The following is a 46,167-nucleotide window of genomic DNA, read 5'->3' as shown; positions in this document are numbered from 1 at the left end:
GCAACGCCGGAGGCTTCGGTCAGCGAGCCGCTGGCATCGCCGGTGATCACCGCCGCGTCGTTGGCGCCGTTGATCGAGATGACGATGTCCTTGGTCGTGCCGTCGGCGGTCGTGACCGTCACCAGTTCATGCAGCGTGGTGTTCGCCCCAGTGCTGTTGAGCGCCTGAACGGCCGCGTTGTTGTCGTCGAGCGTATAGCTCCAGGTGCCGTTGGCATCGATCGAGAAGGTGCCATAAGTCTTGGCGACGGCGGACTGCACGTTAAAGGTAGCCGCGTTATCGACATCGGTCGCATTGAGATCGCCCGCAGCCGTGGCATCGCCTGGCGTGCCGTTGGCGACACCGCTCCTTTCCGTCACCGAGGTGTCTTCGGCACCATTGACAGTGATCACCGCGGCATCATTGGCGCCATGAATGGTGATGTCGATCACCTTCTGGGTGCCGTCGGCGGTCGTAACCGTCACCAGTTCATGCAGCGTTGTGTTCGCCCCGGTGCTGTTGAGCCCCTGGACGACCGCGTTGTTGTCGTCGAGCGTATAGCTCCAGGTGCCGTTGGCATCGATCGAGAAGGTGCCATAGGTCTTGGCCACGCCGGACTGCACGGTAAACAGCGCCGAGCTGTCGACATCGGTCGCATCGAGGTCGCCGGAGGCCGTCGCGTCGCCTGGCGTGCCGTTGGCGACACCGCTTTTTTCCGTCACCGAGGTGTCTTCGGCACCATTGACAGTAATCACCGCGGCGTCGTTGATGCCGGTGAACTGAATGGTAGCCGTGGCCCAGCTTAGCGTGCCATTGCCGAGTTGAATGGCGTAGGTCACTCTGTCGGTGAGAATCTGCCCCTGCCCAAGTGCCTGCACCTGGGCGTCGATATCTGCCTTGTTGTAGTGGATCGTACCATCGGCGCTTATCCAGATGCGAGCGCCTAGAAAGCTCGTATTGGCGGTCGCTGGGAGCGCGGCGAGCGCTGCACTATCACTTGAGTATGTGATGTCGCGCGCCAGTAGATCTGTCGGTGCGTATATCTTCGTCGCTGTCGTAAGACTGTCTGCGTTGTCGATAGAATACAGCTGTTTGGCCGCTCCTCCCAGATCGTTCGCCAATACATTCAGGATCAAGACGCCAGTGGCATCTTCCGAAAAGGCAAGAAGATCGTCCTTCGCTTGCGGCGTGTTCGAGAACGACGTCGTGGTGCCGCCGGCACCGGTGACCTGAGTAGCCATTTTCAACCCCCCTTTGTTTAAGAACAGACGCCCCAAATCTGTTCTATTGACGGTCCGGCACGTTCCGCTGCCACCAGATGAAGAATAGCGCGGACCGGCATGCGAATTCGGGCAGGCATCAATTGGCAGAGCCATCCAGACGAGCCACCGCGCTACGAACAGCCGGCTTAAGCGGACCGTTCGCGGGCGGATGATGGCTCAATAACTGTGGCTGCGACGGCTTTGGCAGCCGCGCCCGTTCTCCCTACCCCAATTGCGTCATCCAAACTCGCGAGCACGAGATTTAGAATACGCTTATATTAGGAGATTATTAACTCTATGCGCGAGGAAGCGCAACGTCCGTGTTTGCAAGACAGTTAATTAGTCAAGATCAAAGCAGAGCCACAACAGCCCGAACGGTTGCGGCGTTGGGCCAGGAGCGGATCGGCAGCGTTCAGACACGGATTTTAAGAAGCGGTTCTTCGGGCCTTCACAGACACGACGTGACCTGACCAATCCGGCCCTTCAGTCCGGAAACAAGAAGGCCGATCCGGGATCAAAAAAGATGCGCTTGCCTGATGTTGTGGCGCTGTCTGCTCCCTCCGCGTCAGAGGCTGGCCTGACATCGATTTCGTCGCCGGCGGCCGTGCGCGCCATGACGCGCCGGCGGTCGCCAAAGAACGCCGTGTCGATGATCTCGACGGCGAGCACCGCGCTCGTGGCTCCAGGCGCGAGGCGGAAGGCTTCCGGGCGCACCATCAGCCGGACCCTCTGACCCTGGGCGAACGATGTTGTCGTTTTGATACCGGTCACGATTGAGCCGTCGGCCAGGCGGATCGTGGATGCGCCACGCGCGGTTTGCAAATGCTCAGCCGGCAGAAAATTCGAGTTGCCGATGAAGCCGGCAACAAATTCGCTCGCCGGCCGGAGGTAAAGATCCTCGCCGGTGCCGATCTGTTCGATGCGGCCTTCCCTGAACAGCGCGATCCGATCGGATAGGTGCAGCGCCTCCTCCTGGTCGTGCGTGACATAGAGGATGGTGACGCCTGTCTCCCGGTGGATGCGGCGGATCTCGGCCTGGATTTCCTGGCGCAGCTTTTTGTCAAGCGCCGATAGCGGCTCGTCCATCAAAAGGATCGGCGGGTCGTAGGCGAGCGCGCGGGCAAGCGCCACGCGCTGCTGCTGGCCGCCAGACAGCGCGCCCGGATGGCGGCCGGCGAAGTTTTCGAGACGCACCAGCGCCAGCATGTCGGCAACCTTGCGCTTGATCTCAGCATCGGGCCGGCGGCGCACGCGCAGCGGAAAGGCGATATTCTCGGCGACGCTCAGATGCGGAAACAGCGTGTAGCGCTGGAACACCATGCCGATGTTGCGCTTGTGCGACGGCACCGAAAGCAGCGACATGTCCTCCAAAAGCACATCGCCTGAGCTCGGATCCTGGAAACCGGCAATGGCGTAGAGCGTCGTCGACTTGCCGGAGCCGGACGGGCCGAGGAATGTCAGGAATTCACCTTTGGGCACATCGATGGTCACGTCGTGGACGGCGACGAAGGCGCCGAACGTCTTTCTTAGCGCGCGTATGGACAGGAAGGACCGGGTCATCTGGACAATTTTCTGCGAAGGAGTGCGGTCACAATCATCAGGCAAAACGTCAGGCCAACGAGCAGGCTGGAGGCGGCGGCGACGACCGGGCTGAGGTCTGCGCGCAGGCTGCCCCAGATCTTAACCGGCAAGGTCTGCAAGGTCGGGCTTGCCATGAAGATCGCCACCACGACCTCATCCCACGAGGCCAGGAACGAGAAGATCGCCGCCGAGAAGATGCCGATCCTGATCGACGGCAAGGTGATCCTCAGCCGCGCCTGAAACGGACTTGCGCCGCAGACGATGGCTGCATCCTCGATGGATTTATCGAAACCTTCGAGCGCAGCGGTGATCGGGATGATGGCGAAAGGAAGCGCCAAGATGGTGTGGGCGATGACGAAGCCGACCGTGGTGCCGGCAAGGCCGATGCGCAGGAAGAAAGCGTAGATGGCGATGGCGAAAACGACGACCGGCAGCACCATCGGCGTCAACAGCAATCCGCGCAGGACCTGGCGTCCGCGGAACTCACCCCTGACCAGGCTGAAGGAGGCGAACAGGCCGATTATGACGGCCAGCATAGCGGCCATGGCGGCAATTCGGGCACTGGTCAGCGCGGCATCGATCCAGGTCGGGTCGCCCAGCAATTGCTGATACCATCTCAGCGTCCAGCCGGGTGGCGGAAAGGCCAGCCAGCGCGACGAACCGAACGACAGGAGCACGATGAAGACCACCGGCAGCAGCAGGAATGCCGCGACGGCCGCCGTGAAGCCGACAAGCGCCACCCGCAGCCACCCGAGCCGTTCATAGTCGAGCAGCATGTCAGATCCCTCCCCCGGCGCGCCTGGCACCAACCAGGCGAAGCTGGATCGCGTAGAGCGCCATGGTGACGACAAGCAGGACGAAGGCGGCCGCACTGCCGAGCCCCCAGTTGAGCAGCGACTGCACCGTCTGGGCGATCATCTCGGCCAGCATCATGTTCGATGTGCCGCCGAGCAGGGCCGGCGTGACGAAGTAGCCGAGCGACATGACGAAGACCATCAGACCGCCGGCGGCGACGCCGGGAAGAGACAGCGGCAAGAGGATGCGGCGGAAGGCCTCGAACGGGCTTGCGCCGCAAAGGGCCGCGGCGCGCAGCGTCATAGGGTCGATGGCGCGCAAAGTGCCCACCAGCGGCAGGATCATGAAGGGCAGCATGATGTAGACCATGCCGATGGTGACCCCGGCCAGATTGTTGATGAGCGGCAGCGGCTCGTGGATGATGCCGAGCCCCATCAGTGCCCGGTTGATCACCCCGGTACGCTGCAGCAGCACCATCCATGCGTAGGTGCGGGTGAGAAGGTTGGTCCACATCGACAGGACGATGATGCCGAAGACGATTGATCCCGTGGCCGGCGGCATGATCGCCAGCATCCAGGCAACGGGAAAGGCCACCAGGATGGTGACGGCGGTGACGACCGATGCGACCAGGAAAGTGTTGAGGAACACCCGCACATAGGTGCCGCTGCCGAACAGCGTCGCGTAGTTCTGCAGGCCCGGTTCAGGATCGGTGACGCTGCGCAGCAGCAGGGCCACCACCGGCATGATGAAGAACAGGCCGACCAGCAGGAGAGCCGGCAAGGCGCTGCCGCTGCCGGCCGGCAGGCCGGCGACTGAGCTGCGTCTGAAAGAATTTCCTTGCATCGAGCGGTCCCGTCTCCAAACGGGGCGCGCAAGCCGCGCCCGTCACCTCAAAGGCGTTACTTGGTCTGCCAAGCATACCAGCGCGTGGCGATCTCGTCGCGATGCTCGGCCCAGTAGTTCATGTCGAGGTTGATCTGTCCCTCAACATGGGCATCGGGGAGTGCCTTGACGGCATCGGCGGGCATCTCAGCCTTGGCCTTGGTATTGATCGGCGCATAGCCGCTTGCCTCGGCGAATTTCGCCTGGCCGGTCGGGCTGGACGCAGCGGCAAGGAACTTCATCGCACTGCCCTTGTTCTTGGCGCCTTTCGGCACGACGAGCACGTCGGCGGCGGTGAGGTTCTGGTTCCAGGAGACGCCGACATCGGTGCCATCCTGCTGAAGGGCGAAGACGCGCCCGTTCCACAGTTGCCCGAAGGCGGCCTCCCCGGAAGCGATCAGCTGCTGTGACTCGGCACCGCCGCCCCACCAGACGATGTCGGACTTGATGGTGTCGAGTTTCTTGAAGGCACGGTCGAGGTCAAGCGGATAGAGCTTGTCCGCCGGCACGCCGTCGGCGAGCAGCGCGATCTCGATGACGCCGGGGGCCGACCATTTGTAGAAGGTCCGCTTGCCGGGATACTTCTTGGTGTCGAACATGTCGGCCCAGCCGGCCGGTTCGCCCGTTACGGCGCCCTTGTTCCACGCGAGCACGAAGGAATAATAGAAGCTGCCGACGGCATGCTCATTGCTGAAGCGCGGGTCGAGATCGGCCCTGGGCACGAGCGCATAGTCGATCGGTTCCAGCAGCCCGTCCTTGGCGGCCTTGATGGCGAAGTCCATCTCCACGTCGACCACATCCCAGGTGACGTTGCCGGCATCGACCATGGCCTTGAGCTTGCCGTAGTCGGTTGGTCCGTCTTGCAGGACCTTGATGCCGGAGCTGGCCTCGAAGGGGGCCGCCCAGGATTTCGTCTGCGCCTCTTGCGTGGTGCCACCCCAACTGGTGAAGGCCATTTCATCGGCCTTGGCAGCGGTGGCGGCGAGCAGTCCGGCCAGCAAGCCGGTCAGGATCAGTTTCATGATATTCTCCTCAGTTGGTCTGTTCTTGTTTTTCTCAGTGCACCTGCGCCCCACGCTCTCAGCGCATGACGAAGGGATCCGGGATCGGCTCGTCCGACGTCTTGATCCAGACGGATTTCGAGCGCGTGTAATCTCTGATGGCGTCGAGCCCGCCTTCGCGGCCGAGACCCGACAGGCCGTAACCGCCAAAGGGAACGAGCGGCGATACGGCGCGATAGGTGTTGACCCAGACAACACCGGCATGGATGTCACGCGCCATGCGATGCGCCTTGCCGAGATTGCTGGTGAACACGCCCGAAGCCAGGCCGAAGGGCGTATCGTTGGCGAGCGCCAGTGCCTGCGCCTCGCTGTCGAAGGCAAGCACGCTGAGCACCGGCCCGAACAATTCCTCGCGCACGCAAGGCAGGTCGCTGCCGCCGGCGTCGATGATAGTCGGCGCGTAGTAGAAGCCGTCGCCGGTTAGCCGCGTTCCACCGGTGACCAGTCTGCCGCCCGCGGCAAGGCTCTCCGCGACCACCTTCTCGATCCAGTCGCGCTGGCGCAGCGTGGCGAGCGGCCCCATTTCTGTGGCCGGATCCTGTGGGTCGCCGATGCGGATCGCTTCGGCCTTGCGCTTCAGCCGGACGAGGAACTCATCTTTTACCGAACGCTCGATCAGCAACCGTGACCCGGCGACGCAGCTCTGGCCGGTCGCGGCGAAAATGCCGGCGACAACCGCATTGGCGGCGCTGTCGAGGTCGGCGTCGGCAAAGACGACGACCGGGCTTTTGCCGCCGAGCTCCAGCGTCGTGTAGGCAAGGTTCTCCGCCGTATTCCTGACAATGGCGCGCGCAGTCGAGGGGCCGCCGGTGAAGGCGACGCGCGAGACCAGTTTGTGGCTGGTCAGGCGCTGGCCGCACTCATGGCCGAAGCCGGTGAGGATGTTGACGACGCCGGAGGGAAAGCCGGCTTCCTCGACGAGTTCGGCAAAAGCGAGCAGCGGCGCCGGACCATCCTCAGAGGCCTTGAGCACGATTGTGCAGCCCGCGGCCAGCGCCGGGCCGAGCTTGACGGCCGAAAGGAACAGCTGCGAATTCCACGGCACGACGGCGGCAACGACGCCGATCGGCTCGCGACGAATGGTGACGTCGAGATCCGGCTTGTCGATCGGCACATGCGCGCCTTCGTGCTTGTCGGCGAGCCCGCCATAATAGCGGTAGTAGTCGCCGACATAGGCGATCTGGGCGCGCGTTTCGCGGATGATCTTGCCGGTGTCGCGTGTCTCGAGTTGGGCAAGGCGCGCGGCATTGGCGGCGACAAGGTCACCGAGCTTGACAAGCAGCTTTCCACGCGCTGTCGCTGTCATCCTTCGCCATGGGTCTGAGCGCAATGCGCGGTGCGCCGCCTCGACGGCACGGTCGACATCGGCTTCGCTCGCCGCCGGCATCCTGGCCCAGGCCGCGCCGGTCGACGGGTCGACGCTGTCGAACGTGGCTGATGGCTCGTCGAAGCGGCCGTCGATGAAGTTCCTGAAAACAGCGTCGGTCATGGGCTCGCGATCAGAGGAAGGCCGGCATTACCCGGTCGATGAACAGTTTCAGCGATTTCGTTTTGCGCTCATGCGAAAGCCCGCTGTCGATCCAGATCGAATACTGGTCGTAGCCGAGCGCCTCATAAGCCTTCAGTCGAGCGAGGACTTCGTCGGCTTCGCCGATCACCAGATTCTGCCTGATCCTGTCCGGCGCGTATTGCGGCATGGCCGCGATCTCGTCCTCCGTAAGCGGTTCCAATATGCCTTGGTGCACCGGCTTCTTGTTTTGGAACCAGGCGCCGAACTGGCAGTAAAAGGCCGACAGGTCCTGGGTGAGGCGATCGGCATCGGCTGCGTCCTCGGCGACGAAGGTGTGCATCAAAAGCATGATCTCCGGCCGTTCGATCTCGGGATGCGCGGCGCAGGCTCCGTTGAAGCGCTGCATCAGGCTCGCCACCTCGTCGTCGCCAGAAGCCAGCGGCGTCACCTGCACCTTGCATCCATGGGAAACGGCAAAATCGTGCGAGTTCGGATCGCGCGCCGCCACCCAGATCGGGGGGTAGGGTTTCTGCAGCGGCTTGGGCGAGGAGGTGGTGGGCGGGAACTGCCAGAACTCGCCTGAGAGCTCGAAGTCGCCTTCCCAGAGGCCGCGGATCGCCGGTATGATCTCACGCATGCGCTGGCCGGCGCCCCAGGCGTCGAGGCCTGGAAAGATACGCTGATATTCATAACTGTAGGCGCCGCGCGCGATGCCGATGTCGAGCCGACCACCGCTAATGACGTCGGCCATCGCCGCTTCGCCGGCAAGTTTGATCGGATGCCAGAAGGGCGCGATCACGGTTCCGGTACCGAGACGGATCCGGCTGGTTTTGGCCGCGAGATAAGCGATATTGATAAAAGGATTGGGCGAAATGGTGAATTCCATACCGTGATGCTCGCCGATCCAGGCGGTCTCGAATCCGGCCTGTTCGGCCATCAGGACCAATTCCTCGAGTTCGGTCACGAGCTCGGAATGCGGCTTGGCGAGGTCCGACCGTTCCATATGCACGAAGAGCGAGAATTTCATCGCTGGTCACCTGTGTTGGGTGCTGTGGAACCGGCGGTCCTGGCGAGCGGCCGGACCTCGCCTTCGACATCGTTGCCGACATAGACGCCGAATGCATCCACTGAGCATTCCTTGACATAGCGTGCGAGCATCGAGCGGATCGCCGGATCGGCGATCTTCAACTCCTCGATCGCGTGGATCTCGACCAGCCTGATGCCGCGATCGCTGGAAGCGGGCACGTCGAACGTGCCGCGATAGTAGACATGTGTGCGCGAAACATCTCTGGCATCGTCCCAGACGGCGAAAAGGAAGCCCAGCTTGGCCTCGATGGCCCTCGCGGCAAGCACCCCTCGCAGGCTTTTCCCATCGCCAGCCGCACCCAGACCCCGACCGCGCGGCAGTTCAAAACCATCCGCCGTCTCCAGGAACAGGATCCGGCCGCCATTCTCGAGGATGGCGCCGACATCGGTGCCGGGCTGGGTGGCTGCCAGCGCGTCCTGGCTGAGGCCGGGCGCGACATACGCGCCGCGGTAATAGCCGAGCGGCTGCGCGGAATTGTGCTCGAAATCGCGGACGCGGCCAATGAGGATTGAATGATCACCGGCATCGACCAGCCGCTCCATGTCGCAGTCGAAGGATGCGACGGAGCCGTCCAGCACGGGGCTGCCCGTTCGTCCCGGTCGCCAGGCAACGGCGGCGAACTTGTCGGCCGCTTTCGAGGCGAATATGCCGGACGCTGCCTTCTGATCCTCGTTGAGGACGTTGACGGCGAAGCTTTTCGATGTCGCAAAGACAGGATGGCCAACCGCCTTGTGAGCGATGCAGACCAGCACCAAAGGTGGATCGAGCGACACCGAGGTGAAGGAGTTGGCGGTGAAGCCGCGCGGCTCGCCTTCGGGCCCGATGGTGGTGACGATGGTGACGCCGGTGAGGAAGGAACCCAGCGCACGGCGGAACTCGCTGCCGTCGAACCCGGTGTTCGCCGCGGCAGCGCTGTCTTGCTCGATCGCTTCGCCTTCTTTGAGGAAGTCGACGATATGACGCGTGGTCAGGCCGGGATCCGCCACCGCCATCATATGCCGCTCGCCTGAGAGCACTGTGCAGCGGCCATGCGGCGCCAGCCGCGCCATCGCGGCCGACATTGCCGGCGAAGAATTCCTGTCCTCGGAACCGGTCATGAACATGGCCGGTACGGCTAGCCTCGGCAGGCGGTCAGCGTGGTCGCTGTCGGCACGAGCGAACAGACGATAGGTGCGAGCATAACCTTCCGGGTCGACGGCACCCAGTACGGCGGCCGTCTTCCGTGCAGCCGCCTCGAGCTCGACCGGCACCCGATCTCCGAACCAGCGGGCAATGGTCTGTGCCATGCCGGTCACGTCACTCTTGCCGGTAAGGGCTGCCGCGCGCTGGCGAACAGCTTCGGCCAGTTCAGGTGGCCGCCGGAACACGGCATTCAGCGAGACGATGCGGCGGACGCGCTCGGGTGCGCGTAGCGCGAGTTCCTGGGCAACGAGCGCGCCCATCGAGTGGCCGACGACGGATACTTTGTCGAGGCCGAGATGGTCGAGCAGGCGAATGGCCTGATCCGCATAGTCGGCGAGTTCCGGGTTCTGCGGCGGCAGCGGTGACTGGCCGTGGCCGAGCATGTCGATGGCGATGACGTCGAAGCTATCGGACATCCGCTCGATCTGCGGCTGCCAGATCGCGGCGTTCATACCAACGCCATGAATAAAAAGCACCGGTGCGCCCACGCCGACACGGATGAAGCCGGTGCCGTCGGGCGCCGCACCCTGTCGAGCCCATGCCGATGCGGAAGCGTCAGCCATGCACGTCCCCAAGCTCTTTGAGGTCCTGGTAGCGGTCGCCGATTCGATGATGCGGGCGGCCGCCGATCGAGGCGCCGAGCGCCACAACCAGCTCGTCGGGCGCCGGTGCATCGCCGATCTGGAAATGCACGGTGAGGTAATGCGAGCGCCGCCCTTCGTCATTCTTGTCCATCAGCGGAATGATGATCGGGGTGTTCGGCCCGCCGCGCAGATTGGTGAAGGCAAGGTAGGTCTTGGCGCTTACGGCACGCCGATAGTGGTTGCCGAAGTGAAGCGTATGGATCAACGCCGACGCATGCTCGATCTCGCCCGACGTACCGCAGATGGCGGCCTTGCCATAGCCCTCGATAGCCTCGCCGGAACCGGCGACGGCAACGATCTCGTGGGTCAGGATCTCTCCCAGCACCGGCGCACAGGCTCGGATTTGGGGCGACAGATCGTCGGTGAAGCCGCGACCGGCCCAGGGATTGGTCAGCACCGCGGCGACGCCGATAAGGCGCAGCGGCCGGGGGGCGGCCTTGCCGCCTTCGATCAGCGTGTTCTCGGTATAGGTAACGATCTTACGAATGGCGGGCTGCATGGATTCCTCGGGTAGGTGGTGCCTCGGGACGTCCAATCCCGCTGTCATCTTATGGTATACCATGCTATGGAGCGCCAAGTACCTTGTCAACCGAGCATCGAATCTGTTTTCGTAGCGGCGCAGGAGGCATACATGCCAGACGACACGCTTCGCATCGACCGCAGCTCCAAGACCTTGAGGACGCTGGCGCTGGAGCGCATGCGCGAAGCGATCATGGATTTCCATTTCCAGCCTGGCGAAAGGCTTGTCGAGCGGCCGCTTTGCGACCAGCTCGGCGTCAGCCGTTCCGTCGTGCGTGAGGTACTGCGGCAGCTGGAGGCAGAGGGGCTCGTGCAGATGATCCCTGGGCATGGGCCGGCCGTCGCCAGGCCGGACCTCGGCCGTACCGACGAGATCTACGAGCTTCGGGCTCTGCTTGAAGGCATCGCGGCCCGAGCCTGTGCCCTGTCGGCCACCGGCGAGCAGTTGACAACGCTGGAAGGGGCGCTGGCGGATTTGTTCGATGCGTGGGCGTCGGCGACGCCGCCTGCGGTGATGCGGGCGACGACCAAATTCTACGAGGCACTGTTCGAGGCCGCCGACAAGCGTGTCGCCTGGGAAATCGTCTCCGGGCTGAATGTCCGCATCAACCAACTTCGTTCGATGACAATCGTCTCGACCAACCGGCGCGAAGCGGCGATCGCCGAGATGAACGAGATCATGGATGCGATCCGCGCACACAAGCCGGAAGCGGCGGAAGCAGCAGCGCGGCGGCATGTCGAGTCCGCCTGGAAGATCGCCCGCAACACACTACGCGTCGATTGTCCTTAGTCTCACCACCAAATTTCCAACAGAGCCGATCGCCCACGAATCGGACTGCGTGCGGAAGCTTACGCTCACCTTAAGAGTGCCGCAGCAACACCCCGCTTTATGCAGAGGGTGCCTCTGGGGCTCGTCGCGTGGAGCGAGCGGTTTTCTTCGCTACTTCAATTCCAGGAAGCTAATCACGCGGCCTCTCTTGTGTCATCGTAGCTGACAGCAGCCTTCTCGAAAGCCAGATCACTCCGTCGAGCCCAGTTCCTCTCAGCATCGAGCAGCTCATTCTCCCCAGTCAAGCCGTTCATGAACAGCCTCAGTACGTGCGCAGCCGTGCGCTCTCCCGCCCGCGAAGCAACAGGTACGCCGCGCTCTTTGCAGACCATCTCACAAACACGGGCAAGCATCACAATATCGCTGGGTTCCAAAAATCGACCTGGATACAACATACCGTCCTCTGTTGGAAAACCACGTGAGCCTTTGATTACGCAAGGTCACCGGCAGCAACAATCAACTATGATAGTCTCCACCTCGACTGGGTCAGAAAATTTGAGCGGCCCTTCAGACGGTCGGGCATTGCGCCACTCCGGATCGGAAGGACGTGGCCATCAGGCGAGGTTTTTCGATCCGTCGAATCGCGTGGGTCTGGGTAATGCGCACGGTCGCCGGTCTAATGGCAAGTTGGCCGGTGAAATGCCATGTCGTCATTTTCGGCCACCTCGACTTGAAGCCTGATCTGCAGAAGCTGGAACCCCTTGGCGTCGCAGACCGCGCAAGTCAAATCAAGGCGCGCACCATCGCCCGGTGAAAGGCACGTTGACGAGTTGCCGCGAAAATCACCTTTGCAGGTCGACGCTGGCGACGCACGAGCCAAGCTCATTCCAAAATCGCATAACTGTCCTTTTCCCGGACGGCGTAGGCGGGCCAGAGTTGCTCGGCCGTCTCAATGCCCAGGCACCGAGATACGGTGCAGGCGTCGTGGACGGTCGTGTAGCGGGCGCCGAGAAGTGCGACGGGACCTTTCTGCTGACGACCGCCTTGGGGACCATCCGAGCAAGGCGCAATGGTTCTTGCAACCGGAATGTCAGCGCAGGGGCGTCCTTTACCCGGGGCATGTCCAAAATAGGAGACCTCTCGACTCAGTTCGTCCTTGACATTTTGTTCTCTTTTTGTTCACTATGGCCATGTATTCGGGGTTATTGCGAATGGACACATCACGACTGTCTGACTCGCCAAAAGGAGCGACTTGATGTCGCTCACTGCATCACCCGCATGCAGCGCAAGGAGGAACCGCGATGGGAACGAGTACCTGGATGCCGAGGCCAAAGCCGAACTGCACTATGAAGCTGTGAAGCTTATCGCCCACTACGATGGCCCGCTTGAGACCGTGAAGGCGCTAATGGCCTACAACTGCGAGTTAGAGACTCAGATGCTCGCCATAGCCCACAGGCATCCGGGGATAGTCTCCATTTGATGATACGCGCCCTGTCGTGGGATGACTGGCGTGAACGTCGCAAACTGATCCAGCCCCGCCCTACGGCGACGATAGTGCGGATGAATGGAACGAGACATCTGAGTAAGCTTGTGCTGACGCACTCGCGGCGCTCCGCACGGCGGGGCAAGGCCGGAGGGCGAAGTTGCCCAATTCTGATCGGATGCGACTTGGTATGACGATCCCTCGCGCGACCCGTCGGCTGGTTGAATTGTCCTCGGCGTGACAGGAGAGCTTTTTAGCCATGCATGACCTTATCGCTTTCATTCAAAGCAACTCTGCGCTGGTGGCGGCTAACCCGCTGGCCTTTGCTACGTCTGCCGTATTGTTCGGCGGCGGCGGATTTGCCGTGGGGCGCTATTTCTTTGCGGAGCGCATTGCCAATCTGGAAAGCCGGATTGCGCGGCGCGACGAGGAGATCACGGACCTGAAGGCTAAGCAGAAAGCACCGGAGCCGGAAGGCCCTGTGCCTCTATTCGAGCTGACAGAGATTCTTCCCCCTGCGCCGCTCAACTTCAACCGGCTGTTGGTCCAGCGGAAAGACACCCTCCAGGTCAAATAGTTTACTCTCCCAACACAAAGCACCAGGCTGATCGTGGTCACGGCCTTCGACCGTCATGAGACCGGCGACCTGCAAACTGGCATGGCAGCCGACTGGGCAGAGCGATACGCACTGCGAGGAGACTGGCGGGCAAGCATGCTGGCGTCATTGCGTGGTCGCGCGAGGGTAACCCTGCGGTGGGTGAGTATGGCGAGCCGACAACTCTGTTTGTGGGTGGCGACGTGCCGGACATGGAATAGCGTTCGCTTGGCCTGGGAGACCAAACAGGCATGAGGACATGGTTTCATCCTTGGCAGCTACTTTGAATGCGTTCCGGGATTTTCGGGGTTGGCATTTCGTCGGCGAGTGCAGCGATGCAAACGCGCATCGCGTAATCCACCTGCTTTGGAATGCGGGACAACGAAAAGATCAGACAAGAGTGCCAACCCCTACTCCACGATCTTCCAGTATGAGTCCTTGCGGATCACCTTTCCGTCACGAAATGTGTAGAAATCGCAACCTCGAACTTCCTTTCTTACGCCCTCGCGGGTGGTGCCGGTGAGGGTCCATTTCGACATGCCGGTGTTGGCAGCCTCGTCCGCAAAGTGCTGCCCATTGCCATAATGCACATCGGGCAAACCCTCAAATCGTCTCGCAAGCGCGTCTCGTACGCTGCGCTTGCCCTCGAAGCGCGTTCCCCAAGGCTCGGCTCCCCTTGGCATCTCCAGAACGCAGTCGTCGGCAAAGAACGCCATGATGCGACCGAGGTCGTGCGCGTTGAAGGCCTCGCACAGCTCCGTCAATGTGGTTCGAATGTCCATTCGCGAACGCCTCCTCGAAGTCGAAGTAGGTCACTGGCGGCGGATCCGGTCAAGTGTCCAGCGAGACTCCCTGGCCGTCACCACGATGGAGCGGGACTTCCGCCACTCACGCCTTCTTCGCAAACGCCCAGACCATCAGCGGGTATTCCTCGTCATTGCTCAGATCCCGCCACAGGCCGTAGGCGCGGACGGGGCCGCCGATATGGGCCCTGGCGCAGGCCTTGTTGCCCCAGCCGTGGACCTTGACGTTGGCTTCCGCGAAGCCGCCCTCGACCATCAGCTGCTTGAGGCCGGCCGGGGTCCATCGGTTGTAGTCGTGCGGCCTGGCGTGGACGCGAAACAGGAAAGGTGTTGCCACCATCGCCCAGCCGCCGGGCCGGGTCATGGCGTGGATGTTTTGCACTGCCGCGTGCGGCCGCCGCACATGTTCCAGCACCTGGTCGGCGATGACGATCGAATATTGCTCGTCGGTGCGATCCCTGCAGATGTCGAAGGCGGGGAAATCGACCGAGCGGTAATTGGGGCACATTGCCCGCCAATAGCGGTTCCAGCCGGGCGAGATCTCGATCACGTCGGCGGCCTTGCGGTTGCCGGCTTCGAGAAAGAGCGTGAACGCCTCGATCTGGCGGATACGCAGCCAGTTGCGCGAATCATAGCCAAGCAGCCGCTTGGCTGCCTGTTTGCCACGATTCTTCAGGGTGCCGGCAAGGCTCTCAGTCATAACGACCTCCAGAAACCCGCCGTCCTTGCTGGTAGCACTATGTTATGGGCAAAAGATGACAACGTAGCGCCGCCGCCGGCGGCGCGATCAGAAAAAATGTACGAGCAGGGCCACCGCCCCACAGTAGAGCTTCTGTTCCCATTGCCCACTTAGGATAAGGGATGGGCAGACTACCCTCTGCTTAATAATCGCCGTTGTAGTACCTGTCGTCGCACGGCGCCGTGTAGATGCGGCCGCGGCGGTCCTGGTAGCGGCACATCTGTTCGCCGCGCCGTTGCGGCGTAGTGGCCGAGCCGACGACGGCGCCGAGCAGGGCGCCGCCGGCAGCGCCGATGAGCGTGCTTTCGGTGTTGCCGCCAATGGCCTGACCGACGAGGGCGCCGCCGGCGCCGCCGATCAGAGCGCCAGTTCCGGCCCGCTGCTGGCCTTCGGTCTGCGCGCACCCTGCCAGTGCTGCGGTCATTAGCACGGCGGCTATGACTTTGTGAAAGTTCATGTGTGTCTCCCTTGAGCCTGATATCCCTATGGCTTGCCACCTGCGGCCGCAATGCGGCGGAACGGGGGCGCGAGCCCTCACGATAAAAGACATGGTTTCTCGGGTGTTGATAGAAGCCCTGCCTGCTATTTTCCGAGCTTCTCGTTTTATGGCGACAAGTCTCATTCGATACAAAGTGTCGATCAATGTGTAACGGGATTGAAGCCTCATACCGCTAGGGTTGCGGGTTCAAGCGGACGTTCAATCTGCCTTGTAGGCGCTGGAATGATGGAACAGGCGCACACGGTCCGTCGACCTGCTGTAGACGCACAACGCGTGCGCGCAGCTCAATACGTGCGAATGTCCACTGACCACCAGAGCTACTCGATCGACAATCAGAAGGATGCAATCCGTGAATTCGCGGATGCGATGAACTACGACATTGTGGCCACATACGAGGACCCCGGTCGCAGCGGCTTGAACCTTGAAGGTCGCGCCGGCCTGCAAAGGCTGTTGGCGGATGTCGAAACGAAGAAGGCGGATTTCGAAATCGTCATCGTCTACGACGTGAGCCGCTGGGGGCGATTCCCAAACCCCGATGAGAGTGCGTCGTACGAGTATCGGTGTCGCGTTGCCGGAGTGCGAATTGAATATTGTGGCGAACAGTTTACCAACGATGGCAGCATCGGATCAGACCTGCTTAAGGCGATAAAGCGCACAATGGCGGCCGAGCACAGTCGGGTGTTGTCGGTAAAGGTATTTGCCGGCCAGTCCAGGCTCATTCGAATGGGATACCGGCAGGGAGGATCGTCCGGCCTGGGCCTGAGACGCCGGCTTATTGACCAGCATGGGCGCACAAAGACCATGCTCGCTCTCAAAGAGTACAAGAGTCTTCAGACGGATCGGGTCATCCTCGTGCCTGGACCACCTGATGAAATCGCGACGGTGCGCTGGATCTATGATGAATATGTGATGGCTGGTCGGACCGAGCTGCAGATTGCGCGGTCGTTGAATGCCAAGGGAGTGGTCACCGATCTCAATCGATCGTGGAAACGCGAATCCATTCATCAAATACTCAGCAACGAAAAATACGTGGGCAACAACGTCTGGAATCGGCAGTCTTTCAAACTCAAGCAAAGGAAGGTGACCAACGATACGACCCGATTGGTCCGCGCCGACGGCGTCTTTGAACCCATTGTGGACCGCAAGCTTTTCGACCGGGCTCAAGCCATAGCCGACGCCCGCTCATCTAAGATGAGCAACGATCAGATGTTGGTTGTGCTCGCCCAACTTCTGAAGAGGCGCGGTACCCTTTCAGGCCCGATGATTGACGCGGCGGCTGACTGTCCGCCGAGCAGCCGCTACAGGAAAAAATTCGGCAGTCTGCTGCGAGCCTACAAGCTCGTTGGATACGATCCGTCTCAGAACTATCGGTTTCTTGATATCAGAAGGCGGCTTCGTGAGATCTTCGAAGAAGTCGTCCAAACGACAATCGCGACCATCGAGCGGGCGGGCGGATCTGCGGTGCGTCAGAGTGCTCTCGGCGTGCTTCGCGTCAACGATGAATTCACCGTAGCCATTGCGATGGGTCGCTGTCGCAACACGCCATACGGCTATCCTCATTGGGTGGCCTCTGCGGAACGGGGTACCGCTGCGGACGTGAAAGTGGCCATCCGCATGAGCCCGGATAACCAGACGATCCTCGACTATCTGATAGCGCCAGCAAATGAGATTGGCGTGAAGCCCTTAAACTGCGCCTTGAACAAAAGGCTGGAATTCAACACTTTCTTCTACAAATCGCTGGATCCGCTGTTCGCCTTGGCCGAACGCGACGCCATCTCGGCCGCTCGCTGATGGTCACCGCCAACAGACCAATCTCGCTCCTGCGCCTGGACGCGATCAAGATCACCAACCCGCGTGCGCGAGGCAAAAAGTCCTTCCAGGACATTGTCGACAGCATCAAGAGCGTCGGCCTGAAGCGTCCCATCACGGTGACCACGAGGAATGTCGACGAAAGCGCTTTCACGCACGACCTGGTGTGCGGCCAGGGGCGGATCGAGGCCTTCAGGTTGCTTGGCCAGACCGAGATTCCCGCGTTTGTGATAGAGGCAACTAAGGCCGAGGCGCTGGTCAAAGGCTTGGTGGAAAATTGTGCTCGCCGGTATCATACCGCTTATGACCTGCTTCGCGACATCGGTCGGCTGAAAGAAAGCGGCTATTCCGACGTCGACATTGCAGCAAAGATCGGTCTTTCGACCGAATATGTCAGAGGGGTTGCACGCCTCCTGTCGCAAGGCGAACAGCGCCTTCTGCGGGCGGTCGACTCCGGCCAAATCCCGCTGTCGGTAGCAGTCGATATTTCCACCGCCGACGAGCCAGGGATTCAGGCCGTTCTTCAGCTTGCCTATCAAGAGAACCAACTGCGCGGTCATAAGCTTGTGATAGCGCGACGCCTGATTGAGAACCGCCGCAGGCGGGGGAAAGGCCTGGGAACGTTCCTGCCAGATCGCACGAAGAATCCTTCAGCATCAGCGTTGATCAAGGCGTTCAAAGCGGACACGGACAGGAAACGCATTCTGGTCCGCAAAGCGGATGCAACGCGAAACCGCCTGCTGTTTGTCACCCACGCCTTGCGGCAACTCATGGCAGAAGAGGCATTCCAGGATCTTCTTGCGGCGGAAGGACTGAACACCCTCCCACGAAACCTTGCGGCCCGGATCAGCAGAGTTGAGCCCGCATGACCGCAAAGCGTCCTACCGTTCCAGACATAAAATTCGCTTTTGAGCGCGCTACTATTTGCCTTCGGCTTGAAGACATCCAGCCGCTTCACCTGTTCACCGAAAGCGCCAGGGAAACTCCGAAATATCAACAGGTCAGGTCGTCCGTTCGCGAGATCGGGCTTGTGGAATTGCCCGTGGTTGCAAAGGACAAGGACACGCCGGGAAAGTACCTCTTGGTCGACGGCCACATGCGCATCGAGATCTTGCGGGAGATGGGCGACACTGAGGTTGATTGTTTGGTCGCCAACGATGACGAGGCATTCACCTACAACAAACGGGTAAGCCGGCTGGCGACGATCCAGGAACACTTCATGATCCTGAAGGCCATCGACAGCGGCGTCCCGGAAGAGACCATCGCGAGAACCCTCAATGTCAACATCGGCCAAATCAGGCTTAAAAAACATCTGCTGAAAGGGATATGCCCGGAAGCCATCGACATGCTCAAGGACCGCTTCGTTCCGACCAACACGTTCATCGAACTGCGAAAGCTGGCAGCCGTGCGCCAGATCGAGGCGGCGCAACTGATGATCGCCATGAACAAGTTCTCGATCAACTACGCAAAATCTCTGGTCGGCGCGACCCCGCCCTCCCAGCTTGCCGATACGTCGCAGCCGAAAAAGCTAGCCGGGCTGAGCGATGCGCAGATCGCATTGATGGAAAACGAATCAACCAAACTCGATAAGGAATACCAGCTTGTCGAGGAGAGCTATGGATCCGACCACCTGGATCTGGTGGTGGCCAGGGGGTATCTCTGCCGGTTGCTGGAGAACGCCCGTGTCGTTCGATATCTCGCGCAGAGTTTCCCGGAGATTCTTTCCGAATTTCAGAAAATGACCACTTCTGCCCAAACGCCTGTCTAATTTCTGCGAAGAGGCACTACCACTGACAACGTCAGCAATCCGCCCGACCTGGGGATGATGCCTTGCCGCTGGTCGTTCCACTCCGCCTTTCGCCATAGGAGTTCGCGCCTATTCTTCGCGCTGGCCAACTGGTGAACCGACGAGTCGAAGCCTCTGCGAGCATTAAGAGTTCGCTTCGAAGGACGCTTCAGGTCCTCTTGTTGGTGGTCGGCCTCGGGCGCACAACTTCCAAATCAATCTTGTTTGGCAAGTCTGGCCCTGCACTCTTGATAGCGGTGGTCATTCGGTGAGCAGGCGGGATGATTACCATCCGGACGTGTCGTTCAGGCCAGAGCGGCTTCCCGAAAATCAGAAAAACGACAGCCATCAGGATGATGACCAATCCCGCTGCAAACGCGTTCGCGATAATCTCACCAGGATGCATGCGCTCTCCATGAATGAGTACCCGCCACGCCAAGCGAGCCGTGGCGGGTAATCAACCAACCGACGATGAAGGGACGATGATCGACGGTCACATTTCCAAATGTGGAAAAGGCTCCGTTGTTTCATGGGTCAGACCTTTGCGATTCCATGTTGGGCTTTAGTCGGACCCAAGCAAGAAGGGTGTGTAGCAGTGCCAGCGCGAGGCCCGTCACTGACCAGCAATGACGGGACCTGCCCCCGTCGAGACACTTGGCCCGGGGTCGCAAGCGAAGCTACGAACGATCTTAAGAGGCATTCCCACTGACACCGTCAGCAATCCCCCGACATGAGGATGATGCCTGCTTGCCGCTGGTTCTCCAGAAGGGTCTTGGCAAGTGCCTCAACCCTGGGACGCGCGCCCTGATAACCGGGCACGCCGTTCGACGGCACCTACTTGCCACCCGTGCGGCCATTTCAATCGAAGATGCCGGCCGTTCGCAAATTCGCGAGGAGTCTGGCAGGGGCATCATTGCAGCTGATAGAAGACTGCTCGGCCATGCTCAGCGAGCACCAGGCCGCTATTTCGGCAACCAAGGCCTCGCCTCCGTCAATGGACGCCGAAACAAGGTGTCCGTCTTTGCCCATGGCAATTGCAACAGTGCCGTCCGCGCCATATCCGATCGCCGCAATTCTTTGAAATCGCCGGTCGCCGTCGACACGGACGTCGAACAGCACCGAGCCGGCGGTCTTTTCCGCCGCGTCTTCCACGCCATCGGAAAACGGGCGATTCATACTGCCTAGATTTGACAGCGACTGTTCAAACAAGACGAGTTCCACGTACTGCGCATTCATGAAGCGACTATGAGCGCGCGGGAGCAGCCGGCAATCCTGCCGTTGCCATTTCACACAGGAAACCTAAGTTGGGAGGGCAATCGGATTTGACACAGGGCATGACCTCACCCGAGTTCGTGTGGCCCGAACGTCGCTCCTTGAGTTGAAGGTTGCAACAGCATCGTCGAGGGCCGTGACTATGCCGATGTTCGTCCCTGATTTTCCGTGCCGCACCCGATGAACTATCTCGGATAGCTGGGCGCGATCGGTCGATACGCCAAGCCATTCGCGGGCGTTGCACTTGGCCGGCCCCGGGGTGGCACTCGCAGTGAGGAGGACCCAACCGCCCTCCGCACGAGCGGCAGAAGCGGCCGCTGGTCGAAGATTTCACCAAGAGTTTTGCTGGAGCCTTGCTTTCGCATCGTCAACAAGGACGAAGGCGAGCGCCAAAGTGCAGCCTTTCGGAACTTGGTGGCAGAGACCGGAAGCTTTTATGAAGCTTCGAAGTCTAACTTTAAGCAGTTCGTTCTAGGTTGACCGGTGGGCTTGTTGTCAAGGAAACGCAATTGGGTGGATCGGGCAGAGCAATTTTCAATTTCGAGGGCGCAAGAAAGGCAGTTTTTTCAACGGCCAACTTGCCGGCGGCAATTGCGGTCGCCGTGCTTGTGATTTGCGCGATTCTTGCCGACTTGCAGAACACGAAAGTCTCCGATCAGCTCGCGCGCGCCGAAGTCCAAGCCAAGGTCAACATCATCCGGGCCAAGCTCGAAGGCAATGTAAACGGTAACCTCCAACTCGTTCAGGGCCTGGTCTCGACTGTGGTTACGGAGCCGTATATGGGGCAGCAGAGATTTGCCTCCCTTGCCAGCAACCTGTTCCAACAGAAATCGCAGCTGCGCAACATCGCCGGTGCTCCCGATCTCGTCATCTCACTGATGTATCCCATGGAAGGCAACCAGAAGGCGATCGGGCTCGATTACCGAAAGAGCGAGGCGCAGCGAACGGCCGCGCTTCGCGCGCGCGACCTTGGCATTCTTGTGCTGGCAGGTCCCGTCGATCTGGCCCAGGGAGGGCGGGGCTTTGTCGGCCGCATTCCCGTCTTTGTGCCGACGGCGGGCGGCGGCAGCCGCTTCTGGGGCATCATCTCGGCCGTCATCGATGTCGACCAGCTCTACGCGGCAAGTGGCCTGAATGACCCCGGGCTAGACATCGACGTCGCGCTGACGGGGACCGACGGGCTGGGCGGGGGCGGCAAACGTTTCTTCGGGGGAGACACTGTCCTCGCCGGCAAGCCAGTGTCGGCAGATGTGCAACTGCCTTCGGGCTCCTGGGTGATTTCAGCCATACCGAAGGGGGGCTGGCCAGCCACTCCAAAGAATGCCTGGATTTTGCGGGGCTCATAGGCTTTGCCGGCGCGCTGGTGGTGCTGCCGATCCTGGTGGCCGGGCGGCTGTTTGGCGAGAGACAGAAAAACTATGCCGAGCTCAGACGCTTGTCCGGCCGTCTTGAGCTGGCTTTGGAAGCTTCTGGGATCGGCGTGTGGGAGCACGACCTGGCCACAAAAGAGCTGCTATGGGATCACCGCGTCAACCAGATCTACGGCAAGCCAGCCGATGGCAAACCGCGCGGCTATGACGACTGGGCTTCGGCCATTCATCCCGACGATTTCAACCGGGCGCGCCAGGAGTTCGAATCGGCCGCAGAGAGGAAAGGACCCTATTCCTCGCAATACCGAGTCCTGCTTGCGGAGGGCGGCACGCGCCACGTGCGCACGCGCGCAGCCTTCTTCCAGGACATCGGCGGCACGCCAAAGATGATTGGCGCCGAGTGGGACGTGACCAGCGACGTGCTGCTCAACGAGACGCTCATGCGAGAGCGCCAGCTGTCAGAATCGAAAAATGCCGAACTTGAGGTCGCCAAAGCGCGTGTCGAGCATGTGGCTCTGCATGACCCGCTGACGGGTCTGCCCAACCGTCGCTATCTCGATGAGTTGCTTGCCGAAAACAGGGAAAAGGATACCCGCACGGCACTGCTGCATCTGGACCTCGACCGCTTCAAGCAGATCAATGATACGCTGGGCCAGGCAGCGGGTGACGCTATGCTGGTGCACGCCTCCAAGGTCATCAAGGTCAACACGACTCCCGGTGATTTTGTTGCACGCATCGGCGGTGACGAGTTCGTTGTGGTGAGCCATGGGCGTGATGACAAACAACTTTCCGCGCTCGCCGACCGCATCATCACGCAGATGCGCCGGCCGGTCGATTTTCTGGGCAATCCGTGCCGGTTCGGAGTGAGCATCGGAATCGTCGCCGGAACCGAACCCAGGCAACTGCTGGTCAACGCCGATCTCGCTCTTTACCGGGCGAAACGCCGTGGTCGCAATCGCCACGAGTTCTTTGACGAAGAGCTGCAAAGCGAGATCGTGCGGACCAAGCAAATTGCCGACGAAATCCTGGGCGGGCTGGAGCGCGCCGAATTCACAACATACTATCAGCCGCAGTTCGACGCCAGCACGCTTGAGATCGTCGGAGTAGAGGCGTTGTCGCGCTGGAAGCATCCAACACGCGGCATCCTGGCCCCCAAAAGTTATCTTAAAGTGGCCGAAGAACTCAACGTCGTGGCAGTCATCGATCGCGCTGTCCTGGAACAGGCGCTAGAGAATTTCGAGCACTGGTCGAGCAGCGGTCTCAACATCCCGCACGTCTCGGTCAATGTCTCCGCCAAGCGCTTGGAGGACAAGGATCTGATCCATGGCTTGCGCAAGCTTGCCATCAAGAAAGGGACCGTTTCGTTTGAGTTGGTTGAGTCCATCTTCCTCGATGATAATGACGACCTGGTCACGTGGAACCTGGAGCACATAAAGGAACTCGGCATCGACATCGAGATCGATGACTTCGGCACCGGCCATGCTTCAATAGTGTCCTTGCTCAAGCTGCAGCCGCGCCGGCTCGATCGACCGTCAACTGATCACGCCCGTCACCCAGTCGATCCCGCAGCGTCAACTGGTCTCGTCCATCATTGAGATCGGCAAATCGCTCGGCATCGAAGTCATTGCCGAGGGTGTCGAGACGAACGACCACGCCCACATCCTGAAGGAACTAGGCTGCGATATCCTGCAGGGCTATGTTTTCGGACGCCCAATGGAGGCCAAGGCTTTCACGGCGTTTGTGCAATCGCGCAAATGGTTGGCAGCGGGGTAAGATCATGCCCACTCCGTAAGAGTGCCGGTTCGCCAATGTGCTCCGCCCTTGCGTGCCGGCGAAGTGAGCCAAAGCAAAGGTTCCTCGTGAGTCAATTCGACCGGTGCCGAAAGAGGAACTCAGGATCGCTTCGACGGCAGATCAAGGCGGGCGACCGCCTGACAATGCGTTTATGTGATTTCCCGGCGGTCCAGAGGGGGCACCCTATAGGCCGTTTCCTGAAACGCTCCAACAGCAAAACTCCAAGCAGGCGGCCCCGAATTTCGGCGGACCCAGATGCAAGCAGCCCCCTTGCCAGTTCCTTGGCAAGGCGCGTCGCTCCCTCGCCAGCGGCGCCCGGTGGCGGCTCTTGATGATGATCGGGGTAAAAAAAATGGCTTGGCAATCACGATACTGTTTGGAACTTCCGCCGCCCAATGGCAGGCGCTGCCGCAATCAGCCGAGCCGATCATCGGGTGCAAGGCCGGAGAGCAGGCCGCGAATCGAGAAATGCAGTCCCTCCGGCGCAAAGTCGAGATCGGGAGCCTGTCCGAACAGACTCGTCAACGCAGCGCGCATGTAGCGTGTCCCATATCCCACTCGCGAGGGTTCAACTACCGTTGGTCCTCCTGTTTCGGTCCATCTCAACGTCAACACTGGTTCCGAGCTCGACTCTATATTCCATTCCAAGCGTATTCTGCCTTCGGGGCGAGACAAGCCGCCATACTTAATGGCGTTTGTCGCTAGTTCATGAAGCGAGAGGGCAAGAGTTGTACCGGCATCGCGCGAAAGCAGCACCTCAGGTCCTTCGATCGTGATGGCAGTTTGTTCCTTGGAAAGGTATGGCGCGAGGACCGATTTTGCGACATCCGTTAAGGCCACGGTCTCGCCACCGGCGGCAAAAACTGCAGAATGGACATCCGCCAAGGCTCTCAACCGCCCTTTGAAGTCTTCTGCAAGTCCTTCTGCCGAGATCGCGCCGCGCCTGGTCATATCGAAGATGGATATGACGGTCGCCAGGATGTTTTTCACTCGATGATTTAGTTCAAGGCGGAGTTCCGTCTCCCGCTCAAGATAGTCACGCACGTCGCGCTGGCGAATTCTGGTGAGGAGTGCCGACTGGATTCCGCTTATCAGTTCGAGCGCAGCCACGGGACGCTGATAGTATATCTGACGCGAACGTGGCCAAGCAGCACTCAGCGCCGCTTGGATGCGTGACTGCTGTGCCGCGCGGTCCAACAAAACAACGATTGGAATTTCCGACCAATTCGGCTGCGCCTGAAGGAAACTTTCAACCGTTGCGATCGCCTGAGGATTCAAGGCTTCGTGAGTAACAACCAGCACACCAGGGGATAGCGCAAGCAAACCCTCTAAGTCCTCGGGACTCGCCGCTAGAGCCCGTAGACCACGTTCTTGCAGCAGGGAAGCGGTGTAACCAGCATCCTTGCGGTAAGGCGCCAAGATCAGCACCCAATCCAGTGTTCCCAGCCCGTTTCGCTCGACGTCGTTCACGTCTCGGGCAGAGGATTGTAGGAAACGACGGAAACGCCGGAACTCGCGATGAACAGTTCCCGGACATCGAGATCGTGCGGGCCGTGGCGCTTCTTGACGACCGTGATGTTGCGCCTCAAACGGCCCTCATGCTCGGACATGCGCAGCAGAAGCACGGTGTCGCCGAGAAAACTAACGTCCACGTCGATCCCAACGTTCTGCCCGAGCAAACCATGCTGGGCGACAATGAGCATGGTCAGCACGTCAGCGCGCGCGAGATGTTTCAGGAGAGACTGGATGTCCAGAACCGCCTTTTCCCGGTGGGGAAGAGAATTCAGATAGCCGGTGAAGCTGTCAATCACGACAACCCGGGTATTATTGCGACTGACGACTTGCTGCACAATCTGGCCGAACTCCCCAGGCGAGATTTCGTTGGGACTAAAATCGTAGATGACAAGTTGGCCATCCTTGTGGAACTGCCGAAGATCCATCCCAAGGCCCTCGGACCGGCGAAAGAAAGTCTCCAGTCGCTCCTCAAACAGGAACAGGGCCACGCTTTCGCGGCGCTGAAGCGCGGCAGTGGCGTAAAGCGAAGACATCGTCGACTTGCCTGTTCCCGACTGACCAATCACGAGCGTTATGGTTCCCGATTCCTGGCCGCCGCCGAACATCTCGTCGAGAGCGTCTACCCCTGACTTGATCAGTTGCGGCTTGGTCACTTCGGGAGGCGACCCTGGCACAATCCTCGGAAACACCACAACGCCCTCGCCCTCGCGAATGGCCATATCGTGATAACCGTCAGCAAACGGCACGCCGCGCATTTTGCTGACTTCAATGCGCCGGCGCACGCCGCCGTAGTCCTCGAGAGATTTATCAAGCCGGATCACGCCGTGGGCAATGCCCTCGATTTCCTCGCCGTTGTGATCGCCTCCGCTGGTCTGGGTGTCGAGCAACACCGCCACAATGCCCCGTTTGGCAAGGAAGGCCTTGAAGCCAATCAGCTCGCGCCGGAACCTCGGTGTGTCACCGGTAATCAGCCGGATCTCGAGCAGCGAGTCATAAACAAGCCTGTGGGGTTTGTGTTCTTCGATCGCGCGTTCAATCGCCTTGCGCGTTTCATCCAATCGAAGGTCGGCAGTCTGGAAAATCGTCTGATCGGCCGCGCCACTCAGGGTCTCCGAAGCGGACAATTCCTCAACACGAATCCCATCAAGCGTCCAGCCGTGTGAAGACGCAATCGCCTGCAGTTCGGCGGCGGTTTGCGAAAGGCTGACATAGATGCAGCGTTCACCGGCTGCCACACCGGCGCGCAGGAACTGCAAGGCCGCGGTCGTCTTGCCTGCGCCTGGATCGCCTTGCACGATGTAGAAGTTGGAAGCGGGCAATCCACCGCGAAGAATTTCGTCCAAGCCGGCAATGCCGGAACTTACAACGGGCTGCTTCTTTCGCTCGGTCATTCCGCCCTCGTCTCCAAACAGGAATCGTAAGCCGCCATAATCATAGGTTCGAAGTAGAACCTGGGTAGACCGACCGGCGGCCCGACCCCAGTATCTGGAATTCCAGTTTCTGTAATGGCCGCGCCGCCGTCAGGCAAGTAGCTCGTTGCAGGCCACGGCAATCACGGCCTGTGCCACATAAGGACGCACGCCTTCCCCTCGTCTGTGGAACCATCCGAGACGCCAGCAGTTTCATGAAGTTGACAGATGAACGGATGGGGTATGATTCAAGGGACCGTCGATAAAGCCGATGAGGATCGCTACCGCGTTCTCGTCGAGGCCGTTACCGATTATGCGATCTATATGTTGGACCGTTCGGGAACCGTGACGAGTTGGAACGCGGGGGCAGAGCGGTTCAAAGGCTATTCCGCGGGCGAGATCATCGGTCAGCATTTCTCGTGCTTCTACACGCAGGAAGATCGCGAAGCTGGTCTTCCATCGCGGACTCTGGAGACAGCAGCCCGCAATGGCAAATTTGAAACCGAGGGCTGGAGAGTGCGTCGCGACGGGAGCCGTTTCTGGGCTCATGTTGTGGTTGATCCTATATTCGATCCAAGCGGCAAATTAACCGGCTTCGCAAAAGTCACCCGTGATCTTACCGAGCGCAAGAAAGCGGAGGATGAAATCCGGAGAGGTCAGGAGCAGTTCCAGCGCCTGGTGCAGGGCGTGACGGACTACGCGATCTATATGCTTGATCCTGAAGGCGTAATCACGAGCTGGAACTCGGGTGCAGAACGCATCAAAGGTTACTCGGCCGACGAAATAGTCGGCAAGCACTTCTCGCAATTCTACACGCCCGAGGATCGCGAGCGAGGCACTCCGCAAAGCGCCTTGGAAATCGCTGCTCGCGAGGGGCGAGTTGAGCGCGAAGGCTGGCGGATACGCAAAGACGGTACTGCGTTCTGGTCCCATGTGGTCATCGACGCCATTCGGCACGAGGATGGCGAACTCCTGGGTTTCGCGAAGGTTACGCGGGACATAACGGAACGGAAGAAGGCGCAGGAGTCATTGGATCAGGCACGCGAAGCCCTTTTCCAGTCACAAAAAATGGATGCGATCGGTAAGCTGACGGGCGGTGTCGCTCACGACTTCAACAATCTGCTGATGGCGGTTCTGGGTAGTCTTGAGCTGCTGCGCAAACGGCTACCTGACGATCCACAATTGCTGCGTCTTCTGGATAATGCCGTGCTCGGGGCGCGACGAGGAGCGTCGTTGACGCAGCGCATGCTGGCTTTCGCGCGGCGGCAGCAACTCGATCCGAAACCTGTCGATTTGATTGAGCTCATACATGGAATGAAGGAGCTCTTGGAGCGATCGCTGGGCTCAAGAGCGACTATCGAGACCAAATTTCCGCTCTCGCTCGATCATGTGATGGTGGATGAAAGTCAAATCGAACTCGCATTGCTCAATCTGTGCGTCAATGCCAGGGATGCGATGCCTGACGGCGGAACGATCGTCATCTCCACTCGGATGGAACAGGTCGGCGAAAGCAAAGAGGCAGGCTTGGCCCCAGGCCCATACGTCTGCCTCTCGGTAGCAGACGCTGGCGAAGGAATGGACGAAGAAACACTAGCTCGGGCGACAGAACCGTTCTTCACCACAAAAGGCGTTGGCAAAGGCACGGGTCTCGGTCTGTCTATGGTACATGGGATGACAGAACAAATGGGCGGGCGCCTGACGCTTAGGAGCCGCAAGGGAGCAGGGACGACGGCGGAACTGTGGCTGCCGGTCGCCACCGCGAGCTCGGAAGTCGCGCGCGGGCCGGATGTTCTTGCCGAGGAAGCCATTGAGACGGCGTCGCTGCGGATCCTGGCAGTGGATGACGATGCCCTGGTCCTTTTGAACACCGCGGCAATGCTCGAGGATCTCGGCCATACTGTCGCGGAGGCGCATTCTGCGGCGGCAGCCCTCAGGCTTTTGGAGGAGCACCCGTTCGACCTCGTTATAACGGATCATGCTATGCCGAAAATGACGGGCCTGCAGCTATCGAATACGATCAAAGTCCAGTGGCCGCACGTACCCGTCATTATAGCAACGGGCTACGCCGAACTCCCGGGGACTCGCGACATCAAGATTCTCAGCAAGCCGTTTACAGAAGAAGAATTGGCGAACGCAATAGCAACCGCTAATGTTGCGTAGGGTGGCCTGAGAGACCACCCCTTTGAGTTCCTTGATGCGTCAAGCTCGGATAAAACCCTCCAATATTTTTCTCTGCGCCGAGAGTACTTGCGAAGCGGCAACCTGCTCAGCGGTCAGAAGGGAGGTTTCTATGGAAAGTGTACGTTCAAGCAGCCGATTCGTGAGAGAGGACGGCTTCGTTCTTCGAAAGATCGCTCTGGTCTCCTGCCCTACCAGCCTATGCCGCACTTAGCTCCCGGATCTAACTGTTTGCAAGGATTGGGAACCCGCGAGGCGTTGTTCTCGCAGTCCGCGCAGTCAAGCAGGAGTGCGGACAGGCCTATCCAGCCGCGAAACAGAAAAGCCCCGGCGCTGGATCTGCACCGGGGCTAAGGGCATGTACGAGCTACCTAGCATGTCCGAGTTTCAACCTCCGCTAATATTGTAAATGAATGGTGAACTGTGCGCACCGACTTCACCCGGTTGTGTTTGGCGTCCCTGTGGTTCGCGAAGGGCCGAATATGCTCCACCAGCGCGGCATGACCGCTCAGATTCTGTTGGTCGGCGCCAGGGTTCGCGTACCTCTGCGCCGGCCGCCAGGGCCCTTTGAGGTAAAGTGCCGCTCACCCGAGCTAGAACCCAGCAATTGGCCGACAATCGCCGAGCAGCCGGTTGGTTGAAAACGTACAGCGAATCCGTTGGGGTTATGCTGGACAACAGGGTAAACAATTCCTTCCGCTGGAAGGGAGGCCGCGATGGTTCAAACGCATTTGGAAGTCGCACAAGCGGTAATCGCAACCGGCTGTCTTGTTCGGCATAATTCCATGATCGGAACTGCGAAGTTTCGCCAAGACGAGGATCGTTCAAGGCGCGCAATCGAGACATCACGCGAACTGCTCAAACGCCTTCGCCAACGTCACCACGATGACATGGCGCGAGGGTGGGAAGATCCGGGCGTGGCAAGAGTCGCCGTCTCCGCCTTTGACGCCGACATTCTCCGCTCGGCATTCCGAGAATTGGTCAGGCAAACGGGTGTGCCTGAGTATCAATGGCGTGATCTGGCCACGAGCCTGGTACATGAATTCACCGGGTGCGAGCAGATGGAAACTGGCCTGGTGGATTGGATCACCAGCAAGTAGCGCTACAGGAAACCTTTTTGGGGGTTCGGAATTAGGGTCGCATGGCCCGCTTCTTCTTTGATTTAACCGACGATGGCGAAGTCTTTCCCGATCCTGAAGGAACCGAAATTGCGAGCCGGGAAGCCGCTGAAGATGAGGCAGCAAGAGCGTTGCTTGAAATAGCGAAAGACCGGATGCCGGACGGCACTTTCAGAGAGGTTGCCATCCATGACCGCGATCACACCTGCAAGCCCCTATTCACCGTGGAGGTCACGTTCGAGTTGGTGCGTGAGCCGCCCGATGGATGAGGACGCGGCCCTGGAGCTATTCATTATGGCTGCGCACCAACGCCAGCGACATGCGGTCGCTGAGGCTGACATCATGCTTTCGAACATCACGCAAACGCGCCGCATTATTGCCGAGTCCCGCAAGCTGCAACAGCGGGTAGTCGAGAACACAGGCGCTATCCGTCTCGATCGCTAGATTGGAGAAGTGGCGCTGGCCGCCAGGCTATCATTCGGCAAGCTGCTTTCCAGCCTTCGATCGCCTCAGCAGATATCCCACATGCGACGGTGAGGCTCATGGAATTGTACGGCAGGCTACTCGGATACGCTGCAAGCTCAGCGCCGATACCACCTGACCAGCCTCCATGCACCAACGCCCTCGCCAGCTCCTCAATGTCGGAACGGAGATGAGTCTCGACATCCTGGCCTACACTCTCGAGGGTGCCATCGCCATTCTCGGTGCACCCGCATTGCTGAAGGCGATGAGGGCCTGCCCCTCAGACCCCGTGAACATCATCCGAACACGACGCCGAAGCGCGTCATTGCCATCATCTCGCGGTAGATCCAATGCTCACGCAAGAAATCAGCCCTCGGCGGCCGCTCAAAATTTACCATTCTCATGAATAGTCCCAGATGTTTAACACCTAACGGTATCTTGGGGGCTATAGTCCGAGCCGCGCTGGTGGACTCGGAAATATCTCGGCATGTGCGGTTTTAGCGGTTATTTCGGCACTGTCCGGGATGGGAGGTTCTCCTTGAAAGGATGACGGCTGCCATTGCGCATCGCGGCCCCGACGAGCAGGGATTCTTCACCACAAAGGCGGCCGGCCTCGGCCATGCGCGGCTGTCCATCGTCGGCCTGGGGGACGGCCAGCAGCCCATGTCCGATGCGACGGGCGATCTGACGATCGCCTTCAACGGCGAGATCTTCAACTATGTGGAACTGCGCGAGCAGCTTCGCGCGAAAGGCCGCCATTTCCAGACAGCCAGCGACACCGAAGTGATCCTGCATCTCTATGACGAGATGGGGGAGGATTGCGTGTCCGCGCTCAATGGCGATTTCGCCTTTGCGCTCTGGGACGGCCGCCGCCGCCGCATGGTCCTCGGGCTGCCCGTAGGTGCCATTTGCAGATGCCGGCCGCGGTGCTCCCGGCTGAACGGATTTCATGTCCTGCGCCGGAAAGACGGAGACAGCTTCTAGTTTGAGGCCGATTGTATGGACAGCATTCGCGACGGGCGCCAATTCGCCGAATGGATCGAGCGTGCCTTTGGTGATAATCTCCAGGACCACGCCTGCGCCGGTCAGCCGTGCAAGCGCGGCGTAGCTTTCGAGTTCATCCTGGCCGTGTCCGAACCGGAGATCGACTTGGCAGACCATCCACTGCGGAGCCATTCGTCGTAGAAGCTCGGGGGATTCAAGCGCGTGCTTTGCCTCGTCGCCAGCGACGCCAACGCCAATGCGAGGCACTCGGCCGACGGGTCTGCCGATCGTCAGGTCGATGAGTGGATTGCGGTTTTCAGACGCCCCGGCACGAAGCGTTCCTGCCACGTGAAGCCGGACGGCCTGGGTGAATTTCTGGCCCTTGGGCAGTCGGTAAGGCCACTGGCGACGCAGAGGGCGGACATAGGTTTTATAGGAAGCGTCAGACCAATTGCGTTGATCCTCCATCTCGAAGGCATCACCGTCCATGGTGCATGTGGCCCATATCCCAGGCGCGATCTCGTGCGACAACGCCCGGATATCGGTGAACGGACATTTAGGGTCGATGTGGTCCGGAAAGAGCGATAGCTCCTCATGACCATCCTCATGCAGCACCTTTACCGGCTTGCCGGCCAAGGCCTCGATCGGATGAAGGACGACGAAGCCGGTCCGATTCGTCAAAAGTTCAGTCTCGGGCTCTGCCTCCGCCGCAAACGACAGCGCACCAGCGCTGCTGCCTGAAATCCGTACCTGATAAACCAGGCGACCGGATGTTGCCGAACATGTTGCACGGTATGCGACGCTGAACACATCCAGCCTTTCATCGATGTGGAGTTCATCGAGAACGGCTGTAGCGGTTCCCCAGTTTTCGTCCCGTACGAGGAATGAAATCCCGCGCAGAACCTCAATCCCGTCAAGGCGGATGTAGCGTAACGCCCCATTGTCGAACTCGACCGACAAGGGTCCCGCGCGAAGTGTGCGCAGCGGTGGCTCAACCTGTTCCGTTCCACACAAGCGGGTGGCTCGAGATGCTGCCAATGTCAAATTGCTTGCTCCGTCGCAGCGTCAAAAATCGACGCCCGGTTCATGTTGATGTCGATCGCCAGCTTCTCCCCAGGACGGCTGACGTCGTGCGCCTGCAACTCCGCCATCACCGGCGCACCCGCAAGTCGGAATGTCGCGTAGCTGCGCGAGCCGGTCGGCTGTAGCAGGTCGATTGTTGCCTCATAGCGAAACGTGCCCTGCGCCGGCGTGGCAGTGTGCGCACGAGTGAGGTGCTCCGGTCTCAACCCGAGCAGCACCTTCTGTCCGTCTGCGACGCCCTGCAGCCCCCTGCCGGGCGCTAAAGGCAGCAGTGCGTCCGCGAGCCGGATGGCAGCGGTGCTTCCCTCCAAGGCAAGGATGCCTGGCAGGAAGCTCATCCGCGGCGAACCCAGGAACCCAGCGACGAAGGTGGAGGCCGGGCGCTCGAACAACTCGAGTGGCGCGCCCTGCTGCTCTATCAGCCCGTCGCGCATCAGCACGATGCGGTCAGCCAACGTCATCGCTTCGATTTGGTCATGGGTGACGTAGATCATCGTTGTGGCAATGTCCTGGTGAAGGCGCTTGATCTCGCCGCGCATTTCGTCGCGAAGCTGTGCGTCGAGATTGGACAGCGGCTCGTCGAACAAAAAGATGCGGGGGTTGCGGACTATGGCGCGGCCGATGGCGACGCGCTGGCGCTGGCCACCGGACAGTTGGCGCGGAAAACGCCCCAGCAAGGGAGTGATGCCAAGCATGCGCGCCGCCTCGGCAACGCGCATCTCCACCTCTGGCTTCGGCATCTTGCGAGCCCTGAGGCCGAAGCCAATGTTCTTGGCCACGCTCATATGCGGATAGAGCGCATAATCTTGGAACACCATTGCCACGTCGCGGTCGCGCGGCCTGAAATCATTGACCACCTCGCCGCCGATCTCGATCGTGCCTTGTGAACTCTCCTCCAGTCCGGCGATGGTCCTCAACAGGGTGCTCTTGCCGCAGCCGGACGGACCAACCAGAACGGCGAACTCGCCGTCGCGGATGTGGAGGTCAATACCGCGCACCGCATGGAAGGCGCCGTAGCGCTTGTGCAAGCCGGTGATTCTGACTTCGGCCATGCCTACCCTTCCCTATCCGCGAACGGCGCCGAGCGTCAGCCCGCGCACGAGATGTCGTTGAGCAAGCACTCCAAGGGCGATCGATGGCACGAGGGAGACGATGGCAAGGGCCGCGGCTTCACCATATTGTGCGCCCTGGAAGCCGATGAAGGCGCGGAAGACCGTTGGCAGCGTGAAGGCAGTTCGGCTGGTCAAAATCAGCGCGAAGAAGAACTCGGTCCAGCAGGCAATGAAGGCGAAGACAGCCGCCGCGACGATGCCGGGCGCGGCCAGCGGCACGGCAACGCGCCAGAATGCCTCCCATCGCGTGCAGCCATCGACGAGGGCCGCCTCCTCCATCGACTTCGGCATGCCGCGGAAATAGGCGAACATCATCCAAACGGACACCGGCAGCGTGAAGACCGTGTAGGCTATGATCAGCCCGATATGGGTGTCGTATAGCCCGACGCCGCGGTAGATCAGGAATACCGGTAGGACGATGCCGATAGGTGGCAGGAAGCGCTGCGACAGCACCCAGAAGGACAGATGCCGGCCACCCGTGTTGTAGCGCGCCAGACTATAGGCCATCAGCGTGCCGAACAGTGCCGAAAGCACCGTGGCCGAAAGCGAAATAATCAGGCTGTTGATAAGCCCGTCGAGACCGCGATAGGTGAACAGCGCGGCTTCGTAGTGGACAAGCGTCGGCTCCGCGGGGAACCAGACAGGCGGTACGGTGAGGTAGTCGTCGCTGGGCTTGATTGAGGTGTTGAACATCCAGTAGAGCGGCCACAGCACGAACACCAGGAAGAACCCCAAAAGCAGGATTCGGCCGATCGGCAACGACCGGCGTTTCCTGCGGCGGGCGGGCGCTACGGCGGCCATCAGACCGGGTCGACCTTCAAGAGCCGCCGTACCAGCAACGTCACGATGAGCGCCGTAAAGATCAGGAACAGCCAACTTCCGGCCGTTGCCTGCGACAGATGAAACTGCGTGAAGCCGACGGTATAGAGATAGTAGGAGGCCGTGTACGTTTGTGTTCCTGGGCCGCCGCCTGTCATGATGAATATGGTATCGAACATACGGATGGCGTCGAGCAGACGGAAGGTCAGCGCCAGCAGCATCATCGGCCCCAGATGCGGGAGCGTGATCGCCCAGAAGACCTGCCAGGCGTTGACCCCGTCAAGTTCTGCCGCCTCATAGAGATTGGGCGGAATTGCGGTCAGGCCAGCGAGCAGGATGACGAACATGAATGGCGTCCACTGCCAGACATCGGCGATGATGAGCGAGACATAGAGCCACGGGCGCTCGGTCATCCAGCCGATCGTAACCTCCTGCCCCAACAATTGCGTCAGGATATAGTTGGTCGGTCCGAAAGGCCGCTGCAAAAGCAGCGTCCAGGCCTGGCCGACGATGACTGGGCTGATGAACAGCGGCACGATCAGGATCGACATGATCACGCCGCGGCCCGGAAAGCTGCGCACCATTGTCAGCGCCACCAGGAGACCGAGCACGAATTCGATAGCGACGCTGATGCCCGACAGCCATGCCGTCAGCAACAGTGACCAACGTGCCACGGGATCCAACACGACCCGCTCGAAGTTCTTCGATCCGACAAATGCGTGGCCCGGCACCTGGAAGTCGTAGTTGATGAAGGATACGACCAGCGAGAACAGGAGCGGATAGATCGACAGCGCCAATATCAGCAGCACCGCGGGCGCGACCAGCAGCCACTTGAAATGGCGGTCGGCCCATTGGGCGAACGCAGATAGCCGGGGCGGTGCGCCGGCGGCCTTCAAGCGGTGAATCGTAGCGGTGCGCTGCATCGGTGTATCCAAAAGGCTGCTTAGCGGTTCGGCGAGGTGTTGCGAGCCAAGCGCCCGCAACACCAGTTGCTCCAGGCTCTGCCTCCCCTCAGAGGGTGACCGCCATGCCAAGTTTTTCCACCGTGTTGTCGGCGGTGGCGCCCGGCAGTTTCAGGAACTCGGTGTAGAAAGCTTTCTGCGAATCTACACCCAGTCGGTCGGTCGTCTCGTTCCACTCGGCCGCCGCCGTTTCCAGCGACGCCTTCGGATCGGCACCAGCCCACACCGCGGTGCACATACGGTCGATGCTCAAGAAGTAGTCCTGCGCGCCTGGCATGATTGGGTCGAGCAGACCAACATTTGCCGAGTTGTTGAGATTGGCAAGGTACTCCTTGGCACTGGGGAAGAGCGCGCCGTAGAGTTCGGACTTGAAGTGCGAGATGCGGTACGGGTCTCGTAGCGCATAGGGCAGCATGCAACGCGCCAGCGAGACCGGTGGCGAGCATATCCATTGCATGAACAGATACGCCGCCTCGGGGTTGGGCGAGTCAGCCGACAGCGCCTTGTTGTAGCCGGTGGCATGTTCCGGATTACCCGGAACCACGGCATAGCCGACCTTGCCAGCGATCTGGGACTGAGGGATGAAGTTGATCGCCGTGGCGGACTGCGAATAATTCGCCGCCATGCGACCGCTGGGAGGCCAGGAATAGATCATCGCGACTTTGCCGGTCAGGAAGGCCGCCCACAGGGAGACGGCGTCGAGCTCGTTGTTGCCGGGGATCGAGGCCTTGTTCGCCGCGAGCATGTTGGTCAGCGTCTTGACGCCGGCGTCCGAAACTAGGTCCGCCTTCATGTCGTCGCCGAACAGTTTGCCGCCATTGGCGCGGTACTGCTGCAGGAAGTCGAACTGGTTGCCGGGGCTGCCCGCCTTGCGGAAGTGTCCCGCGCCATAGACCTTTGGCGCCATCTGGTCGGTGATGAACTGGGCGATCTGGGCATATTCCTCCCAAGTCTTCGGCGGTCCAAGCTTGGCGTTGAACTTTGCCTGGTAGGCCTCCATCATCTTCGGATCCTCGAAGATGTCCTTGCGGTAGTAGAGAGCGAACATGTCGCCGTCGTCGAAGAACCCCCAGATCTTGCCCTTGTAGGTTGGCAGCGCCTTGTACAGAGGGTGATAGTCCTCGAGGTCTGCCGGGTTCATGTATTTGGCGATGTAGTCGTCGAGAGGTGCGATGACGCCGCCATCGGCAAGCGATGGTGTCCAGGCCGGCGAGACGTCGAGGACGTCATAGGCACCTGAGCCGGCGATGTGCTCGGCGACCGCCTTGGAGTACTGGTCCGGGTTCGACAGTTCGACGACATTCGACTTCATCCCGGTAAGCTGCTCCCACATCGGCCCACTGAAATTGCGCGGATCGAGTGCCTGCAGGCCAGCCTCGTAGGTCATGTTGAGGGTGACGCCCGAATGGGCCTTGGCGGCCTCCACCGCGCGAAAAGCGGAACCGTCCGCCGGGCCTTCCTTCGATGCTTTCAGGGCTGCGGCCTGCGCTTGGCCGAGCGGCGAGGTGGCGTCTGCCAATTCCAGAGTCTGCTGCGCCAACGCCCAATCGGTCATCACCCCCAGCATCGGGCCAGACGCAGCCAACATGCCGGTCATCTGACCGAAGCGGGTTATGAAAGTTCGGCGGGTGGTTTCGCCGCGCATGAAGGCGTCGACCTCTGCTTCGAGACCTGCCTGAAAGTCACGTTTTTCACGATCGTCCATAGTGCTTGGTCCTCCCGTTTCCATGTGCCTCACTCGTCCGCGGGCGCGGCGGTCGAGCATTCCTCCCGTAAAGTCGCCGCAAGGGGCCGCGGCGGCGCACCAAAAATCAGCGTCCCTCCTAGGTTCCGAAGCGGGCCGCGAGCCCCGACAGCCTGGTCTTCCACAGCTCGCTCGAAAGCACCTCGCGATTGACCACGCCGCGCGGCTCGCGACCGTGCTGCACCTCAATCACCGCCTTGACGTCGGCGGCACCGTTGCCGGCAAAGCACTGGTCGGTCCAGCAAAGCGCGTGCGGCGCCAGGATGACATTGTCGAGTTTAAGAATCGCATCGCCTGCATCGGGAGGCTCCTGCTCGAGCACGTCGAGACCGGCACCGGCGATGCGGCGCTCCTGCAGCGCTTGCGTCAGCGCTTTCTGGTCGACGATCGGGCCGCGCGCTGTGTTGATCAGGTAAGCTGTCGGCTTCATCAGGGCGATCCGCTCAGCATTGACGATGTGGTGGGTCTGCGGCGACAGCGGGCAACTCACCGACAGCACGTCGGCGAGGCGAAACAGGTCCTCCAGCCCGACCAGTTCGACGCCCAGGTCGGCAGCAACCCTCTTGTCAGCGAACGGGTCATGGGCAATGAATTGCATGTCAAAGGGCCTCGCCAAGCGGAAGACCTCGGCGCCGATGTTGCCGATGCCCAGCGACCCAAGCGTACGCCCGACGAGCCCGACGCCCATATGTTCCGAGCGCTCCTGGAAGCCATGAGGTCCCTTGCGGGTGAGCGCGTCCTTTGTCAGCAATTTGCCGGTCAGTGCCAGCATGAAGGTGATGACGGATACGGCGACGGGCCGTCGCACGCCATCGGGCGTGATGACCAAGGCAATGCCGGCGGCGGTGCAGGCCTCAACATCGACAGTGTCGTAGCCGACCCCGAAGCGGGCAACGACGGCCAGGCGGCCGCTCCTAGGCACACTCGTGGAATCGAAGCGATGGGCGAGAAGGATCAGCGCATCGAAATCCTCAAGTTGGTCGGCGCGAAGCGGAGTGTTCGATTCCAGGAACACCATCTCGACGCCCGCCGCATTGCGCAGCGGCTCCAGATCGAAATCTGGATAGGTCGGCGAGCCGTCCGGCTTACGGAAATCACTCGAAAGCGCCACCCTGAATTTCACGCTGTCCATCGTCTCCTCCGCTCTATTGGCACCCGGCGCGGATTTTGGAGACCGCGTCGGCCATCGCGTCGTGCAAGACCCAAACGTCGCCCGAATAACAAATGAAATCGAAGCCTTGTGCGTAGAACTCGTGCCCCTGCGCGACGCTGGGCACCAGGCGTCCAAGCGATTTGTTGTGCTTCTTGGCGGCTGCAACGATTTTGGCCATCGCGGCGGTGAAAGTGGGGTGGGCGAAGTCGCCGGGAATGCCGAGTGAGACCGAGAGATCAAAGTGACCGACCCACAGACAATCGACGCCATCCAGTCCCGCAATGCCGTCGATGTTCTTGACGCCGTCGGCAGTCTCGATCAGGCAGATGAACACCGAGCGTTGGTTGGCCGCCTCGAATTTATCTGCGACCGAGCCCGGACGGTAACGGTCATGCGCGATCTGCAGCGCCACGCCGCGAGCGCCAGCCGGATGGTATTTCATGGAATTGATGATGTGCTGCGCCTGCTCGACGGTACTCACCATCGGCGCGATCAGGCCTTCGGCGCCCATATCCATGGCGCGCGCGAGGAAATGGTAGTCCTGCGATGGCACACGCACCATAACCGGCAGGTCAGCCGCCTCGAAATAGCGGATCGCACTCTTCACCGTTTCCAGGCTGAAGCCCGAATGTTCCATATCGAAAAAAACGAAGTCACAGCCAGCGGACTTCAGGATGTGACCTATACCCGGCGTCGCGAACTCGGCGACAAGGGTCCCGAGCTTGACCCGTCTATGAGACGCTAGCGCCTTGAGACCTGGTTCCGACATGAACTTCCCTCCCCTTCGCCCACAAGGGGCGCATTGCCCTTACGCGTTCTTCAAGACGAAGCTTCGAGAACAAGGTCGCAGATGGTCACCAGCTTGGTGTCGACGAGCGGCGCGCTCTGCGAATTGAATTCGTCGAAATGAGCCGTCCGGCAGTGGTGCTCGAATGCCGCTTCGCTGTCGTAAATCTCGTAGAGCAGGACCCGGTCAGGCTCGTCGCGCGCCTGCGTCACATCAAAGCGACGGCAGCCGGTTTCGCCGCGCATCGACGCAGTCGCATTGGCGTCCACAAGCTCGCGGAATCTGCCCCGGGCACCCGGCTTGAGGCGGAAATCGACCCAGACCACGAAGCCCGTCATCACTTGGCACCTGCAATTTCCAGATAGCGCCTGGAGACATATTCCAGATGCCTGCGCATAGCCGCTTCGGAGGCGTCTGGATCGCGCGCTGCGACGGCGTCAAAGATTTCGCGATGAGCCTCATAGGCCTTGCGGTCTTCACCTTTGGCCAAAGTCGTGCGCCGCTGTTCGAGCAGCCATTCGGCCAACGCCGCGTGGATAGCTGTGAAGATTCGATTGCGGGTGATCACCGCCAGCACGTAGTGGAAGTCGACGTCGGTGCGCTCGAAGCGCGTCAGGTCCCCGATCGACTGCCGGTTGATTTCGAGCGCCTCCTCGAGGCTTTCGATATCCTCTGGCGTGGCATTGATGGCGGCGTTGCGGGCAAGCCCAACTTCGAAAAACAAACGCGCGCTCTGGAAGTCATGAACCCCGCCCGGCGCCGAAATCATATGCCGCGCCGGCCCCGAGAGGGCGTCGATCACGAATTGGGGGGTTGGCCGAGTGACGCGGGCGCGCTCGCCGGATTTCACCTCGACAAGGCCCATCTTGCTCAGATGCAGCAGGGCCTCGCGGATTGAAGGGCGCCCAACCCCGAACTGCCGCATGAGTTCCCGTTCGGAAGGGAGCCGGTCGGCTTCGGCCAGCTCTCCGTTGCGGATCAGCCTCTCGAGATGCGCGGCAACCTCGTCCGAGAGCTTCCGCTGTTTGATCAGAACTCCGATCATGTGGCATACCTGTTATACCAGCCAGATACGCTATGGCCCCAGAGCGCCTCTGTCAACGAGGCTTCTGCGCGGAGAACGGCACGCGTTGGACCGTCGCCTCGCTTGCCCTGGAGGTCGGAATGTCGCGAACGCAGTTCGCCGAACGTTTCAAGGAGATGATCGGCGACGGTCCGTTGGGCTATTTGACGAATTGGCGCCTGCAGCGGGCACAGGCTCTGCTAACCCAGTCCCGGCTCAGCGTTCGCGAGGTAGCACGGCGGAGCGGCTACGCGTCCGCTGCTGCTTTCACCCGCGCCTTCCGGCAAAAGTTCGGCGAGCCGCCAACGGCGCAGCGCGGTCGGGTCGCGACAGGCGCGGAATCAGAATGGCTGGCCCTCACCGATCAGGCGGGAATAGGTCTTCACTGTTAGTCCGCATGGGGTCCGGGCGCCGATCGGCGGGAGTAAGTGAGTGGATTCACGGGAATCTAAGAGATCACTGTGCAGTGCTGGTTCAAGCCAACCGCGGCCCTGACCTCGACCTGATTTTGGCGATTACCTGCGGCAGGTGCTTGCCCGGCAGGTGAAGATGTTGCGAGCAGCATGGTGCACGACCCGACTAGACCGCATACAAGAGTCCTCACGGACGGACGCGGATAACCGTCTTTCCAACGCGGCGCTCGGTCGAGTTGAAGGTCGCAACAGCGTCGTCGAGGGTCGAGACCTTGCCGATGTTCGTCCGCAGTCGTCCATCCCGGATACGCTGAACTATCTCAAAAAGCTGGGCTCGATCAGCCTCGACAACGAAGTCAACCGTCAGGCCATCTGCAGGTCGAATATCCGTTGGTCCGACGACGGTCACAAGCGTTCCGCCGGCCCGGATCAGCTTTGCCGACCGCTTCTGGATGTCACCGCCGATGACATCGAACACCAGATCGATACGGCCGATGTCTTCCAGTGCGTCGTTATCGAGATCGACGAATTCATTTGCACCGAAGTCGAGCGCCTTCTGACGGTCAGCCGCACGTCCAGTACCTATGACATAGGCTCCCGCCTCCCTTGCAAGCTGCGTGACCATCGAACCGACGGCACCGGCCGCGCCGTGCGCGATGACGGTCTGCCCCGCCAGCAGGCGGCCGTGCTGAAACAGTCCCTGCCACGCGGTCAGGCCCGAGATCGGCAGGCTCGCGCCCACCGTGAACTCGACCTCGCCCGGCAGCGGCGCGAGGTTGCGTGCCTCCATGGCCACGTACTCAGCGAGTGTGCCGTCACGATGCCAATCCGCGAGTCCGAACACCCGCTGACCAATCGACAGCCCTGTCGTGCCGTAGCCGAGCGCAGTGACCACACCGGCCAGCTCATGCCCGAGGATCGACGGCGCCCGCTCACGAAGCGCCCGATCGGCCCAGGTCGAAGGCCACTCCAGTTCAGTGTTGACGAATCCGGCCGCATGAACCTTAACGACCACGTCGTTTATTGCCGCCTGCGGCTCGGGCCGATCGACCAGCTTCATCCCGGCGGTTCCTGAGGCCTGGTCTGTCACTACGATTGCTTTCATGGGAATTGTCTCCTCAGACCTTTGTGGTTCGGGGTAATTTACGAGCGTGAAAGGTCGGAACCATCGCGCCGCGAATGCAAGATTTTTGTTGCCTTCAACCGCGCGACTTTGGCTGGCGCTTCATGGTCAGAAGCTCGGTCACTTCCCGCAGATCATCGGCCGATGAGATGGCGATCGTCAGCCATTTTCCGTCGATGTATGTTTTGGCGTCGTCGTAGAGCTTGACCAATTGCGGACGCCAGACATAACGCCGCTCCTCGAACTTCTCGCGTTCTGCTCCACCCATGACCACCACGGCCGAAAGCCGCCGGTATTCCGGCACCAGGGTACAGAGCGCCTTGGTCTTCTTGTAGCGCAGGGTCCAACCGCGGTTCTTGCCGCCGTAGAGCCAGTTCGGCGTGAAAACTCCGGGGTAGGAGCCATCGATCCAATTCCGCAGCTCAGCCCAACGTCCGAACGCCTCTGGTCCGATCCAGTCGCGGACGGTGCCGTCATCGGGCGGTGCTGATTTGTCGGTGATCCTGTCGCCGGTTTTGCGTATCGGGGGGTAAAATCATGGGAAAGACCTCGTGTTCACGGTCCGGCGGAGGCGGAGGATTACGATGCGGGCGTGCCAAGAGCTTGCGGCGCTCCCTCAAATTGCTGCCAGCGCGACGCTTCCCGGAACAGGATGCGCACCAGGATGAAATCTAGTGCTTGAGAGAACCGCAGGCCGACCATCGACGCCGCGAAGCTCTTCCACGACGGTCAGGTCGAGCGCGGCAAGCGCTTTCTCCCTTGCGAATGCCGCCTGATCCCAGTCGACGAACGCGGTGGCCTGTAGGGGGATAAATTGCTGGGTCTTCAGCCCAATGGAGTTCAGCGCCAGCGACAGATACGGCGTGAGAAAATCGGGCTGGTTGGCTCGCGCGCCGGTAAAGACGCCACCCGAAGCGACGCCGATAAACACCGGACGGTCCCGAAGCATCCCCACCTTCCCAGCCGGCGTCAACTTCATCGTGCGGCCGACGCGCAGGATCTGGTCGATCCACGCCTTAAGGACCGAAGGAATGGTGAAGTTGTGCATGGGCGTTCCGATGACGATCACATCGGCCGCTTCGACTTCCTGGATAAGCGCCTCGGAGCGATCCAGAGCGCCCTTCGGCGGGGCCGCCAAGGTAGCAGGCGACGACAGCGGAACCGCGTAGTCGGCTGCGGCGTGAGGCAGGGGCTCAGTCCCAAGATCACGCCGGCTGACGCTCGCCCCGGGCGCAATCCTGAGGAGCCTTTCGACGATCGTCGCCGAAAGCTGGCGGCTATGCGATTCCAGTCGCGGACTGACATCGATATGGAGGATATTCATGGGATTGTTCCTATGCTTTGCCGGGCAGGACCGAGCTCAGATCGAGCCAGCGGCGCGACGGCGGGGAAGTCCTTCTCGTGATCGAACACGTTGTTGAAGAAGTTCGTCAGCGAGTACATGGCCACAAGCGCGACGATCTCAATGATGTTCGCATCGCTGTAGCCAGCATCGCGGACGGCTTTCAGATCGGCGTCGTCGACGTGACCGCGGGTCTCGATGACTTGGCGTGCGAACTGGACGGCGGCATCCCGCTTCCGATCCTTGGCATGACCCTTTCGGGCGAGGATGATGTCATCGGCCGCCAGCTTGGCCATATGTTCGGCCGTGAAGCTGTGAACCGTCAGGCAGTAATTGCAGCCGTTCACTTCGGATACGTCGAGGCCGATGCTGTCTCGCGTCTTTACGTCGAGTGTCTTGCTCAGGGAGCCGAGCAGGGTGGCCCAGGAGTTGAACGCGATCGGGCTCTGCGCGAAGGCCGCCATCATATTTGGGGTGAACCCGATATTCCTCGTAAAAGCATCGAGGGCCTGTTTCGAGTCAGCCGGTATCTGTTCCGGCTGCAGCGCAGCGGTTCTCGCCATTGTAGTCTCCATGAGATCTTGATTTGACCGGGGATTATGCAAAGTCCAGCACATCGGCGACCGGCATGCGCGGCTTCTGCGGCCAGTTGCCAACTCGCTCTGGCCCGACGGTCAGCAGCATGACCGGCACTTCGTCTTCGGCGAGGCCGAACGCACTGTGCACCGCCTCGGCGTCAAAACCGATCATCGGCGTCGAACCCAGGCCCAGCGACCGGGCGGTGTAGATGATCGCCGCGGCGCCGAAGGTTGCGGAGCGCACGGCTTCGTCGCGCTGGCGCTGCGGCTGATCGTCATACAAGCCGCGGGCGGGGATTTCCCAATCCGGCACCAGGTGTGCCGGCATGATGCCTGCTTCCACTACGGGCGCCAGGCGGGCTGGAACGGTGCTGGCATCGGCCAGCCTGCCGATGATGATGAAGGTCACGGCCGCGTCGGTGATCGCGGGCTGATTCCAGGCGATCGGACGCAGCCGTGCCTTGGCTTCTGGCGAGCGTACGGCGATGAAGCGCCAGTTCTGCAGGTGGAAGGAGGTTGGCGCGGACGTGCCGATACGCACCAGGTCGCGGATCTGGTCGTCGCTCAGCGTGGCAGCAGGGTCGTAGTACTTGGCGGCACTGCGGCTCAGAATCGTTTCGATGACGGCGTTGGTCGCGAAAGCGTTTTCGCTCTTCCCGGTCTCCCCGACGATTTCGGCGGCGACGCGAGTTGCGGGTCCGGTGGTGGCAAGGCTGATGCAGTTCATTGGATGGCTCCGTTATCAAGTGATTGCGGAGCTAGGTTACGGTAATGAATGATGATTTCGAGACTGGATTAACTCAATATGATGCGGGAAAAGATCAAAATTCGTCTTCGGGATTCCAGAATGCGCGTCTTACTTGTCGTTGTGCGCCTGTCGCCGCCACTCCCCCGGCGTCATCCCCATCCTTTCGGCGAAGACATGCCGGAATGCCGAAACGGATTGATACCCGACCGTCTCGGCCACGGCCTCAGTGCTGATCGCTGGCTTCTTCAATTCGTTGGCGGCCAGACTCATGCGCAGATCGGTCAACAAATCGAGGGCGGAGCGACCCAGCTTGTCCTGAAACTGGCGCATGAACGTAGCGCGCGACATCCCGCATAGGTTGGCCAGATCGGGCAGTTTCCAAGGCCGTGCCGGATCGGCGAACATCGCAGAAATGGCTGGAGCAAGTCGTGGATTGCCGGCCAATGCCAGCAAGCCTTCGGGGGCTTCCTCGGATTGGCTCGCCGCGCGCAGGACCAGTGTGAACAGGGCCGAAGAAAGCGCGTTGAGAATGGCGCGTCCTCCGGCTCTGTCACCGGCGGACTCCATTCGCATCAGCCCGACAAGACCGGCTAGTTGGTTGGAGGCGGAGCCGATTCCTTCTTCCGCATGGCCGTCCATAGAGCGCGCGACAAGATTTGTGGGCAGGTAGTTACGGATCAATCGATCATGGGGCGGCGCGACGAAAAACCGTCCACACAAAAGATCGAGTTGCTCGCCCTGGGCATCATTCTCGCTCAGCATCCATCCGGCGGAGCCTACGCTTTCGTGCGTACGGATCGGCGTTTGCCCGCTGCCGTCATGCAGCACATGCGCCGCGCCGTGAGGCAGCAGCACGATATCTCCGCTCACCAGCTCCCTTTCTGCTCTCGTCTCCGGATCCTCGAGAATGGCCCGGCCCTTGACGATGACGTGGTAGGGAATTTCGTTCGCGGCAGCCTTGCTCCAGGCAACGCGCCACGGCGCACCGTAGGCGCAGCGGACCTCGAGCTGGCCGGTAACGGCGATGATCTGCAAGAGATGGCTGAGCCAGTCCACTTCAGACATTTGACCTCGAAAACCGGAAATGGTGAAACATCTTATCGTAATCGTGCATTTGTTCCACTCGTTGCCCCACGTTTCCAAGCCTGGCTACCTTACCTAGCTCGTGAGCGAGTCACCGAGCGCCCCAAGATCAGAACAGAGGCTTGTATTGAACGCCGCCATGCGGCGCATAGCGGACGTTCTTTCTAAGGCCGAGCACTAGCTACTGGAGCCAGCTTATCCCCTTGTCACGTTGAGGTTTAGGCGCAACGCCACCTTGCCAAGACCGCGAGGTTGAAGGAAGCGCGTCTGGCACAGGAACCAAGGGGCCCCCGATCGAGAGCGAGCGAGCCGAATGTGCGGAGAAACAGCGAGGCTGAGGCAGGCGAGACTTGGACAGCACTAGCGAAGTCGCCGATCCCTCAGCAGGAGATTCATCCGCGCAAGCCACTGCAGACCCTAAGAAAGAAGAGCCGCAAGGTGATCGACGTATTCTAGTCGCTGGGACCGCGCACCACTATCAGTCCTAGGTGCGCAAGCCTAAACCAGCTCATTGGTTGCGGCGCAAAGGCCGCGGCGGCCTGTCATCAGGCCCCGCCGATGCGTACGGCCGGTTCACACGCTGGAGCTCCTGCACGACAGGAACGGGTAAGCTCAAAGGCGGCTCAGCTTCTTCTGGAGGTGATGCTCAAGCTCAGCAGCCTTTCACCAGTCTCGTCCCTGACATAGATCGCTAATTGCTGCCTATCGAGGTCCTAGAGAAGTTCTCGCGCCAAATCTCTGAGCCCGTCCATGCCCTCTCGGCATGCTCCCTCGATCCCATCACATTCGATGCCCTCATGGTCTTCTATGAGCTCGTCGCTGACACCGCTGTCAAAGAAATACCTCGCCATGAACACCTCTATTGGCGCGACGCGTTAGCGGCCCTTTGGTGCAGATACGTGCCATCAAAATCCCCGGCGCGAACGAGCCCTGGCCAGTCGGCTGCATGAAAACGGGAACCAACGGTGGAGATCAGACCGTCGCGTCTAAGGTCCTGGAGAACTCGGTTCACGTGCACGGTGGAAAGGCCAAGCGCATCACCAAGCGCAGCCTGCGTTATCGGAAGGCGG

General features: G+C 60.6%; 44 protein-coding genes and 2 pseudogenes (1 of these 46 running past the window's edge). 15 read left to right on the top strand and 31 right to left on the bottom strand.

What is annotated here, in order from left to right; genetic code table 11:
- From NP945_RS31150 to NP945_RS31110, 9 genes are all read right to left on the bottom strand, one after another.
- On the bottom strand, positions 1-1,355 hold a 1,355-nt coding region (locus NP945_RS31150; RefSeq protein ID WP_256748470.1), incomplete at its 3' end, for a VCBS domain-containing protein.
- A 369-nt stretch (positions 1,356-1,724) separates the two neighbouring features.
- Entirely contained in the window at positions 1,725-2,801 is a 1,077-nt protein-coding gene (locus NP945_RS31145; RefSeq protein ID WP_256748469.1) for an ABC transporter ATP-binding protein, read from the bottom strand.
- A complete protein-coding gene (locus NP945_RS31140) occupies positions 2,798-3,598 on the bottom strand; it encodes an ABC transporter permease (RefSeq protein WP_127270216.1) in 801 nt (266 codons plus the stop codon). Before NP945_RS31140 ends, NP945_RS31145 begins: the two co-directional genes overlap by 4 nt.
- Position 3,599: 1 nt before the next feature.
- Positions 3,600-4,460: an ABC transporter permease gene (locus NP945_RS31135; RefSeq protein ID WP_256748468.1), complete on the bottom strand. Its 861-nt coding sequence runs from the start codon at positions 4,458-4,460 to the stop codon at positions 3,600-3,602.
- 56 nt (positions 4,461-4,516) lie between these two features.
- The gene (locus NP945_RS31130; protein WP_256748467.1) at positions 4,517-5,521 is read right to left on the bottom strand and encodes an ABC transporter substrate-binding protein; all 1,005 of its coding nucleotides are present in this window, start codon (positions 5,519-5,521) and stop codon (positions 4,517-4,519) included.
- 58 nt (positions 5,522-5,579) lie between these two features.
- Entirely contained in the window at positions 5,580-7,049 is a 1,470-nt protein-coding gene (locus NP945_RS31125; protein ID WP_256748466.1) for an aldehyde dehydrogenase, read from the bottom strand.
- Positions 7,050-7,059: 10 nt separating this feature from the next.
- A complete protein-coding gene (locus NP945_RS31120; RefSeq protein ID WP_127319049.1) occupies positions 7,060-8,097 on the bottom strand; it encodes an LLM class flavin-dependent oxidoreductase in 1,038 nt (345 codons plus the stop codon).
- Entirely contained in the window at positions 8,094-9,902 is a 1,809-nt protein-coding gene (locus NP945_RS31115) for an alpha/beta fold hydrolase (RefSeq protein WP_256748465.1), read from the bottom strand. Before NP945_RS31115 ends, NP945_RS31120 begins: the two co-directional genes overlap by 4 nt.
- Complete coding sequence (locus NP945_RS31110; RefSeq protein WP_256748464.1) at positions 9,895-10,482, bottom strand: amino acid synthesis family protein; 588 nt, start codon at positions 10,480-10,482, stop codon at positions 9,895-9,897. Before NP945_RS31110 ends, NP945_RS31115 begins: the two co-directional genes overlap by 8 nt.
- 132 nt (positions 10,483-10,614) lie before the next feature.
- Here NP945_RS31110 and NP945_RS31105 point away from each other — a divergent pair, with 132 nt between their 5' ends.
- The 4 genes from NP945_RS31105 (at position 10,615) to NP945_RS31090 (ending at position 13,331) form a co-directional block, all read left to right on the top strand.
- Complete coding sequence (locus NP945_RS31105; protein WP_256748463.1) at positions 10,615-11,292, top strand: GntR family transcriptional regulator; 678 nt, start codon at positions 10,615-10,617, stop codon at positions 11,290-11,292.
- A 637-nt stretch (positions 11,293-11,929) separates the two neighbouring features.
- Positions 11,930-12,085 (top strand): hypothetical protein, encoded by a 156-nt coding sequence (locus NP945_RS31100; RefSeq protein WP_256748462.1) that lies wholly within the window; start codon positions 11,930-11,932, stop codon positions 12,083-12,085.
- A gap of 441 nt (positions 12,086-12,526) precedes the next feature.
- Positions 12,527-12,751, top strand: coding sequence for a hypothetical protein (locus NP945_RS31095; protein ID WP_256748461.1), 225 nt, complete (start codon positions 12,527-12,529; stop codon positions 12,749-12,751).
- Between the two features lie 262 nt (positions 12,752-13,013).
- Entirely contained in the window at positions 13,014-13,331 is a 318-nt protein-coding gene (locus NP945_RS31090) for a hypothetical protein (RefSeq protein ID WP_256748460.1), read from the top strand.
- A 428-nt stretch (positions 13,332-13,759) separates the two neighbouring features.
- On the opposite strand, the gene NP945_RS31085 is transcribed toward NP945_RS31090, so the two are convergent.
- The 3 genes from NP945_RS31085 to NP945_RS31075 form a co-directional block, all read right to left on the bottom strand.
- The gene (locus tag NP945_RS31085) at positions 13,760-14,131 is read right to left on the bottom strand and encodes a nuclear transport factor 2 family protein (protein WP_127266855.1); all 372 of its coding nucleotides are present in this window, start codon (positions 14,129-14,131) and stop codon (positions 13,760-13,762) included.
- A 106-nt stretch (positions 14,132-14,237) separates the two neighbouring features.
- The gene (locus NP945_RS31080; protein WP_127266854.1) at positions 14,238-14,852 is read right to left on the bottom strand and encodes a bifunctional 2-polyprenyl-6-hydroxyphenol methylase/3-demethylubiquinol 3-O-methyltransferase UbiG; all 615 of its coding nucleotides are present in this window, start codon (positions 14,850-14,852) and stop codon (positions 14,238-14,240) included.
- 181 nt (positions 14,853-15,033) lie between these two features.
- Positions 15,034-15,348 (bottom strand): glycine zipper 2TM domain-containing protein, encoded by a 315-nt coding sequence (locus NP945_RS31075; protein WP_127266853.1) that lies wholly within the window; start codon positions 15,346-15,348, stop codon positions 15,034-15,036.
- Between the two features lie 264 nt (positions 15,349-15,612).
- On the opposite strand from NP945_RS31075, the gene NP945_RS31070 reads away from it, so the two are divergent.
- From NP945_RS31070 to NP945_RS31060, 3 genes are read left to right on the top strand one after another with little or no spacing between them, the layout of a single operon-like run.
- Entirely contained in the window at positions 15,613-17,181 is a 1,569-nt protein-coding gene (locus tag NP945_RS31070) for a recombinase family protein (protein ID WP_256748459.1), read from the top strand.
- Positions 17,181-18,068 (top strand): plasmid partitioning protein RepB C-terminal domain-containing protein, encoded by an 888-nt coding sequence (locus tag NP945_RS31065; RefSeq protein WP_256748458.1) that lies wholly within the window; start codon positions 17,181-17,183, stop codon positions 18,066-18,068. The genes NP945_RS31070 and NP945_RS31065 overlap by 1 nt, the downstream gene beginning before the upstream one ends.
- On the top strand, positions 18,065-18,967 hold the full coding sequence (locus NP945_RS31060) for a plasmid partitioning protein RepB C-terminal domain-containing protein (RefSeq protein WP_256748457.1): 903 nt from the start codon (positions 18,065-18,067) through the stop codon (positions 18,965-18,967). Before NP945_RS31065 ends, NP945_RS31060 begins: the two co-directional genes overlap by 4 nt.
- Before the next feature lie 876 nt (positions 18,968-19,843).
- Here NP945_RS31060 and NP945_RS31055 read toward each other — a convergent pair.
- A complete protein-coding gene (locus tag NP945_RS31055; protein ID WP_256748456.1) occupies positions 19,844-20,194 on the bottom strand; it encodes a hypothetical protein in 351 nt (116 codons plus the stop codon).
- Positions 20,195-20,787: 593 nt separating this feature from the next.
- Between NP945_RS31055 and NP945_RS31050 the strand changes: the two are divergent.
- Positions 20,788-23,400, top strand: a pseudogene (locus tag NP945_RS31050) (EAL domain-containing protein).
- Between the two features lie 435 nt (positions 23,401-23,835).
- On the opposite strand, the gene NP945_RS31045 reads toward NP945_RS31050, so the two are convergent.
- A complete protein-coding gene (locus tag NP945_RS31045) occupies positions 23,836-24,891 on the bottom strand; it encodes an HWE histidine kinase domain-containing protein (protein WP_256748455.1) in 1,056 nt (351 codons plus the stop codon).
- The gene (locus tag NP945_RS31040) at positions 24,888-26,327 is read right to left on the bottom strand and encodes an ATPase domain-containing protein (RefSeq protein WP_127268868.1); all 1,440 of its coding nucleotides are present in this window, start codon (positions 26,325-26,327) and stop codon (positions 24,888-24,890) included. The genes NP945_RS31045 and NP945_RS31040 overlap by 4 nt, the downstream gene beginning before the upstream one ends.
- Before the next feature lie 246 nt (positions 26,328-26,573).
- On the opposite strand from NP945_RS31040, the gene NP945_RS31035 reads away from it, so the two are divergent.
- The 6 genes and pseudogenes from NP945_RS31035 (at position 26,574) to NP945_RS31010 (ending at position 31,288) form a co-directional block, all read left to right on the top strand.
- Complete coding sequence (locus tag NP945_RS31035; RefSeq protein WP_256748454.1) at positions 26,574-28,505, top strand: PAS domain-containing sensor histidine kinase; 1,932 nt, start codon at positions 26,574-26,576, stop codon at positions 28,503-28,505.
- A 734-nt stretch (positions 28,506-29,239) separates the two neighbouring features.
- Positions 29,240-29,623, top strand: coding sequence for a hypothetical protein (locus NP945_RS31030; protein ID WP_256748453.1), 384 nt, complete (start codon positions 29,240-29,242; stop codon positions 29,621-29,623).
- Between the two features lie 41 nt (positions 29,624-29,664).
- On the top strand, positions 29,665-29,910 hold the full coding sequence (locus tag NP945_RS31025; protein WP_256748452.1) for a hypothetical protein: 246 nt from the start codon (positions 29,665-29,667) through the stop codon (positions 29,908-29,910).
- Complete coding sequence (locus tag NP945_RS31020) at positions 29,903-30,085, top strand: hypothetical protein (protein WP_256748451.1); 183 nt, start codon at positions 29,903-29,905, stop codon at positions 30,083-30,085. The genes NP945_RS31025 and NP945_RS31020 overlap by 8 nt, the downstream gene beginning before the upstream one ends.
- 505 nt (positions 30,086-30,590) lie before the next feature.
- Positions 30,591-30,991, top strand: a pseudogene (locus NP945_RS31015) (asparagine synthetase B); the annotation flags it as partial.
- A 111-nt stretch (positions 30,992-31,102) separates the two neighbouring features.
- Complete coding sequence (locus tag NP945_RS31010; RefSeq protein ID WP_256748450.1) at positions 31,103-31,288, top strand: hypothetical protein; 186 nt, start codon at positions 31,103-31,105, stop codon at positions 31,286-31,288.
- Between the two features lie 839 nt (positions 31,289-32,127).
- On the opposite strand, the gene NP945_RS31005 is transcribed toward NP945_RS31010, so the two are convergent.
- The 8 genes from NP945_RS31005 to nanR all read right to left on the bottom strand — a co-directional run bounded on the left by NP945_RS31005 (position 32,128) and on the right by nanR (position 39,792).
- Entirely contained in the window at positions 32,128-33,222 is a 1,095-nt protein-coding gene (locus NP945_RS31005; RefSeq protein ID WP_256748449.1) for an ABC transporter ATP-binding protein, read from the bottom strand.
- Between the two features lie 12 nt (positions 33,223-33,234).
- Positions 33,235-34,041: a carbohydrate ABC transporter permease gene (locus NP945_RS31000; RefSeq protein ID WP_245463715.1), complete on the bottom strand. Its 807-nt coding sequence runs from the start codon at positions 34,039-34,041 to the stop codon at positions 33,235-33,237.
- 41 nt (positions 34,042-34,082) lie between these two features.
- Entirely contained in the window at positions 34,083-35,024 is a 942-nt protein-coding gene (locus NP945_RS30995) for a carbohydrate ABC transporter permease (protein WP_256748448.1), read from the bottom strand.
- 88 nt (positions 35,025-35,112) lie between these two features.
- Positions 35,113-36,768 carry an extracellular solute-binding protein gene (locus NP945_RS30990; RefSeq protein ID WP_256748447.1) on the bottom strand — a complete coding sequence of 552 codons (1,656 nt, stop codon included), beginning with the start codon at positions 36,766-36,768 and terminating at the stop codon, positions 35,113-35,115.
- 118 nt (positions 36,769-36,886) lie between these two features.
- Positions 36,887-37,939, bottom strand: a complete 1,053-nt coding sequence (locus NP945_RS30985) for an NAD(P)-dependent oxidoreductase (protein WP_256748446.1) — start codon at positions 37,937-37,939, stop codon at positions 36,887-36,889.
- A 13-nt stretch (positions 37,940-37,952) separates the two neighbouring features.
- Positions 37,953-38,729: an HpcH/HpaI aldolase/citrate lyase family protein gene (locus NP945_RS30980; RefSeq protein ID WP_256748445.1), complete on the bottom strand. Its 777-nt coding sequence runs from the start codon at positions 38,727-38,729 to the stop codon at positions 37,953-37,955.
- Positions 38,730-38,779: 50 nt separating this feature from the next.
- Positions 38,780-39,085: a putative quinol monooxygenase gene (locus NP945_RS30975; protein WP_256748475.1), complete on the bottom strand. Its 306-nt coding sequence runs from the start codon at positions 39,083-39,085 to the stop codon at positions 38,780-38,782.
- A complete protein-coding gene (nanR, locus tag NP945_RS30970; RefSeq protein ID WP_256748444.1) occupies positions 39,085-39,792 on the bottom strand; it encodes a transcriptional regulator NanR in 708 nt (235 codons plus the stop codon). The genes NP945_RS30975 and nanR overlap by 1 nt, the downstream gene beginning before the upstream one ends.
- A gap of 32 nt (positions 39,793-39,824) precedes the next feature.
- Between nanR and NP945_RS30965 the strand changes: the two genes are divergently transcribed.
- Entirely contained in the window at positions 39,825-40,202 is a 378-nt protein-coding gene (locus NP945_RS30965) for a helix-turn-helix transcriptional regulator (protein ID WP_256748443.1), read from the top strand.
- 208 nt (positions 40,203-40,410) lie between these two features.
- Here the strand turns inward: NP945_RS30965 and NP945_RS30960 are convergent, their stop codons facing one another.
- The 8 genes from NP945_RS30960 to NP945_RS30930 form a co-directional block, all read right to left on the bottom strand.
- Entirely contained in the window at positions 40,411-41,328 is a 918-nt protein-coding gene (locus tag NP945_RS30960) for an NADP-dependent oxidoreductase (protein ID WP_256748442.1), read from the bottom strand.
- 94 nt (positions 41,329-41,422) lie between these two features.
- Complete coding sequence (locus tag NP945_RS30955) at positions 41,423-41,869, bottom strand: DUF3788 domain-containing protein (RefSeq protein WP_256748474.1); 447 nt, start codon at positions 41,867-41,869, stop codon at positions 41,423-41,425.
- A gap of 93 nt (positions 41,870-41,962) precedes the next feature.
- Positions 41,963-42,670 (bottom strand): FMN-dependent NADH-azoreductase, encoded by a 708-nt coding sequence (locus tag NP945_RS30950; RefSeq protein ID WP_256748441.1) that lies wholly within the window; start codon positions 42,668-42,670, stop codon positions 41,963-41,965.
- Positions 42,667-43,251, bottom strand: a complete 585-nt coding sequence (locus NP945_RS30945) for a carboxymuconolactone decarboxylase family protein (protein ID WP_256748440.1) — start codon at positions 43,249-43,251, stop codon at positions 42,667-42,669. Before NP945_RS30945 ends, NP945_RS30950 begins: the two co-directional genes overlap by 4 nt.
- A 34-nt stretch (positions 43,252-43,285) precedes the next feature.
- Positions 43,286-43,993, bottom strand: a complete 708-nt coding sequence (locus tag NP945_RS30940) for a nitroreductase family protein (protein ID WP_256748439.1) — start codon at positions 43,991-43,993, stop codon at positions 43,286-43,288.
- Between the two features lie 129 nt (positions 43,994-44,122).
- Entirely contained in the window at positions 44,123-45,079 is a 957-nt protein-coding gene (locus NP945_RS30935; protein WP_256748438.1) for an AraC family transcriptional regulator, read from the bottom strand.
- 731 nt (positions 45,080-45,810) lie between these two features.
- Complete coding sequence (locus NP945_RS32080; RefSeq protein WP_372338001.1) at positions 45,811-45,948, bottom strand: hypothetical protein; 138 nt, start codon at positions 45,946-45,948, stop codon at positions 45,811-45,813.
- 8 nt (positions 45,949-45,956) lie between these two features.
- On the bottom strand, positions 45,957-46,167 hold the final stretch of the coding sequence (locus NP945_RS30930) for a Crp/Fnr family transcriptional regulator (RefSeq protein WP_256748437.1). It continues 533 nt past the right edge of the window; 211 of the gene's 744 nt are visible here — the last part of the coding sequence; its start codon lies off the right edge, out of view — the gene reads right to left on this strand; it ends in the stop codon at positions 45,957-45,959.

Origin of the sequence: Mesorhizobium sp. LMG17149, from assembly GCF_024518695.1 — a bacterium.
Classification (GTDB): domain Bacteria; phylum Pseudomonadota; class Alphaproteobacteria; order Rhizobiales; family Rhizobiaceae; genus Mesorhizobium.
Note: the sequence above shows the minus strand (reverse complement) of the source record. Positions and strands in the feature narration are given on the sequence as shown.

What these genes read in the sequence shown, in the direction of transcription:
- NP945_RS30950 (WP_256748441.1), bottom strand. Translation starts at nt 42,670, where the DNA reads ATGAATATCCTCCATATCGATGTCAGTCCGCGACTGGAATCGCATAGC.
- NP945_RS31075 (WP_127266853.1), bottom strand. Translation starts at nt 15,348, where the DNA reads ATGAACTTTCACAAAGTCATAGCCGCCGTGCTAATGACCGCAGCACTG.
- NP945_RS31080 (WP_127266854.1), bottom strand. Translation starts at nt 14,852, where the DNA reads ATGACTGAGAGCCTTGCCGGCACCCTGAAGAATCGTGGCAAACAGGCA.
- NP945_RS31025 (WP_256748452.1), top strand. Translation starts at nt 29,665, where the DNA reads ATGGCCCGCTTCTTCTTTGATTTAACCGACGATGGCGAAGTCTTTCCC.
- NP945_RS31120 (WP_127319049.1), bottom strand. Translation starts at nt 8,097, where the DNA reads ATGAAATTCTCGCTCTTCGTGCATATGGAACGGTCGGACCTCGCCAAG.
- NP945_RS30945 (WP_256748440.1), bottom strand. Translation starts at nt 43,251, where the DNA reads ATGGCGAGAACCGCTGCGCTGCAGCCGGAACAGATACCGGCTGACTCG.
- NP945_RS31115 (WP_256748465.1), bottom strand. Translation starts at nt 9,902, where the DNA reads ATGGCTGACGCTTCCGCATCGGCATGGGCTCGACAGGGTGCGGCGCCC.
- NP945_RS31030 (WP_256748453.1), top strand. Translation starts at nt 29,240, where the DNA reads ATGGTTCAAACGCATTTGGAAGTCGCACAAGCGGTAATCGCAACCGGC.
- NP945_RS30995 (WP_256748448.1), bottom strand. Translation starts at nt 35,024, where the DNA reads ATGCAGCGCACCGCTACGATTCACCGCTTGAAGGCCGCCGGCGCACCG.
- NP945_RS31035 (WP_256748454.1), top strand. Translation starts at nt 26,574, where the DNA reads ATGAACGGATGGGGTATGATTCAAGGGACCGTCGATAAAGCCGATGAG.
- NP945_RS31095 (WP_256748461.1), top strand. Translation starts at nt 12,527, where the DNA reads ATGTCGCTCACTGCATCACCCGCATGCAGCGCAAGGAGGAACCGCGAT.
- NP945_RS31070 (WP_256748459.1), top strand. Translation starts at nt 15,613, where the DNA reads ATGATGGAACAGGCGCACACGGTCCGTCGACCTGCTGTAGACGCACAA.
- NP945_RS31005 (WP_256748449.1), bottom strand. Translation starts at nt 33,222, where the DNA reads ATGGCCGAAGTCAGAATCACCGGCTTGCACAAGCGCTACGGCGCCTTC.
- NP945_RS30985 (WP_256748446.1), bottom strand. Translation starts at nt 37,939, where the DNA reads ATGGACAGCGTGAAATTCAGGGTGGCGCTTTCGAGTGATTTCCGTAAG.
- NP945_RS31135 (WP_256748468.1), bottom strand. Translation starts at nt 4,460, where the DNA reads ATGCAAGGAAATTCTTTCAGACGCAGCTCAGTCGCCGGCCTGCCGGCC.
- NP945_RS31085 (WP_127266855.1), bottom strand. Translation starts at nt 14,131, where the DNA reads ATGGACATTCGAACCACATTGACGGAGCTGTGCGAGGCCTTCAACGCG.
- NP945_RS31040 (WP_127268868.1), bottom strand. Translation starts at nt 26,327, where the DNA reads ATGACCGAGCGAAAGAAGCAGCCCGTTGTAAGTTCCGGCATTGCCGGC.
- NP945_RS31065 (WP_256748458.1), top strand. Translation starts at nt 17,181, where the DNA reads ATGGTCACCGCCAACAGACCAATCTCGCTCCTGCGCCTGGACGCGATC.
- NP945_RS32080 (WP_372338001.1), bottom strand. Translation starts at nt 45,948, where the DNA reads ATGGCGAGGTATTTCTTTGACAGCGGTGTCAGCGACGAGCTCATAGAA.
- NP945_RS30980 (WP_256748445.1), bottom strand. Translation starts at nt 38,729, where the DNA reads ATGTCGGAACCAGGTCTCAAGGCGCTAGCGTCTCATAGACGGGTCAAG.
- NP945_RS31020 (WP_256748451.1), top strand. Translation starts at nt 29,903, where the DNA reads ATGGATGAGGACGCGGCCCTGGAGCTATTCATTATGGCTGCGCACCAA.
- nanR (WP_256748444.1), bottom strand. Translation starts at nt 39,792, where the DNA reads ATGATCGGAGTTCTGATCAAACAGCGGAAGCTCTCGGACGAGGTTGCC.
- NP945_RS31010 (WP_256748450.1), top strand. Translation starts at nt 31,103, where the DNA reads ATGGACAGCATTCGCGACGGGCGCCAATTCGCCGAATGGATCGAGCGT.
- NP945_RS30940 (WP_256748439.1), bottom strand. Translation starts at nt 43,993, where the DNA reads ATGAACTGCATCAGCCTTGCCACCACCGGACCCGCAACTCGCGTCGCC.
- NP945_RS30960 (WP_256748442.1), bottom strand. Translation starts at nt 41,328, where the DNA reads ATGAAAGCAATCGTAGTGACAGACCAGGCCTCAGGAACCGCCGGGATG.
- NP945_RS30965 (WP_256748443.1), top strand. Translation starts at nt 39,825, where the DNA reads ATGGCCCCAGAGCGCCTCTGTCAACGAGGCTTCTGCGCGGAGAACGGC.
- NP945_RS31105 (WP_256748463.1), top strand. Translation starts at nt 10,615, where the DNA reads ATGCCAGACGACACGCTTCGCATCGACCGCAGCTCCAAGACCTTGAGG.
- NP945_RS31110 (WP_256748464.1), bottom strand. Translation starts at nt 10,482, where the DNA reads ATGCAGCCCGCCATTCGTAAGATCGTTACCTATACCGAGAACACGCTG.
- NP945_RS31140 (WP_127270216.1), bottom strand. Translation starts at nt 3,598, where the DNA reads ATGCTGCTCGACTATGAACGGCTCGGGTGGCTGCGGGTGGCGCTTGTC.
- NP945_RS31090 (WP_256748460.1), top strand. Translation starts at nt 13,014, where the DNA reads ATGCATGACCTTATCGCTTTCATTCAAAGCAACTCTGCGCTGGTGGCG.
- NP945_RS30990 (WP_256748447.1), bottom strand. Translation starts at nt 36,768, where the DNA reads ATGGACGATCGTGAAAAACGTGACTTTCAGGCAGGTCTCGAAGCAGAG.
- NP945_RS31125 (WP_256748466.1), bottom strand. Translation starts at nt 7,049, where the DNA reads ATGACCGACGCTGTTTTCAGGAACTTCATCGACGGCCGCTTCGACGAG.
- NP945_RS31100 (WP_256748462.1), top strand. Translation starts at nt 11,930, where the DNA reads ATGCGCACGGTCGCCGGTCTAATGGCAAGTTGGCCGGTGAAATGCCAT.
- NP945_RS31060 (WP_256748457.1), top strand. Translation starts at nt 18,065, where the DNA reads ATGACCGCAAAGCGTCCTACCGTTCCAGACATAAAATTCGCTTTTGAG.
- NP945_RS31145 (WP_256748469.1), bottom strand. Translation starts at nt 2,801, where the DNA reads ATGACCCGGTCCTTCCTGTCCATACGCGCGCTAAGAAAGACGTTCGGC.
- NP945_RS31130 (WP_256748467.1), bottom strand. Translation starts at nt 5,521, where the DNA reads ATGAAACTGATCCTGACCGGCTTGCTGGCCGGACTGCTCGCCGCCACC.
- NP945_RS30975 (WP_256748475.1), bottom strand. Translation starts at nt 39,085, where the DNA reads ATGACGGGCTTCGTGGTCTGGGTCGATTTCCGCCTCAAGCCGGGTGCC.
- NP945_RS30935 (WP_256748438.1), bottom strand. Translation starts at nt 45,079, where the DNA reads ATGTCTGAAGTGGACTGGCTCAGCCATCTCTTGCAGATCATCGCCGTT.